At 63.1% G+C, this 55800-nt stretch carries 58 protein-coding genes, 1 tRNA gene and 1 pseudogene; 22 read left to right on the plus strand and 38 right to left on the minus strand.

Translation table 11 applies throughout. The annotated features are described in order from the left end of the window. Positions 1 to 139: 139 nt before the first annotated feature. The gene (locus tag ASC89_RS00005; protein ID WP_055993568.1) at positions 140 to 2308 is read right to left on the minus strand and encodes a primosomal protein N'; all 2169 of its coding nucleotides are present in this window, start codon (positions 2306 to 2308) and stop codon (positions 140 to 142) included. 127 nt (positions 2309 to 2435) lie between these two features. Here ASC89_RS00005 and ASC89_RS00010 point away from each other — a divergent pair, with 127 nt between their 5' ends. Continuing rightward, positions 2436 to 2918: a VOC family protein gene (locus ASC89_RS00010; RefSeq protein ID WP_055993570.1), complete on the plus strand. Its 483-nt coding sequence runs from the start codon at positions 2436 to 2438 to the stop codon at positions 2916 to 2918. 243 nt (positions 2919 to 3161) lie between these two features. On the opposite strand, the gene ASC89_RS00015 is transcribed toward ASC89_RS00010, so the two are convergent. Both ASC89_RS00015 and ASC89_RS00020 read right to left on the minus strand, forming a co-directional pair. Next, on the minus strand, positions 3162 to 3827 hold the full coding sequence (locus ASC89_RS00015; protein WP_055875588.1) for a L,D-transpeptidase: 666 nt from the start codon (positions 3825 to 3827) through the stop codon (positions 3162 to 3164). Positions 3828 to 3895: 68 nt separating this feature from the next. Beyond that, entirely contained in the window at positions 3896 to 4207 is a 312-nt protein-coding gene (locus ASC89_RS00020; RefSeq protein WP_162247884.1) for a hypothetical protein, read from the minus strand. A 157-nt stretch (positions 4208 to 4364) separates the two neighbouring features. Here ASC89_RS00020 and ASC89_RS00025 point away from each other — a divergent pair, with 157 nt between their 5' ends. Continuing rightward, the gene (locus tag ASC89_RS00025; RefSeq protein ID WP_082533093.1) at positions 4365 to 5291 is read left to right on the plus strand and encodes a tyrosine recombinase XerC; all 927 of its coding nucleotides are present in this window, start codon (positions 4365 to 4367) and stop codon (positions 5289 to 5291) included. A gap of 8 nt (positions 5292 to 5299) precedes the next feature. Here the strand turns inward: ASC89_RS00025 and ASC89_RS00030 are convergent, their stop codons facing one another. Next, a complete protein-coding gene (locus tag ASC89_RS00030) occupies positions 5300 to 6115 on the minus strand; it encodes a hypothetical protein (protein WP_156384430.1) in 816 nt (271 codons plus the stop codon). A gap of 191 nt (positions 6116 to 6306) precedes the next feature. On the opposite strand from ASC89_RS00030, the gene ASC89_RS00035 reads away from it, so the two are divergent. The 3 genes from ASC89_RS00035 (at position 6307) to ASC89_RS00045 (ending at position 10280) form a co-directional block, all read left to right on the plus strand. Beyond that, on the plus strand, positions 6307 to 7296 hold the full coding sequence (locus ASC89_RS00035; protein WP_055993581.1) for a DMT family transporter: 990 nt from the start codon (positions 6307 to 6309) through the stop codon (positions 7294 to 7296). Positions 7297 to 7399: 103 nt separating this feature from the next. Then, the gene (locus ASC89_RS00040) at positions 7400 to 9610 is read left to right on the plus strand and encodes an autotransporter domain-containing protein (RefSeq protein ID WP_156384431.1); all 2211 of its coding nucleotides are present in this window, start codon (positions 7400 to 7402) and stop codon (positions 9608 to 9610) included. 208 nt (positions 9611 to 9818) lie between these two features. Continuing rightward, the gene (locus tag ASC89_RS00045; protein WP_055875574.1) at positions 9819 to 10280 is read left to right on the plus strand and encodes a hypothetical protein; all 462 of its coding nucleotides are present in this window, start codon (positions 9819 to 9821) and stop codon (positions 10278 to 10280) included. 24 nt (positions 10281 to 10304) lie between these two features. Here the strand turns inward: ASC89_RS00045 and odhB are convergent, their stop codons facing one another. The 18 genes from odhB to ASC89_RS00135 all read right to left on the minus strand — a co-directional run bounded on the left by odhB (position 10305) and on the right by ASC89_RS00135 (position 26410). Further along, positions 10305 to 11657, minus strand: coding sequence for a 2-oxoglutarate dehydrogenase complex dihydrolipoyllysine-residue succinyltransferase (gene odhB / locus ASC89_RS00050; protein WP_055993587.1), 1353 nt, complete (start codon positions 11655 to 11657; stop codon positions 10305 to 10307). Positions 11658 to 11701: 44 nt separating this feature from the next. Beyond that, entirely contained in the window at positions 11702 to 14695 is a 2994-nt protein-coding gene (locus ASC89_RS00055) for a 2-oxoglutarate dehydrogenase E1 component (protein WP_055875568.1), read from the minus strand. A 160-nt stretch (positions 14696 to 14855) separates the two neighbouring features. Further along, positions 14856 to 15764 carry a succinate--CoA ligase subunit alpha gene (gene sucD, locus ASC89_RS00060; protein WP_055875565.1) on the minus strand — a complete coding sequence of 303 codons (909 nt, stop codon included), beginning with the start codon at positions 15762 to 15764 and terminating at the stop codon, positions 14856 to 14858. Between the two features lie 14 nt (positions 15765 to 15778). Further along, complete coding sequence (gene sucC, locus ASC89_RS00065) at positions 15779 to 16975, minus strand: ADP-forming succinate--CoA ligase subunit beta (protein ID WP_055993590.1); 1197 nt, start codon at positions 16973 to 16975, stop codon at positions 15779 to 15781. Positions 16976 to 17126: 151 nt separating this feature from the next. Further along, positions 17127 to 18089, minus strand: coding sequence for a malate dehydrogenase (gene mdh, locus ASC89_RS00070; RefSeq protein ID WP_055993593.1), 963 nt, complete (start codon positions 18087 to 18089; stop codon positions 17127 to 17129). Positions 18090 to 18215: 126 nt separating this feature from the next. Further along, positions 18216 to 19370 (minus strand): cell division protein ZapE, encoded by a 1155-nt coding sequence (gene zapE, locus ASC89_RS00075; RefSeq protein ID WP_082533159.1) that lies wholly within the window; start codon positions 19368 to 19370, stop codon positions 18216 to 18218. A 54-nt stretch (positions 19371 to 19424) separates the two neighbouring features. Continuing rightward, the gene (locus ASC89_RS00080) at positions 19425 to 20030 is read right to left on the minus strand and encodes an AprI/Inh family metalloprotease inhibitor (RefSeq protein WP_162247885.1); all 606 of its coding nucleotides are present in this window, start codon (positions 20028 to 20030) and stop codon (positions 19425 to 19427) included. Between the two features lie 313 nt (positions 20031 to 20343). After that, positions 20344 to 20523 (minus strand): hypothetical protein, encoded by a 180-nt coding sequence (locus ASC89_RS00085; protein ID WP_055993599.1) that lies wholly within the window; start codon positions 20521 to 20523, stop codon positions 20344 to 20346. Between the two features lie 73 nt (positions 20524 to 20596). After that, on the minus strand, positions 20597 to 21379 hold the full coding sequence (locus ASC89_RS00090) for a succinate dehydrogenase iron-sulfur subunit (RefSeq protein WP_055993603.1): 783 nt from the start codon (positions 21377 to 21379) through the stop codon (positions 20597 to 20599). 4 nt (positions 21380 to 21383) lie between these two features. Then, positions 21384 to 21716, minus strand: coding sequence for a hypothetical protein (locus ASC89_RS00095; protein ID WP_055875544.1), 333 nt, complete (start codon positions 21714 to 21716; stop codon positions 21384 to 21386). A 20-nt stretch (positions 21717 to 21736) separates the two neighbouring features. Continuing rightward, positions 21737 to 22027, minus strand: a complete 291-nt coding sequence (locus tag ASC89_RS00100; protein ID WP_055993609.1) for a hypothetical protein — start codon at positions 22025 to 22027, stop codon at positions 21737 to 21739. A gap of 14 nt (positions 22028 to 22041) precedes the next feature. Next, positions 22042 to 22470, minus strand: a complete 429-nt coding sequence (locus ASC89_RS00105) for a DUF3052 domain-containing protein (RefSeq protein ID WP_244488367.1) — start codon at positions 22468 to 22470, stop codon at positions 22042 to 22044. A gap of 8 nt (positions 22471 to 22478) precedes the next feature. Further along, the gene (locus ASC89_RS28315; protein ID WP_156384433.1) at positions 22479 to 22991 is read right to left on the minus strand and encodes a hypothetical protein; all 513 of its coding nucleotides are present in this window, start codon (positions 22989 to 22991) and stop codon (positions 22479 to 22481) included. Further along, on the minus strand, positions 22988 to 23383 hold the full coding sequence (locus ASC89_RS00115; protein WP_156384434.1) for a hypothetical protein: 396 nt from the start codon (positions 23381 to 23383) through the stop codon (positions 22988 to 22990). Before ASC89_RS00115 ends, ASC89_RS28315 begins: the two co-directional genes overlap by 4 nt. A gap of 58 nt (positions 23384 to 23441) precedes the next feature. Next, entirely contained in the window at positions 23442 to 25250 is a 1809-nt protein-coding gene (gene sdhA, locus ASC89_RS00120; protein ID WP_055993620.1) for a succinate dehydrogenase flavoprotein subunit, read from the minus strand. Between the two features lie 5 nt (positions 25251 to 25255). After that, entirely contained in the window at positions 25256 to 25651 is a 396-nt protein-coding gene (gene sdhD, locus ASC89_RS00125; RefSeq protein WP_055993622.1) for a succinate dehydrogenase, hydrophobic membrane anchor protein, read from the minus strand. Beyond that, positions 25648 to 26034, minus strand: a complete 387-nt coding sequence (gene sdhC, locus ASC89_RS00130; RefSeq protein WP_055875526.1) for a succinate dehydrogenase, cytochrome b556 subunit — start codon at positions 26032 to 26034, stop codon at positions 25648 to 25650. The genes sdhD and sdhC overlap by 4 nt, the downstream gene beginning before the upstream one ends. A gap of 145 nt (positions 26035 to 26179) precedes the next feature. Continuing rightward, entirely contained in the window at positions 26180 to 26410 is a 231-nt protein-coding gene (locus ASC89_RS00135) for a hypothetical protein (RefSeq protein WP_055993627.1), read from the minus strand. 151 nt (positions 26411 to 26561) lie between these two features. Here ASC89_RS00135 and ASC89_RS00140 point away from each other — a divergent pair, with 151 nt between their 5' ends. Then, positions 26562 to 27191, plus strand: a complete 630-nt coding sequence (locus ASC89_RS00140; protein ID WP_055993635.1) for an NUDIX domain-containing protein — start codon at positions 26562 to 26564, stop codon at positions 27189 to 27191. Positions 27192 to 27336: 145 nt separating this feature from the next. On the opposite strand, the gene ASC89_RS00145 is transcribed toward ASC89_RS00140, so the two are convergent. From ASC89_RS00145 to ASC89_RS00155, 3 genes are all read right to left on the minus strand, one after another. Continuing rightward, the gene (locus ASC89_RS00145) at positions 27337 to 27573 is read right to left on the minus strand and encodes a hypothetical protein (protein ID WP_055875516.1); all 237 of its coding nucleotides are present in this window, start codon (positions 27571 to 27573) and stop codon (positions 27337 to 27339) included. A 114-nt stretch (positions 27574 to 27687) separates the two neighbouring features. Beyond that, entirely contained in the window at positions 27688 to 28128 is a 441-nt protein-coding gene (locus tag ASC89_RS00150; protein WP_055993637.1) for an SET domain-containing protein-lysine N-methyltransferase, read from the minus strand. Next, a complete protein-coding gene (locus tag ASC89_RS00155) occupies positions 28125 to 28799 on the minus strand; it encodes an alpha/beta fold hydrolase (protein ID WP_055993640.1) in 675 nt (224 codons plus the stop codon). Before ASC89_RS00155 ends, ASC89_RS00150 begins: the two co-directional genes overlap by 4 nt. 52 nt (positions 28800 to 28851) lie before the next feature. Here ASC89_RS00155 and ASC89_RS00160 point away from each other — a divergent pair, with 52 nt between their 5' ends. After that, complete coding sequence (locus ASC89_RS00160) at positions 28852 to 29304, plus strand: winged helix-turn-helix transcriptional regulator (RefSeq protein WP_407065050.1); 453 nt, start codon at positions 28852 to 28854, stop codon at positions 29302 to 29304. Between the two features lie 46 nt (positions 29305 to 29350). Here the strand turns inward: ASC89_RS00160 and ASC89_RS00165 are convergent, their stop codons facing one another. Continuing rightward, positions 29351 to 29560 carry a DUF1737 domain-containing protein gene (locus tag ASC89_RS00165; RefSeq protein ID WP_055875506.1) on the minus strand — a complete coding sequence of 70 codons (210 nt, stop codon included), beginning with the start codon at positions 29558 to 29560 and terminating at the stop codon, positions 29351 to 29353. A 75-nt stretch (positions 29561 to 29635) separates the two neighbouring features. Here ASC89_RS00165 and ASC89_RS00170 point away from each other — a divergent pair, with 75 nt between their 5' ends. Beyond that, the gene (locus ASC89_RS00170; protein ID WP_055875503.1) at positions 29636 to 30274 is read left to right on the plus strand and encodes a carbonic anhydrase; all 639 of its coding nucleotides are present in this window, start codon (positions 29636 to 29638) and stop codon (positions 30272 to 30274) included. 41 nt (positions 30275 to 30315) lie between these two features. Here the strand turns inward: ASC89_RS00170 and ASC89_RS00175 are convergent, their stop codons facing one another. The 3 genes from ASC89_RS00175 to ASC89_RS00185 form a co-directional block, all read right to left on the minus strand. After that, positions 30316 to 30768 carry a GNAT family N-acetyltransferase gene (locus tag ASC89_RS00175; RefSeq protein WP_055875500.1) on the minus strand — a complete coding sequence of 151 codons (453 nt, stop codon included), beginning with the start codon at positions 30766 to 30768 and terminating at the stop codon, positions 30316 to 30318. Further along, a complete protein-coding gene (locus ASC89_RS00180; protein ID WP_055993646.1) occupies positions 30765 to 31640 on the minus strand; it encodes an EamA family transporter in 876 nt (291 codons plus the stop codon). The genes ASC89_RS00175 and ASC89_RS00180 overlap by 4 nt, the downstream gene beginning before the upstream one ends. Before the next feature lie 255 nt (positions 31641 to 31895). After that, complete coding sequence (locus ASC89_RS00185; RefSeq protein WP_055875494.1) at positions 31896 to 32936, minus strand: aspartate-semialdehyde dehydrogenase; 1041 nt, start codon at positions 32934 to 32936, stop codon at positions 31896 to 31898. A gap of 481 nt (positions 32937 to 33417) precedes the next feature. On the opposite strand from ASC89_RS00185, the gene ASC89_RS00190 reads away from it, so the two are divergent. Next, entirely contained in the window at positions 33418 to 34611 is a 1194-nt protein-coding gene (locus ASC89_RS00190; protein WP_055993649.1) for an NAD(P)/FAD-dependent oxidoreductase, read from the plus strand. A 21-nt stretch (positions 34612 to 34632) separates the two neighbouring features. On the opposite strand, the gene ASC89_RS00195 is transcribed toward ASC89_RS00190, so the two are convergent. Then, positions 34633 to 35526 (minus strand): LysR family transcriptional regulator ArgP, encoded by an 894-nt coding sequence (locus ASC89_RS00195; RefSeq protein WP_055993652.1) that lies wholly within the window; start codon positions 35524 to 35526, stop codon positions 34633 to 34635. A 73-nt stretch (positions 35527 to 35599) separates the two neighbouring features. Between ASC89_RS00195 and ASC89_RS00200 the strand changes: the two genes are divergently transcribed. Then, on the plus strand, positions 35600 to 36208 hold the full coding sequence (locus ASC89_RS00200; protein WP_055993654.1) for a LysE/ArgO family amino acid transporter: 609 nt from the start codon (positions 35600 to 35602) through the stop codon (positions 36206 to 36208). Positions 36209 to 36211: 3 nt separating this feature from the next. On the opposite strand, the gene ASC89_RS00205 is transcribed toward ASC89_RS00200, so the two are convergent. The 3 genes from ASC89_RS00205 to ASC89_RS00215 form a co-directional block, all read right to left on the minus strand. Beyond that, complete coding sequence (locus ASC89_RS00205) at positions 36212 to 36658, minus strand: hypothetical protein (protein WP_055993657.1); 447 nt, start codon at positions 36656 to 36658, stop codon at positions 36212 to 36214. Beyond that, entirely contained in the window at positions 36659 to 37039 is a 381-nt protein-coding gene (locus ASC89_RS00210; protein ID WP_055875479.1) for a DUF6152 family protein, read from the minus strand. A 75-nt stretch (positions 37040 to 37114) separates the two neighbouring features. Continuing rightward, a complete protein-coding gene (locus ASC89_RS00215; RefSeq protein WP_055993660.1) occupies positions 37115 to 37489 on the minus strand; it encodes a glyoxalase superfamily protein in 375 nt (124 codons plus the stop codon). A gap of 98 nt (positions 37490 to 37587) precedes the next feature. Between ASC89_RS00215 and ASC89_RS00220 the strand changes: the two genes are divergently transcribed. Next, the gene (locus ASC89_RS00220) at positions 37588 to 38601 is read left to right on the plus strand and encodes a Gfo/Idh/MocA family protein (RefSeq protein WP_055875473.1); all 1014 of its coding nucleotides are present in this window, start codon (positions 37588 to 37590) and stop codon (positions 38599 to 38601) included. Between the two features lie 127 nt (positions 38602 to 38728). On the opposite strand, the gene ASC89_RS00225 is transcribed toward ASC89_RS00220, so the two are convergent. Next, positions 38729 to 39277, minus strand: a complete 549-nt coding sequence (locus tag ASC89_RS00225) for a TetR/AcrR family transcriptional regulator (protein ID WP_055993662.1) — start codon at positions 39275 to 39277, stop codon at positions 38729 to 38731. Between the two features lie 81 nt (positions 39278 to 39358). Between ASC89_RS00225 and ASC89_RS00230 the strand changes: the two genes are divergently transcribed. The 9 genes from ASC89_RS00230 to ASC89_RS00275 all read left to right on the plus strand — a co-directional run bounded on the left by ASC89_RS00230 (position 39359) and on the right by ASC89_RS00275 (position 49319). Further along, positions 39359 to 40390 carry an NAD-dependent epimerase/dehydratase family protein gene (locus ASC89_RS00230; RefSeq protein ID WP_055993666.1) on the plus strand — a complete coding sequence of 344 codons (1032 nt, stop codon included), beginning with the start codon at positions 39359 to 39361 and terminating at the stop codon, positions 40388 to 40390. 53 nt (positions 40391 to 40443) lie between these two features. Further along, positions 40444 to 40519 (plus strand) — tRNA-Ala (locus ASC89_RS00235). A gap of 15 nt (positions 40520 to 40534) precedes the next feature. Continuing rightward, positions 40535 to 42517 carry a tyrosine-type recombinase/integrase gene (locus tag ASC89_RS00240; RefSeq protein ID WP_162247886.1) on the plus strand — a complete coding sequence of 661 codons (1983 nt, stop codon included), beginning with the start codon at positions 40535 to 40537 and terminating at the stop codon, positions 42515 to 42517. A 470-nt stretch (positions 42518 to 42987) separates the two neighbouring features. After that, positions 42988 to 43845: a hypothetical protein gene (locus tag ASC89_RS28320; protein ID WP_156384435.1), complete on the plus strand. Its 858-nt coding sequence runs from the start codon at positions 42988 to 42990 to the stop codon at positions 43843 to 43845. Positions 43846 to 44210: 365 nt separating this feature from the next. Further along, positions 44211 to 45785 (plus strand): AAA family ATPase, encoded by a 1575-nt coding sequence (locus ASC89_RS00250; RefSeq protein WP_156384436.1) that lies wholly within the window; start codon positions 44211 to 44213, stop codon positions 45783 to 45785. Continuing rightward, positions 45785 to 46618 carry a hypothetical protein gene (locus ASC89_RS28325; RefSeq protein ID WP_156384437.1) on the plus strand — a complete coding sequence of 278 codons (834 nt, stop codon included), beginning with the start codon at positions 45785 to 45787 and terminating at the stop codon, positions 46616 to 46618. Before ASC89_RS00250 ends, ASC89_RS28325 begins: the two co-directional genes overlap by 1 nt. A 151-nt stretch (positions 46619 to 46769) precedes the next feature. After that, positions 46770 to 47342: a recombinase family protein gene (locus tag ASC89_RS00260; protein ID WP_055993680.1), complete on the plus strand. Its 573-nt coding sequence runs from the start codon at positions 46770 to 46772 to the stop codon at positions 47340 to 47342. Between the two features lie 79 nt (positions 47343 to 47421). Next, positions 47422 to 48204: a hypothetical protein gene (locus ASC89_RS00265; RefSeq protein ID WP_055993683.1), complete on the plus strand. Its 783-nt coding sequence runs from the start codon at positions 47422 to 47424 to the stop codon at positions 48202 to 48204. A gap of 560 nt (positions 48205 to 48764) precedes the next feature. Then, positions 48765 to 49319 (plus strand): hypothetical protein, encoded by a 555-nt coding sequence (locus ASC89_RS00275; protein ID WP_055993689.1) that lies wholly within the window; start codon positions 48765 to 48767, stop codon positions 49317 to 49319. Here ASC89_RS00275 and ASC89_RS00280 read toward each other — a convergent pair. Next, entirely contained in the window at positions 49316 to 49648 is a 333-nt protein-coding gene (locus ASC89_RS00280; RefSeq protein WP_055993692.1) for a helix-turn-helix domain-containing protein, read from the minus strand. The two genes, ASC89_RS00275 and ASC89_RS00280, sit on opposite strands and share 4 nt — an antisense overlap. A gap of 57 nt (positions 49649 to 49705) precedes the next feature. On the opposite strand from ASC89_RS00280, the gene ASC89_RS00285 reads away from it, so the two are divergent. Together ASC89_RS00285 and ASC89_RS00295 are read left to right on the plus strand one after the other, a co-directional pair. Next, positions 49706 to 50830 (plus strand): hypothetical protein, encoded by a 1125-nt coding sequence (locus tag ASC89_RS00285; protein ID WP_055993695.1) that lies wholly within the window; start codon positions 49706 to 49708, stop codon positions 50828 to 50830. A gap of 461 nt (positions 50831 to 51291) precedes the next feature. Beyond that, positions 51292 to 52962 (plus strand): DNA cytosine methyltransferase, encoded by a 1671-nt coding sequence (locus ASC89_RS00295; protein WP_082533096.1) that lies wholly within the window; start codon positions 51292 to 51294, stop codon positions 52960 to 52962. Positions 52963 to 52968: 6 nt separating this feature from the next. On the opposite strand, the gene ASC89_RS00300 is transcribed toward ASC89_RS00295, so the two are convergent. The 3 genes and pseudogenes from ASC89_RS00300 to ASC89_RS00305 form a co-directional block, all read right to left on the minus strand. After that, positions 52969 to 54621 carry a DEAD/DEAH box helicase gene (locus tag ASC89_RS00300; protein WP_055993705.1) on the minus strand — a complete coding sequence of 551 codons (1653 nt, stop codon included), beginning with the start codon at positions 54619 to 54621 and terminating at the stop codon, positions 52969 to 52971. Positions 54622 to 54633: 12 nt separating this feature from the next. Beyond that, positions 54634 to 54819: pseudogene (locus ASC89_RS28745) on the minus strand (HNH endonuclease); the annotation flags it as partial. After that, positions 54816 to 55091: a helix-turn-helix domain-containing protein gene (locus ASC89_RS00305; protein ID WP_055993708.1), complete on the minus strand. Its 276-nt coding sequence runs from the start codon at positions 55089 to 55091 to the stop codon at positions 54816 to 54818. The pseudogene ASC89_RS28745 and the gene ASC89_RS00305, both read right to left, overlap by 4 nt. Positions 55092 to 55800: the final 709 nt, after the last annotated feature.

Raw genomic sequence — 55800 nt, forward strand, 5'->3', positions numbered from 1 at the left:
TACTCAGCAAAAGCCGCCAGAACCGCCCCCTCAGGGCTACGCCTGCGGCCCAAACCACCAGCCCTCGCCAACTGCGCAACAGTCCCCAGAGGGGAGAGGTCGTCGCGGAGCGGCGGGTGAGGGGGCCTTTCTGCCAGCGCTAGAGGAACGACTGCGGATCGATATCCACCTGCACTCTGAGGTTCCCCGTGGTCTTGGGCGCCTGCTCCAGCCAGAACCGTACATAGCCCGAGAGATCAAAGTCCTTGCCGGATTGCGCCAAGAGCCGCACCCGGTGCCTGCCGCGGATCATCGAGATCGGCGCGTCGGCTGGGCCGAACAGTTTCAGCCCTTCCGCCAGTGGCGCGACGCTCAGCAGCTGCTTGGCATAGGCGAAGGCCGGGTCGTGCTCGTTGGCCGAAACGATCAGCGCCGCCAGCCGGCCGAACGGCGGCAGCCCACCCGCCTCGCGCGCCAAGAGTTCATGCTTGTAGAACGCCTCGCGATCGCCCTTGACCATCGCCTTCATCACCGGATGGTCCGGATGATAGGTCTGGAGGAACGCCTTGCCGGCCCGGTTGGCGCGGCCGGCGCGCCCCGTTACCTGTGTCAGGATCTGGAAGGTCCGCTCCGCCGCGCGCGGATCGCCGCGGTCGAGCCCGAGATCGGCATCGAGCACCCCGACCAAAGTCAGCTTCTCGAAATGGTGCCCCTTGGCCACCAGCTGCGTGCCCACCACCAGGTCGTATTCGCCGCGCTCGATCTCGGCAAAGCGCTCCTTGAGCTGCTGGTTCGAGCCCATGTCGGAGCTGAGGATCACCATGCGCGCGCCCGGGAAGCGCTCCGCCGCCTCTTCGGCGACCCGCTCGATCCCCGGCCCGATCGGCGTCAGCGAGTCGACCGCCCCACACTCGGTGCAGGCCTTGGGCACCCGCTGTTCGTGCCCGCAATGGTGGCACATCAGGACGCCGCGGAAGCGGTGCTCGACCAGCCAGGCCGAGCAATCCGGGCACTGGTACTGGTGTCCGCACGCCTTGCACAAAGTCAGCGGCGCATAGCCGCGCCGGTTCAAAAACAGCAGCGCCTGCTCGCCCCGGTCGAGCGTCGCGAACACCTCGCGCGCCAGCTTCGGTGCGATCCACTGCCCTTTCTCCGGCGGCTCCTCGCGCATGTCGATCGGCGCGATGTCCGGCATCCCCGCCTCGGCGAAACGCGAGGTCAGGAGCACATGCTTGTAGCGCCCCTGGTTGGCATTGTTCCGGCTCTCCACCGACGGCGTCGCTGAGCTCAGGATCACCCGCGCCTCGGCAAACCGCGCCCGCACCACCGCCATATCGCGGGCGTGATAGTTCACCCCGTCATATTGCTTGAACGCCCCGTCATGTTCCTCGTCGAGCACCACCAGGCCGAGCTCGCGGAACGGCAGGAACAGCGCCGAACGGGCTCCCAGCACCACCCGCACGTCGCCGTTCAGCACCGAGCGCCAGGTGCGGGCCCGCTGTGCCGGCGTCATATCCGAATGCCACTCGGCCGGCTTGGTGCCGAAGCGTTTGGAAAACCGCTCGACGAAGGTCGAGGTCAGCGCGATTTCCGGCAGCAGCACCAGCGCCTGCCGCCCGGCCCTGAGCGTATCGGCCACTGCCTCGAAGAACACTTCGGTCTTGCCGCCGCCGGTCACCCCGTCGAGCAGCGCCACCCCGAAGCCGTTGACGTCGATCTCGCGGATCTGCGCCATTGCCGCCGCCTGCTCCTCGTTCAGCGTCGGCGGCGCCGCGTCGGGGTCAGGCGGCAGCGCGATCGGTGGCGGCGCCATCTCGACCCGCGCGAGCGCCCCGGCCTTCTCCAGCCCCTCGACCACTGAGGCCGAGACTCCGGCCTCGCCGATGATCGCCGATTTGGCCCAGGCCTGGCCATCGAGCAGCAGGTCGAGCACCTTGTCGCGCGACTTGGTGCGCTTGTCGGGCTCCACCCCGGTCAAGCGGAAGGCGGTGATCGGGCGCTCCGGCGCCAGCGCCTCGGTCGAACGCAAGACGCTCCTGAGCACCAGCCCCGGCGCCGCCAGGGTGTATTTCGACACCCAGTCGACCGTCCTCAGCAGCTCTTCACTGAGCGGCGGCGTGTCGAAGACCTGGGCGATGTCCTTCAGCCGGTTATGCGCGTAATTGTCCTTGGGCAGCCCCCAGACCACGCCCAGCGTCAGCCGCCCGACCAGCGGCACCGCGACGATCGAGCCGCGCTGCACCTCCATCCCATAGGGCACGCGGTAGCTGTACGGCCCATCGACCGACACGCTCACCATCACCGCCACGATGTCGGGGGACTTTTCCATCTGTGCTCGCTTTGTTCACGGCTGAGATGGGAATTGCAAGTGCCTTCGCCAAACTCTTACGCTGCTGCCGCGTTCTGTCAGCAGTCTCGGTTCAATTACCCGTGCCCAACCACACGAGGAGCGTCCCATGCCCAGCACGATTCCCGAAGGCTACACCACCGTCACGCCGTGGATCATTTCTTCCGACACCCCGCAGCTGATCGATTTCCTCGTCGCCGCCTTCGACGGGGTCGAACTCAGCCGTATGGCCAACGAGGATGGGAGCATCGGCCACGCTGAGATCCGCATCGGTGACGCCGTCGTGATGGCCTTCGACGCGCCGGCCGGCCTCGCGGCCATGCCGGCCTTCATCCGGCTCTACGTTCCCGATGCGCGCAAGGGCTTCGCCAAGGCGCTCGAAGCCGGCGCCACCGAAGTCACCAAGCCGACCCTCCTCGCCTTCGGCGACCGCGTCGCCCGCGTCCGCGACCCGCTCGGCAATATCTGGTGGCTGCAGCAGCGCGTCGAGGAGGTCTCGGAAACCGAAATGCAGCAGCGCTGGGGCGACCCGAGATGGTCCGAACCCATGGCCTACGTACAGAACTCGCTGGCCGAAGCGCTGAAGCACTAGGGGCGCCGGCTTCCGAGCCGGCACCTGCTCGCCCACCCACTGGCGTCATCCCGGCGAACGCCGGGACCCAGTGCACAGCCCTATCCACCCGCATAGAACCATCCGACCTTTCGGTGATGGACCGGCAAGGCTTGTGCCTGCCTACCCTCAGAGCAGTGGGTCCCGGCTTTCGCCGGGATGACACCGAGTTTGCGGCGCTGTCTGGTGGCAAGTCCCGCCTGCGCGGGAATGACGCCGGGGAGGTCACATCACCAGAATCGGCGACCCACTCGGCACCCGCTGATACAGATCGATCACATCCTGGTTGAGCAGCCGCACGCAGCCTGATGAGATCGCCTTGCCGATGGTCCGCTCGTCGGTCGCGCCGTGCAGCCGGTAAATGGTGTCGCGCCCATCCTTGAAGATATAGAGCGCCCGCGCCCCGAGCGGGTTTTCGAGGCTTGGCGCCATGCCGCGGCGATAGGGCTCGAGCTCGGGCTGCCGGTCGATCATCTCGCTCGGCGGCGTCCAGGTCGGCCATTCGCGCTTGTACTGGATCACGCCGCGCCCCGACCAGGTGAAGCCGTCGCGGCCGATGCCGACGCCGTAGCGCATCGCCTTGCCGTTCTCCTGCACCAGGTAGAGGAAGCGGTGCGCCGTATCGACCACCACGGTGCCGGGCCGCTCGCCCGTCGGATCGTCCACCACCTGCCGCCAGAACTGCGGTTCGATCAGGTCCATGCGGGCCGCCGGGATCGGGAAGCGCTCGTTCGGCTGCGCCGCATACATGGCGAGCACATCGTCCGGAATGCGGACGGTTTCGGTTTCCAGCCGGGGCGCGCCGGAGGTGGCGCAGCCGGCGAGGGCGAGGGCTGCAAAGCTCGCCGCCCCGGCGAGCAGCGCCCGGCGGCCGATGATCAGGTCAGTCATTTTGAAATATCTCGTTAGCGGCCGGTCGGGCCGCGTTGGTCAGGAAAGGTGGTGATGTCGTGAGAGGATCAGCCGAGCCGGGGCGGTGGCAGTTCCGCGAGGGGCGACCGACCCTGCCGCATCGGCTGGTCGGCCAAGCCAAGGGCCCACTGCGCCACGGTAGCCCGCGGCACTTCGACAACCCGCCGGCTCAGTTCCGGCTGCGGCGGCATCACCCGCTTGCCACCCTGCATCTCGCACGGGTTCGGCAGATGCGCCGGCCCGCCATCGTGGCTGGCGCTCATGGTCGGCAGCCCGCTATTGGCAATGCAAACCCCGGCCGCGAAGCTGGGGCTCAACAGCGCGAGCAGCGCGACGCACAGCGTCAATATGGCAGTCAACCGATGCATGTCGCCCGGATAGCCCGCCAAATAAGGCAGGCAAAGGGCACCTCACGCCCGCGTGTTGGGTACCCGGGGGTTCGGAAGGCTGGTGATGCAGATCCGCAACACCCACTCCGTTTGCCGAATCCTAACCGCCCGGCCGTAGGCTTTCGACATGTCCCACGCCATGTTCGCCGACGCCGGCCTTTCCGCCCATATCGCCAACTGGCAGCGCGATCTCGGCGCCATCAGGCGCCTCGCGCCGCTGACGCTGGAGGCCTATCTGCGCGATCTCGGCCAGTTCGTCACCTTCCTCTCGGCCCACACCGGCGGCGAGGTCACACTGCAAACGCTGCAGGGGCTTCGCGCCGCTGATATCCGTGCCTTTCTCGCTGCCCGTCGCAGCGAGAGCCTCGGCTCGCGCTCGCTGGCCCGGGCGCTCAGCGCCATCAAGAGCTTCTTCGGTTTCCTCGAGCGGGAAGGCATCCTCGCGAGCGAGGCGCTCAACACCATCCGCACACCCAAGCAGCCGCGTTCGCTGCCCAAGGCGCTGACCGTGCTCGAAGCCAAGGCCACCATCCGCACCACCGACGAACTCGAGGATACTCCCTGGGTCGCCGCCCGCGACATGGCGGTGATCTCGCTCTGCTATGGCGCAGGCCTCCGTATCTCGGAAGCCCTCGCCGTCAGCCGCGCCGATCTTGAAGCGAGCGCCCTGCGCGTTACCGGCAAGGGTGGCAAGACCCGGCTGGTGCCGTTGATCGCTGCGGTGCGCCAGGCCATCGACACCTATCTCGGCCTCACCCCGTTCCACCCCGGTCCGGACGAGCCGATCTTCCGCGGCAAGAAAGGCGGCCCGCTGTCGCCGCGGCTGATCCAGCTGCGCATGCAGCAGCTGCGCGGCGCCCTCGGGCTGCCGCCCTCGGCGACCCCGCACGCGCTCCGCCACAGCTTTGCCACTCACCTTCTCGGCAAAGGCGGCGACCTGCGCGCCATCCAGGAGCTCCTGGGCCACGCCTCGCTCTCGACCACCCAGATCTACACCGCGGTCGATACCGAGCGCCTGCTCGAGAGCTACCGCGCGGCCCATCCGCGGGCCTGAGTCCGGCCTCAGCGCCCCGGTGTCGCTATGACGTCGTGCGCAAGCGACAGGACTTCCGCCTTTGCCGTACTGCTCGCCGAAAAGAACGCTTCCTGCAAGCGGATCACCGTTTCCGGCTGCACAAGCCAGGCAATGAACAGGTCATTGTCGGCCTTGCTCGACCACGACTCGCTCGATCGCAGGTAGCGCTCACCTTTGGCCCAGGTCAGCTGCCAGTTGATGAACTCCGCCAGTGCCACGCTCGCCGGCTCCGACCGATCGCCCTCCCACAGCTCGAGATACGGTCCGATCGGCTCTCCCGCCCTGACAAACGCCTCGATCAGCACGCCGGGTTCATCTCCTCCCGGAAGCCCGCCGAAACTCGCAGCCAGCAGGCCCAGAAAGACCCTGCGAACCGCCAACCGCTCCGCCTCGGGCCAGTCGGGCAGTCCCGCTTCGTTGAGCTTTGCGAACGTGTGCTCCGTGTTCCAGTACGGCCACGGCCCCTCGGCGCAGCATTCGAGCAGACGCGGCAGCAGCCAGCGCATTTGCTGGCTGGCCAGCGCCCCGCTCGCCTCATGGGCCGAGTTGAGATACTCCGAGATCTGCTCCACGCTCAGTCGCTCGCGTGACGTCTTCTCGATCTCGGCCTTCATAGCCACGGACATGCACACCCCACAGGTGCAGACCTGCAGCGGTCCGCCCAGGCCATTGTCGGGGAACAGGCGGTAGGCTTCCGCCACTGCCGCGGCGATATCGGGAGCACGTCTCATGGCGCCAAGCATCAGCCATGCCTCGCAAAACCGCAATCGGCGGTCGAACGCACCGTTCACCCAACCGGCCACTTTACAGCCGCCATGCCCGAGCGTACCTATCCGCCCATGACCGCTTGCATCCTAATTATTGGCAAAACCTGCCTCATCCCCTCCGGGGACCGGGACGCGACGGCTGTTTGACCCTCGTTTGCTCACCGGCCCCGCCATCAGGCGCGGTAACCCGGTGATCTGATGGCAGGGGCCAGAACTGGACCCGCCAAATGTCTCCCGAGACTGCGTCACCTCCATCCACCGCCCATCGCGGCTTCCGGCAATTCGCCTGGGCCGGCATCGTGCTGGCGCTCGCCGGCGCGGCGTTCTTCGCCACCAAAGGCATCGTCATCAAGCTGGCTTTGCTCGAGGGCATCGACTCGGTGACGACACTCACCTGGCGAATGATCGTCGCCGTGCCGATCTTTTTGACTGTCGGCATCCTCGGTTACCGCAAGAAGCTGGCCCAGCAACCCCCAGGCGCCCCGCCGGTGCTCACCTGGCCGGTGCTGGCGCAGACCCTCGGCGTCGGCGTCATCGGCTATTACGTCGCGAGCTACCTCGATTTCTCGGCGCTCGAATACATTACCGCGCAGTTCGACCGGCTGATCCTCCTCACCTATCCGTTCTTCGTCGTGCTGTTCGGCGCGATCTTCTTCAAGCGCAAAATCACCCTGCCGATGGTCGTGGCGCTGCTCGTCTCCTACCTCGGCATCGGCGTCATCTTCTGGCATGACCTCAGGATCGAGGGCGATAACGTGCTGCTCGGCGCCGCCTTGGTGTTCGGCTCGGCCATCGCCTACGCGGCGTACCAGATCATGGCCAAGCCATTGATCGACAAACTCGGCCCGCAGCTCTTCACCTCCATCGCCATGAGCGGCGCCGGCCCGGCGGTGATCGCGCATTTCCTCTTCACCCATCCGGTCACCGACCTTGCGGTCACCGGCAACGGGTTCCTGTTGATGCTGGCCATCGGCACGGTGTCGACCGTGCTGCCGGCCTATTGCATCTCGGGCGCCATCGCACTGATCGGCCCCGAGCGCACCGCCATCATCGGCAACGTCTCGCCGGTGGTCACCGTCGGCCTCGCCATCTCCGTCCTCGGCGAAGCCTTCACGCCCTACCACGCGATCGGTACGGCCCTGGTGCTGGGCGGGGTGTTCCTGTTCACCCGCAAGGAAAAGCCGAAGCTGAAGGTGCTGAAGGAAAGTACCGCTTGATTCCGTTGAGGATTCTCGACAAGCCTGCTCCTGGTTCAAATAGTTCTACAACAGTCGCCTGCGAGAAATTGCGGGGCGACTGACGAGGGTTCCGGGGGCGGGCGTGGGTTTGTGGACTAGGACCACCGACGACAGTACGGCAGCACGTGCCGCGCTGCTTGCGCTTTCCGGCACCATTGCAGGCCTCTGCTCCCCGCTGCCGGCGCAAGCGCAATACGTTGTGGCGCCGGGCCCGTACCCGGAGCTGACCGTCAGCAGCGGCAATCAGTCCGTCACCCAGAGCGGCGCAGTCTCGGTAGCCGGACAAACGACCATCGTCGCGGGCACCGGCACCATCACCTTGACCAACAGCGGCAACGACTTCGGCGGCCAGATCGTCGCCGCGGGTTCAGCTATCGCGCTCACCGACGCCAACGCCCTGCTCGTGGGCGTGCTGAACGGTGACTTAGGCGTCGTATCGCTCAGCGCCGGCGGGATGATCAGCCAGATCGGCATCGTCGAGGCGGGGACACTCAACCTCAACGGCGGCGATGACGTCATCCTGAGTAACACCGCCAACCGCATCGGCTTGCTGAACAGCGCGACCATCACCGGCGACTTCACCCTGGCCAACAGCCTGGCCCTGAACATCTACTCGCTCACTGCGGACAACGTGTCGCTCCACGTCGCCAGCGGCGTCACCGTGGGCGCCACTCATTCGATCACCGCCGACCAGGTCACCATGAACACTGGCCTCTTGACCGTGAACGGCCAGGTCGACGGCGCCGTGAACATCCTCGACGGCGCATCGCTCGGAGGTACCGGCACGGTCGGCAACACCACGATCGCCAGTGGCGGCACGCTGGCGCCCGGCAACTCCATCGGCACGCTTCATGTCGACGGAGACCTGGTGTTCGCGGCTGGCTCGTCCTTTGACGTCGAGGTCGATCCCTTGAGCAGCGCAAGCGACCTTGTCGCCGTTACCGGCAACGTCACCATCAATGGCGGGACCGTCGCCCATATCGGTGGGGCTGGCGACTTCCTCCGCACGACCCGCATCATCCTGACCACTGGAGGCGAGCTCACCGGAGCGTTTGCCGAGGTCGAGTCGATCTATGCCTTTCTGACGCCCCGCCTCATCTATGACTACGACGCCGACATGGTGGCACTCGAACTGGGCCGCAACGATATCGACTTCGTATCGTCGGCAGCGACCCGCAACCAGACCGCCACCGCCCAGGCCATCGACAGCATCGGCATCTTTGCCGCCAACCCGCTCTACGACGCCATCGCTCTGCTGCCCGACGATGACGCCCTGATCCAGGCGAGCTTCGACGCCCTATCGGGTGAGATCGGCGCGACCCTGCAGGGAGCGCTTATCGAAGACAGCCGCTTCATCCGTGACGCCATGGGCCAGCGCCTTCGCACCAGCCCGACTGGCCCTTCTGACGACTACGTGCCGCTGATGGGCTACGCGCCCAGCACCGAGCCCATGCTGCCCTCTCCGGAGCCGGCCGGCCCGACGGTCTGGGCCTATGGCTTCTCCTCCTCCGGTACGGCCGGCGGAGATGGCAACGCCGCCGCACGCGATCATGATATCGGCGGCCTGCTGGTCGGCACCGACGGCCTGCTCGGCGACTGGCGGGTCGGCCTCCTCGCCGGCTACAGCCGCTCCGGCTTCGAAGTAGAGGATCGCTCCTCCTCCGGCTCGAGCGACAGCTACCACCTCGGCCTCTACGGCGGCACCGCCTGGGGCGCTCTCGCGCTGCGCACCGGGCTCGCCTATACCCTGGCGGACCTCTCCACCCAGCGTCTTGTCGCCATCCCCTGGCTCGATGACAGCCTCAGCGCCGCCTACGGCGCCCAGACCCTCCAGGCCTTCGGCGAGCTCGCCTACGCGATCGAGACTGACGGCGCCCGGCTCGAGCCCTTCGTCAACCTGGCGCATGTGAACCTCACCACCGACGGCTACACCGAAGAGGGCGGCCCCGCCGCGTTGACGGTTGCGGGCAGCTCCACCGGCATCACCTTCGCCACCCTCGGGGCGCGGGCAGAACTCGCATTCGAACTGGGAAGCATCGACGCAACCCTGCTCGGCATGCTCGGCTGGCGCCACGCCTTCGGCGATCTCACCCCTACTGTAACTCAGGCTTTCGCGGCGGGTGACGCCTTCACCATCGCCGGCGCACCGATCGCCAGCGACAGCGTCGTGATCGAAGCCGGCCTCGATCTCGCCCTCAACGACACGGCCACCGTGGCCCTGTCCTATCTCGGCCAAATCTCGAGCGAAACCGAGAACCACGGCGCCAAGGCAACCCTGGCCGTCAGCTTCTAGAGCGCTTTCAGGAAAAGCTGCAGACTTTTCCGGTTCGAAAGCGCGGCAAAATCAATGACCTGGAGCGTTTCGGCGCTTCATTGAAACGGTGAAACGCTCCAGAAGCTCGGGCGGCGTGCTCGCCACCACTCTCCACCCGCATCCGCACAACGCCACTTGTGGCATGCCACGTACCGGTGCAGCCTCCGTCCAGTGCTGGGGGGCAGTCATGGTGCGCATTCTTTCGGGGCTTGCCCTGTTCGTCGTGGTCATTGCCCTCACCTGCGTCATGCTTGTCGGCTTCAGCTACGCCATGGGCTACGGCGCGCCTTCTTTTGACTTCGACTCACTTCTCCCCATCACCGCCGTGCTTGTGGCGTTCGCCTTGGCCAACTCGATCGTGCTGGTCGTTCTGGCCTGGCGCGGCCGGAACCGACCGCTGTCAGACGGGGTGTTGTCGCTGAATGTCCTCGTGATCGGCTTCACCCTCGTGACGCTGGTATCGATCCTGTTGCAGGGGCCATCGCCATATCCAGACAGCATGCCGATGTACTACGTTATGCTGATGGGCGGACAGGTCGTTACCTTCCTGATCCCGGCCCACATCGTCGCCGTTCTGGCGCTCAGCCGCACCCCACTCCTGCGTGGCTTTGTTCCAAAAGCAAAGGGGCCCGCCGAAGCGAGCCCCTGAACATCTGCGCTGACTGCCGCCGGATCAGAGATCCAGCACCAGCCGTTCCGGCGCCTCGAGGCTCTCCTTGACGCGGACGAGGAAGGTCACCGCTTCCTTGCCGTCGACGATACGGTGATCGTAGCTCAGCGCCAGATACATCATCGGACGGATGACGATCTCGCCGCCGACCACCACCGGCCGCTCCTGGATCTTGTGCATGCCCAGAATACCCGACTGCGGAGCATTGAGGATCGGCGTCGACATCAGCGAGCCGTAGACGCCGCCATTCGAGATGGTGAAGGTGCCGCCCTGCATGTCGGCCATCGAGAGCTGCCCGTCACGGGCGAGCTTGCCGAGCCGGGCGATATCCTTCTCGATGCCGGCGATCGACAGCTGATCGGCGTCGCGCACCACCGGCACCACGAGGCCCTTATCGGTCCCCACCGCCACGCCGATATGGGCGTAGTTCTTGTACACCAGGTCGTCGCCGTCGATCTCGGCATTGACCGCCGGGATTTCCTTCAGCGCGTGCGTCACCGCCTTGGTGAAAAAGCCCATGAAGCCGAGCTTCACGCCGTGCTTTTTCTCGAACAGCTCCTTGTAGGAATTGCGCAAGTCCATCACCGGCTTCATGTCCACCTCGTTGAAGGTGGTGAGCATGGCGGCGTTGTTCTGCGCTTCCTTCAAACGCCGCGCGATGGTCTGACGCAGCCGGGTCATCTTCACCCGCTCTTCGCGCACATCGTCATTGGCGTTAACCGGACCACGCGGCTGCGCCGGGACCGGAGCAGGCGCCGGCTCGGCGGCCTTGGGAGCCGGCGCCGGCGCAGGTGCGGGCGCTGCAACCGGCGCAGGAGCCGGCTTCGGCGTGGCGGCGACGGGCGCCGCAGCCACTGATGCGGCAGGTGCAGAAGCGGGCTTGGCCGCCGCCGCCAGCACATCTTCCTTGAGGATCTGGCCACGACGGCCCGAACCACTGACATCGGCGTCGGTGAGCCCGGCTTCCGCCATCAGCTTCTGGGCGCTCGGCGCCGGCGGCACGGCGGAGCCGTTGCCATTGGCGGGCTTCGGCGCCGGCTCGGCGGCGACTGCGGCCGGCTGCGGCACGTCAGCGGGCTTGGCCACAGCGGCCGGTGCAGCGGCGGCCACAGCAGACCCAGCAGCGGCGATCGCCCCGATCAGCGCCCCGACATTGACCGTATCGCCCGGATTGGCGGTGATGGTTTCGAGCACGCCGGCGGCCGGGGCCGGTACCTCGATGGTCACCTTGTCGGTCTCGAGCTCCACCACCGGCTCATCGGCGGCGACAGTGTCGCCCACCTTCTTGAACCACTGGCCGATCGTCGCCTCGGTGACGCTCTCGCCCAGCGTGGGCACCCGGATGTCAGTCGCCATCAGTTTGGTCCTTCAGTTTTCTTGCCGCGTCTAGGCGGGCGATTCTACTTGGCGAACGCTTCTTCGAGGAAGGCCTGCAGCTGCTGCAGGTGCGTGCGCATCAGGCCGGTGGCCGTCGCCGCCGAGGCAGCGCGGCCGACATAGTGCGGCCGGTCGCCCGGGCGACCCATCTGGTCCATCACCCAGTCGATATAGGGCTGCACGAACGCCCAGGCGCCCATATTCTTGGGCTCTTCCTGGCACCAGACGATCTCGGCGTTCTTGAACCGGTTGAGTTCGTCGAGCAGTGCCTTGGCCGGGAACGGGTAGAGCTGCTCGAGACGGAGCAGGTACACGTCGTTGATGCCGCGCTTCTCGCGATCCTCGAGCAGGTCGTAGTAGACCTTGCCGGTGCACAGGATCACCTTGCGGATCTCCTCGTCCGGCGCCAGCTTGATCGTCGTCTTGGGCACGCCCGGCGCTTCCGCATCGTCCCACAACAGGCGATGGAACGTCGATTCCGGCCCGAACTCGACCAGCCCCGACACCGCCTTCTTGTGGCGCAACAGGCTCTTGGGCGTCATCAGCACCAAAGGCTTGCGGAAGTCGCGCTTCATCTGGCGGCGCAGGATGTGGAAGTAGTTGGCTGGCGTCGTGCAGTTGGCGACCTGCATATTGTCTTCGGCGCAGCTCTGCAGGTAGCGCTCGAGGCGGGCCGACGAGTGCTCCGGCCCCTGGCCTTCATAGCCATGCGGCAACAGCATCACGAGGCCGCTCATCCGGAACCACTTGCGCTCGCCCGACGAGATGAACTGGTCGACCACCACCTGCGCACCGTTGGCAAAGTCGCCGAACTGGGCTTCCCACAGCGTCAGCGTTTTCGGTTCGGCCAGCGAATAGCCATACTCGAAGCCGAGCACCGCCTCTTCCGAGAGCATCGAGTTGACGACCTCGTAGCGGGCCTGCAGCTCGGCGATGTTGTTGAGCGGCGTGTAGGTCTCGTCCTTGTCCTGATCGTACAGCACCGAGTGGCGCTGGCTGAACGTGCCGCGCTCCACGTCCTGCCCCGAGAGCCGGACCGGGTGGCCCTCCTCGAGCAGCGTCGCATAGGCCAGCGCTTCGCCGGTCGCCCAGTCGATGCCTTCGCCCGACTCGATCGAGGCGAGCCGGTTGTCCATGAACCGCTTCACTGTCTTGTGGGCGTTGAAGCCGGCCGGAACCGTTGACAGCTTCTGGCCCAGATTGACCAGATCGGGGATGTCCACCCCGGTGTCGCCGCGGCGCGGGCCCTCGACGTCGGCGCGCTTCAGGTCCTTCCACACGCCATCGAGCCAGTCTGTCTTGTTCGGGCGGAAATCCTGCCCGGCCTCGAACTCGCGCTCGAGATGCGCCCGCCAGTCGGCCTTCATCTTGTCGACGTCATCGGCCGACAGCACGCCCTCCGCGGCGAGGCGCTTCGAATAGATATCGAGCGTCGTCTCGTGGCTGCGGATCTTGGAATACATCAGCGGCTGGGTGAAGCTCGGCTCGTCGCCTTCGTTATGGCCGAAGCGGCGATAGCAGAAGATGTCGATCACCACCGGCCGCGCGAAGCGCTGCCGGAACTCGGTGGCGACCTTGGCCACATAGACCACCGCTTCCGGGTCATCGCCGTTCACGTGGAACACCGGCGCCTCGATCATCTTGGCGACGTCGGTCGGGTACGGCGAGGAGCGCGAATACATCGGCGACGTGGTGAAGCCGATCTGGTTATTGATCACCACGTGGATCGAGCCGCCGGTGCGGTGACCCTTCAGCCCGCTGAGGCCGAGGCATTCGGCAATCACGCCCTGGCCGGCAAACGCCGCATCACCATGCAGCAGCAGCGGCAGCACCACCGAGCGATCGGTCTGGCGCGTATCGGCGATGAACCGCCCATCGACCGCCGAACGCTGGTCCTGCTTGGCGCGCGCCTTGCCCAGCACCACCGGATCGACGATCTCGAGATGCGACGGGTTGGCGGTGAGGCTGAGATGCACGTTATTGCCGTCGAACTCGCGGTCCGCTGAAGCACCCAGATGGTACTTCACGTCGCCCGAGCCTTCTACTTCCTCGGGGTAGAAGGCCCCGCCCTTGAACTCGTGGAACAGCGCCCGATGCGGCTTCGCCAGCACCTGGGTCAGGACGTTCAGCCGGCCGCGATGCGCCATGCCGAGCACGATATCCTTCACGCCCAGCGAACCGCCGCGCTTGATGATCTGCTCGAGCGCCGGGATCAGCGCTTCCGAGCCATCGAGGCCGAAGCGCTTGGTGCCGGTGAACTTGACGTCGAGGAACTTCTCGAACCCCTCGGCTTCGACCAGCTTGTTGAGGATCGCCTTCTTGCCCTCGGGCGTGAACTTGATCTCCTTGTCCGGCCCTTCCATGCGCTCCTGGATCCACTGCTTGGCTTCGGGATCGGAGATGTGCATGAACTCGACGCCGACGGTCGAGCAATAGGTCCGCTTCAGGATCTCCAGCATCTGGGGAACCGTCGCGTATTCGAGGCCCAGATAGTTGTCGATGAAGATCTTGCGGCCGTAATCGGCCTCGGTGAAGCCGTAGGTTTGGGGATCGAGCTCGGGTGCCGGATCGTCGGCCTTCATCTTCAACGGGTCGAGATCGGCGTGCAGATGCCCGCGCATGCGGTAGGCGCGGATCATCATGATGGCGTGGATCGAGTCGCGTGTCGCCTGCAGCACGTCGATGGCGGTCGGCGCCGGTGCGCCGGCGACCTTGGCCTTCTCGACCACCGCCTTCTGCACCTTGACCTGGATCTCGCCCCAGTTGCCGTCGAGCGCCGAAACCAGCTCGCCATTGGCCGACTGCGGCCAATCCTGGCGCTGCCAGCTCGGGCCTTCGGCATTCTTGTCGATATCGGCGGGAGCATCCTCGAGCCGATCGAAATACGACGCCCAGGTCGGATCGATCGAGGCCGGATCGGCCTTGTAGCGGGCGTACAGCCCTTCGATGTAATCGGCGTTGCCGCCATAGAGGAAAGAAGAGAGCAAGAACTGTTCGTTCTTTTCTTGTCGGGTCATGTCCAGCGTCGCGAGGCGTGAACCCCGCCATCCTTCTCAAACGCCCGGGAAATGCTCGACCGGGCCCTTTTTGCGTCGCGGGCCAACCTGCCCGCAACTTCTTTGTTTGACGTTAAGGCGCGGGAAACCACCCGCGCCCCGTCTTCAGTCCACCCTCGCCTCAGCCTTTTAGTACGTCGGCTAGGGTTTGGCCAATCCTCGCAGGCGACTGCGACACCTTTATGCCCGCGCGTTCCATTGCCGAAATCTTGTCTTCGGCGCCCCCCTTGCCGCCCGAAATCACGGCGCCGGCATGGCCCATGGTCCGGCCGGCCGGAGCGGTGCGCCCGGCGATGAAGCCGGCCATCGGCTTCTTGCGACCCTTCTTGGCCTCGTCGATCAGGAACTGCGCGGCATCTTCCTCGGCGGAACCGCCGATTTCGCCGATCATGATGATGGATTTGGTGGCTTCGTCGGCGAGGAACATCTCGAGCATATCGATGAACTCGGTGCCCTTGACCGGATCGCCGCCGATACCAACCGCAGTGGTCTGGCCGAGCCCGGCATTGGTGGTCTGGAACACCGCTTCATAGGTAAGCGTACCGGAGCGGGAAACAATGCCCACCGAGCCCTTGGAAAAGATCGAGCCCGGCATGATGCCGATCTTGCACTCTTCCGGCGTCAAGACGCCCGGGCAGTTGGGTCCGAGCAGCCGGGACTTGGATTTGTCGAGCCGCGCCTTCACCCGCACCATGTCGAGCACCGGGATGCCCTCGGTGATGCAGACGATCAGCGGGATCTCGGCATCGATCGCCTCGATGATGGCGTCGGCGGCGCCCGGCGGCGGCACGTAGACCACCGAAGCGGTGGCGCCGGTGCGCTCCTTGCCTTCGGCGACCGAAGCGAACACCGGCAGCGTGGCCGAGGCATCGAGCCCCGAGGTCCACACTTCACCGGCCTTCTTGGGGTTCACGCCGCCCACCATCTTGGTGCCGTAATAGGCCAGCGCCTGCTCGGTATGGAACGTGCCGGTCTTGCCGGTCAGCCCCTGCACCAGAACGCGAGTGTCTTTGTTGACGAGGATCGACATTGCTTCTTCCTGGCTCAGCGGGTCTTCACGGCGGCGACGATCTTCTGCGCTGCGTCGTCGAGGTCGTCGGCCGAGATCACGTCGAGGCCGGATGAGTTGAGGATGGCTTTGCCTTCCTTGACGTTGGTGCCTTCGAGGCGCACCACCAGCGGCACCTTGAGGCCGACTTCCTTCACCGCGGCGATCACGCCTTCGGCGATGATATCGCAGCGCATGATGCCGCCGAAAATGTTGACCAGGATGCCTTTGACGGCCGGGTCGGCGGTGATGATCTTGAACGCCGCCGTCACCTTCTCCTTGGAGGCGCCGCCGCCCACATCGAGGAAGTTGGCGGGCTCGGCGCCATAGAGCTTGATGATGTCCATCGTCGCCATGGCGAGGCCGGCGCCGTTGACCATGCAGCCGATATTGCCGTCGAGCGCCACATAGGCGAGGTCGAACTTCGACGCCTCGATCTCCTTGGCGTCCTCTTCGGTGAGGTCGCGCAGCGGCGCCAGCTCGGCATGCCGGAACGAAGCGTTGTTGTCGAAGCTCACCTTGGCGTCGAGCACGCGCAGGTGCCCGTTGGCCATGACGATCAGCGGGTTCACTTCGAGCAAGCTCATATCGGTCTCGACGAACGCCTTGTAGAGCGCCGGGAACACCGACTTGGCGTCGTCCGCCGACGAGCCCTCGAGCTTCAGCGCCGCGACGATCTCGGCGACGTCCTTGGCAGTGACGCCGACCGTCGGGTCGATATCGACCGCGATGATCTTTTCGGGCGTATCATGCGCCACCGCTTCGATGTCCATGCCGCCTTCGGTGGAGACGACGAACGACACCCGGCCGGTGGACCGATCGACCAGCAGCGAGCAGTAGAGCTCGCGCGCGATATCGGCGCCATCCTCGATATAGAGCCGGTTGACCTGCTTGCCGGCCGGACCGGTCTGCTTGGTGACGAGCGTATTGCCCAGCATTTCCTTGGCGTTGGCGGCGACGTCCGCAGCCGACTTCGCCAGCCGCACGCCGCCCTTGGCATCGGCGGGCAATTCCTTGAACTTGCCCTTGCCGCGCCCGCCGGCATGGATCTGCGACTTCACCACATAGAGCGGTCCGGGCAGTTCCAGCGCCGCGGCTTCCGCCTCGTGCGGCGTAAAGATCGCCACCCCGTCGGCCACCGGCAACCCGTAGGTCTTCAGCAGCGCCTTGGCCTGGTGTTCGTGGATGTTCATGTCTACCTACCGCCTTGTGTCGGAAGCTTTCCCACCCGCCGGGTCGTCCCCCGCCTCGCGGGATGCTCAGGAATGGTGGAGTGGGTTTGAAGTCCCCGCGCCGTTGCAGGGAGCACCGGGTGGGGGGCCGACTGAGCCGGCCCCGCACAAACTACGCCAGCTTCGGCGCGATCTTCTTGCACGCCTCGACGAGGCCGTTCACTGCGGCGACCGACTTGTCGAACGCCTTCTGCTCGGAGCCGGTGAGGGAGATCTCGACGATCTTCTCGGCCCCGCCGGCGCCGATCAGCACCGGCACGCCGACATAGGTGCCCTTGACGCCATATTCGCCCTTGAGGAACGCGGCGCAGGGCAGGATGCGCTTCTTGTCCTTCAGGTAGCTTTCGGCCATCTCGATCGCCGACGCCGCCGGAGCATAGAAGGCCGAACCGGTCTTCAGGAGGCCAACGATCTCGGCGCCGCCGTCACGGGTGCGCTGGATGATCTGCTCGAGCTTTTCCTTGCTCATCCAGCCCATCTTGACGATGTCGGGGAGCGGGATGCCGGCGACGGTCGAGTAGCGCGGCAGCGGCACCATGGTGTCGCCATGGCCGCCCAGCACGAACGCGGTGACGTCCTGCACCGAAACCTTGAGCTCGTCGGCGATGAAGTGACGGAAGCGCGCCGAGTCGAGCACGCCCGCCATGCCGACCACGCGGTTCGCCGGCAGGCCGGAGAACTTCTGCAGCGCCCACACCATCGCATCGAGCGGGTTGGTGATGCAGATGACGAACGCTTCCGGCGCGTATTTCGCAATGCCGGCGCCCACCTGCTCCATCACCTTGAGGTTGATCTCGAGCAGGTCGTCGCGGCTCATGCCGGGCTTGCGCGGCACGCCGGCGGTGACGATCACCACGTCGGCGCCGACGATGTCCTTGTATTCGGAGGTGCCCTTGAGCGTCGAATTGAAGCCTTCCACCGGGCCGGACTGGCTGAGGTCCAGGGCCTTGCCCTGCGGTACGCCGTCGACCACGTCGAACAGGATTACATCGCCCAGTTCTTTGGTTGCTGCGAGCAGCGCCAAAGTGCCGCCAATCTGTCCCGCACCGATCAGAGCGATCTTCTTGCGCGCCATCCACCGAACCCCGTTTTGCTTATGCTGGAAATTGCGCGCTCCTATTAACCCTAGAGGGTGACGGGGGCAAGTCAGCCGTAGGTCCTAGCGGGCCGATCTGCAGCGATTGCATGGCTTGCCTATTTGCTAGGCAGATTGAACCGCTTCACCCCGATGCGGCGCGCCGAGGTAGTCCGCCGATTGCATCTCGATCAGCCGCGACACGCAGCGCGCGAACTCGGCACGGGTCTTGTCGTCCTGGCCCAGCTCGTCGAGCGGTGCCGCAAAGCTCGCCGCGAGCTTGGCGCCACGATCGTAGAGGGTATCGACCAGGAGGATGAAGCGCTTGGCCGCGTTCGAGCGCAGCCGGTCGAACTGCGGCACGTGGTCGATCATCACCGCTTCATACGCATGGCTGAGCTTGAGATAGTCCCGTGCGCCCAACGGCTTGTCGCACAGCTCCGTGAATTCAAACCGCGCCGCCCCCATCGCCGCCCGCGGCACCGGAATGGTCCGGCCCAGCGAATGGAGCTCCGCCGGCTCGCCGGGCGCGCCGCCGGTGAGCTTCAGCCACAGCCGGTCCATCGCGGCGTCCACCTCGGCCCCGACGCCGAACTGGTACACCGCCTCGCCCTCGAACTTCAGCCGCCGGTAGTCGGTCGGCCCGTCGAGCTCGACGATCTCGGCGTGCTGCTTCAATTCGGCAATGAACGGCAGCACCAGTTGCCGGTTGAGCCCGTTCTCGTAGAGGTCGTCCGGCCGGGTGTTCGAAGTCGCAACAATCGTCACCCCGCCGGCGAACAGCTTGTCGAACAGCCGTCCCAGCAGCATGGCGTTGGTGATGTCCTGCACCTGGAACTCATCGAGGCATAAGAGCCGCACTTCTTCGAGCAGCGGCTTCACCACCGCCGCCACCGGATCGGCGCTCTCGGACTTGCCTTTGCTGGATTTGCGGAATGCCGCGATCGCCTCATGCATCTCGTCCATGAACTCATGGAAATGCACCCGCCGCTTCTTTTCGGTCGGCGCCAGCGCGAAGAACAGGTCCATCAGCATGGTCTTGCCGCGCCCGACCTGCCCGACGAGATAGGCGCCGCGCACCGGCGCCGATCCGCCGAACAGCCCGCTCAGAAAGCCGCGCGAAGCGTGCTGCGCCGCGAGCTCGGTCGCCACGCGATCGAGCGCTGCCGCTGCCTTGAACTGCAATGGATCAGGAGTGAGCGCGCCGCCCTTGGTCAGCGCGTTCAGTTTGTCGGTGACTGGTGCGCTCGCGGGCCCCCGCCGACGAGCGCGCTCAGCCAAAGCGACTACGCTTTGGCGGTTCGAGCGCGCGACCACACAGACTTCTGGCCAAAGTCAGCCAACCATCGTGATGCCCTGGCCGCCTGCCAGGGTGCCGATGAACTGGCTGCCGCTGAGGATCAGCGAGGCGATGATATCGCCATTCTCGTCGAACAACTGCACCTGGTTGCCCACCAGCTGCCAGCTCGCCACGACCTTCAGGCCGTTGAGCCCGCAGCCCGGCGTCGAAGCGCGATAGCGCGAGGTGCCGGATTTCGCCGTCTGGGTTAGGTTGAGCTTGCACTGCTCGGCGCCCGACACCACGGTCCAGCCACCCAGCAGCTTTTCGACCGTCAGCCCGGTGGAAAGATCACGCCCCGATGCCTGCGGCACCGAGCCAAGCGTCGCGAACGAACCATCGGCATTGGCCGGCTGCCCAAGTTGACCCGGCGCCGGCTGGCCCGGGGTCAGCGGCGCGGGCTGGCCGAGCGAGGCCTGCTGCACCGTGCTGCCCGGCAAGGCGTTGAGGTCCGAACTTGCCACCGACGAATTCTGGATCGGCGTGATGGTTTCGGTCGACGCGATGCTGGTCGTGGTCACGCCGCTCGAGGCGCAGCCGCTCAACACGAGCGACAACGCACCCAGTACGGCAATGGAAACGCCTGCGCGTCTCGAACTCATCATCGGCTCTGCTCCGCCAGATGGTTAAGAATTGGTGACCGGCGATACAGCCTGAACGGCAAAGCCGTCAACCGCCAAAGCCCCGCTTCCCCTATGCAGCGATTAATGTGGCGGAGTTAGGGAACGGACGCCCGGTGGCTGTGACCGCCCCACCCTAGCTTCGCTATGGCTTCGCCAAGCTCCGCTACCCTCCCACAAGGGGGAGGGAGGGCAAGAGCCGAAAGTGCAGTAAGCGTCTCCCTCCCCTCAGGGCGCCACCGCGTCCCCTTGTGGGGAGGGATCAAGGGTGGGTGGCCCCACGCTCCAGCCGCTCCTACCGCTTCACCATCTCCGCCACGAGCGCCTCGGTCAGAATCTTCCCATCCGCCGCCTCGTCTTCCGGCAATTCGATCGGAATCCCCTTGGGCCCATACACCCCGGCGAGCCCCGGCAAGCCGTGCTCGCCGCCCTCCTTGGGGTGAAAGCCATGCGCCTTCAGCGCGGCAATCAGCACGCGGGCGACGGACGGGTCTTCGATCTCGGCGACGGTCTCGTACAGCTTATGCGACTCCCAGGCCTGTTCCGCCTTACGCGAACTCTCTCGTCACCATCATCTGCTTGATCTCGGCGATTGCCTTGGCCGGGTTCAGCCCCTTGGGGCAGACCTTGGCGCAGTTCATGATGGTGTGGCAGCGATAGAGCTTGAACGGATCCTCGAGGTTGTCGAGCCGCTCCTCGGTGGCTTCGTCGCGGCTGTCGATCAGCCAGCGATAGGCCTGCAGCAGCACGGCAGGGCCGAGATACTTCTCGCCGTTCCACCAGTAGGACGGGCACGAGGTCGAGCAGCAGGCGCAGAGGATACATTCGTACAGCCCGTCGAGCTTGGCGCGGTCGTCGCGGCTCTGCAGCCACTCCTTTTCCGGCGTCGGCGTCGTGGTCTTCAGCCACGGCTCGATCGAGCGGTGCTGGTCGTAGAAGGTGGTGAGGTCCGGCACCAGGTCCTTGATGACAGGCATGTGCGGCAGCGGGTAGACGCTGATAGGGCCGGCGAAATCGTCCATGCCCTTGGTGCAGGCGAGCGTATTGGCGCCACCGATATTCATCGAGCACGAGCCGCAGATGCCCTCGCGGCAGGAACGGCGCAGCGTCAGCGTCGGGTCGACCTTGTTCTTGATCCACAACAGTCCATCGAGCACCATCGGCCCGCAATCGTCGAGATCGATGAAATAGGTGTCGAGCCGCGGGTTCTCCCCACTGTCCGGATCATACCGGTACACCCGGTACTCCTTGAGCCGCGTCGCCCCCGCGGGCTTCGGCCAGGTCTTGCCCGGCATGATCCGCGAGTTCTTGGGGAGCGTCAGTTCAGCCATGGTGTTACCCTACAACTTTGCACGTCTTGAGCGCCGCGGCTGACGTGTTGGTCACCGCCATCACGTCATTGGCGCTCACATTGCCGATCACTGCGGGATCGAACAGTTTGCCCGGATCGGTCTGGGCATAAGTCGCGAGCTTCATCAGCTCCGGCTTCAGCTTGCTCGACAATTCCTTGGCGTAGCACTGGCAGCTTTCCGCCGTGGCGCCCGGCACCTTCGAGCAGGCATCGGCCACCGCCTGCGCATCAGCCGACAGCCCGCCGCAGCCGGTGAGCCAGAGCGTTGCGAACGCGCCGGCGACAAGTCCGAGGGCTTTCATGGGGATGAGCGACACGGGCGGCACCTCTTTGTTGGTCAATAGTTCGGCTTGCAGATCTGGTTCGATTTGGCGACGTAGGTGTTATACGCCGCATACTGGCCTTCCGGCGGCGACTTGCCCTTCATCGAGGCGATCACCATGGCCATGAATTCCTCGTCGATCAGCGTCATCGCCGCATCGGCCTTGCACGAACAGAGCGCATCGTCCGAAGCAATGCCCATGCAGGTCTTGTAGAAATCTGCCTTCTGCGCCTCGGTCGGCGCAGCCTGCGCCACGCCCGACAGCATCCCCAGCGCCAAGAGCGCCACCAAAACCCGCTTCATCATTCGCCCCGTCTCTCTCACCGCAATTCTTTGCGGATCATCAGTTTCAAACCCGACCAGATTTCGCTGACCGCCGCCACCTTGATATCGACCAGCCCGATCGGCAGTACCACCTCACGGATCACATCTTCGGTGATATCGGTCGGCACTTTTGATGCCTTCTTCGGCCACGAAATCCAGATCACCCCATCGCGGGTGATGGCCTCCAGCAGCGGCCGCGCATTATCCTCGAGCACGCCGCGCGAGGCGGTAAAGCCATGCACGAAGTCCCAGCTCGTGCTGCCGCGCCACGCATCCCACTCGGACACGCGCACTTCGGCAAACTCTCGCGCCACCGCCAGCTCACCGAGCTCACCCGGCAGCCCGAGAAACAGCGCCCGCTGCCCATCCTTCAGGCCGAGTTTCTGCGGCAGCGGCGTGCCGGAATAGCCTGACGATATGTCCACTCCGGGCGTCATACGACATACCCTGTCTTGGACCAGTCGATGTTCTTTGCCCTTTCGAACCGGCCATCCTCTAGCCCACCCGCGCACTCCGTCAGCACGAGGTGGTTGGAATCCTCGAACGAAATCTTGCAGTCGAGTGCGCCGGCCGCCGCCCATGCCCAAGACCCGGTTCCGACCTTGGCATAGAAGCGCCCCTTCGACACGCGATAGGTGGCGCGCCACTTCGGGTCGACACTTAGTGAGGGTGGCCCGTACATCGATCCGTTTCGGACAACGCAGAATGCCTTCGTCTCGCCGTGCCAGCAATCAGCTATCGCCAGTTCCAGGCCGACATCCGTTGCCACCACGGGTACCAGCGGCTTGTCGCTATGGGGCGAGACTGGCGTTGATGAGCATGCCGATACGGCTAGTAACGCTGCCGGCAGAGCAATGCACAGCACCCCGGACAGCGCCCGCGGCCCAGCCTTGAGCCCCAGCTTCTGCGGCAGTGGCGTGCCTGAAGAGCCAGCTGCAGCGGTCATTCGGATATCGTCTCCGACAAGAAGAGATAGCCGAACTGCGCTGGCAAATAACTGTAGGCGTCATCGACCGCGCGACCACCCCTATCGGATCTGGCGCAGTTGATCAGTCGAAATGAAACCCTCGGACGCATCAACACATCGCAAATCATCTGGCGATTGGCGGTTATCGGACCGTCGCCGCGCATATTGTTGAGGCGCAGCTTTCCTGCCGCAACCCTGTAGGACCCGAGATAGGCCCAGCCTCCCTCGGCACCACCAGAAACTCGCTCGGTGAATCGCCCGGTCCGCTCGAAGCAGAGCAGGGAGTTACCCTCGTGCCAACAACCCTGCAGAAGTGCCTTTATCTCGCCATCGGTGGCCTTCAGGTCACCAGCTTGAGCCGTCATCGACAAGATGGCCACAAGCGGGAGCGCTGCCAGCAGAGCTATCGCACGCGCCCGCCGCCGCACTTCAGTACACTCGGGCCTTCGGCGCGATCTTCTTCAAACTGATCCCGCCCTCGCTCTCCGGCGTCAGCGGGTCGACGTGGACCGGCCGGTAGCCGAGGTCGACCTTGCCCGCATCATTGATCCAGCTCAGCGTGTGCTTGCGCCAGTTGACATCGTCGCGGTTCGGGAAATCCTCGTGCGCGTGGGCGCCACGGCTCTCGTGCCGGGCTTCTGCCGAGACCACCGTGGTTGCGGCGCAAGCCATCAGGTTCTCGAGCTCCAGCGTTTCCACCAGGTCTGAGTTCCAGATCATCGAGCGGTCAGAAACCTTGAGGTCGCTGAGTTCGCCATAGAGCGCGGTAATGCGTTCGACGCCCGACTTCAGCGATTCCGACGTCCGGAACACCGCCGCATCCTCCTGCATGATGCGCTGCATCTTGTCGCGCACTTCAGCCGTCGGGGAGCTGCCATTGGCGTGCCGCAGCCGGTCGAAGCGGGCGAGGATGCGCTCGTCTTCCGAGGCGCGGGCCGCCGGCACCATCGAACCCTTGTCGACCACTTTGGCCGCCCGGAGCGCCGCGGCCCGGCCGAACACCACGAGGTCGGTCAGGGAGTTCGAACCCAGCCGGTTGGCGCCATGCACCGAAGCACAGGCCGCTTCGCCCGCCGCCATCAGCCCCGGCACCACGCGGTCCGGATCGCCTTCGGTCGGGTTCAGCACCTCGCCGTGATAGTTCGCGGGGATGCCGCCCATATTGTAATGCACCGTCGGCAGCACCGGGATCGGCTCGCGCGTCAGGTCGACGCCGGCGAAGATCTTGGCCGATTCCGTGATGCCCGGGAGCCGCTCGTGCAGGACTTTCGGGTCAAGATGGTCGAGATGGAGGAAGATGTGGTCCTTCTTCGGCCCGACGCCGCGCCCTTCGCGGATTTCGATGGTCATGCAGCGGCTCACGACGTCGCGCGATGCCAGGTCCTTGGCGTTGGGCGCATAGCGCTCCATGAAGCGCTCACCCTCGGAATTGGTGAGATAGCCGCCCTCGCCGCGCGCCCCTTCAGTGATCAGCACACCCGCGCCATAGACCCCGGTGGGGTGGAACTGCACGAACTCCATGTCCTGCAGCGGCAGCCCGGCCCGCGCCACCATGCCGTTGCCGTCGCCGGTGCAGGTATGGGCCGAGGTCGCCGAGAAGTAGGCCCGGCCATAACCGCCGGTCGCCAGCACTACCAGCTTGGCGCGGAACCGATGCAGCGTGCCGTCATCGAGCTTCCAGGCCATCACGCCCTGGCACGAGCCATCGGCGCCCATGATCAGGTCGAGCGCAAAATACTCGATGAAGAACTGCGCGTTGTTCCTGAGGCTCTGCCCATAAAGCGTGTGGAGAATGGCGTGCCCGGTGCGGTCGGCCGCGGCGCAGGTGCGCTGCACCGGCGGGCCATCGCCGAATTCCGTCATATGGCCGCCGAACGGCCGCTGGTAGATGGTGCCTTTTTCGGTGCGCGAGAACGGCACGCCATAGTGCTCGAGTTCGTAGATCGCCGCCGGCGCCTCGCGCGCCAGGTATTCCATGGCGTCGTTGTCGCCCAGCCAGTCCGACCCCTTGACGGTGTCGTACATGTGCCACTGCCAGCTGTCGGGGCCCATATTGCCCAGCGACGCGGCGATGCCGCCCTGTGCCGCCACGGTGTGCGAGCGGGTCGGGAACACTTTGGTGATGCAGGCGGTGTTGAGCCCCTGCTCGGCCATGCCCAGCGTCGCGCGCAGCCCGGCGCCGCCAGCACCGACAATGACCACGTCGAATTCGTGGTCGATGATCTCGTAAGCGGCCATGCGGACTAACCCCAGAAGACGAGCTTGGCGATGGCGCCTAGCGCCACCACGAAGAAGAAACCGACGAACAGGTTATTGGCGAGCATCGCCCAGCCATGTTCGCCCTTGTCGAAATAATCCTCGATCGTATCGCGCATACCGTTGCGCATATGGATCGAGACGTTGATCACCAGCAGCGCCAGCCCGATGGCGACGAACGGGTTGCGGGCCAGCTCGATCATCTCGGCCGGCGCGCGGCTCGCGAGGCTGACCACGAACCAGATGATGAAGATCGAAAAAACGATGTTGATCGCGCCGGTGATGCGCTGGGTGATGAAGCGCCGGGTCGAGGCCTTGGCCTTGCCGTAACGCGTCGCGGGGTTCTGGATCTGGGCCCGCGTGGGTTTGCCGAGAACGCTCATTTGAACCACACGAAGATTGCCCAGACGATCAGCGTCACGAGGATCGAGGCCCCGAGCTGGATCCGCACCGCCAGCTCACGGCCGTTTGCGTCCATCGCCTTGGCGGTATCCCAGACGAAGTGCCGGATGCCGCCAAACATGTGGTGGAACAGCACCCAGGTGTAGCCGAACAGCACCAGCTGGCCGAGCCACATGCCGAACAGCCAGGTGACGAAATCGAAGAAGCCGCCGCCGACCGCCGCCCCCACCAGCCACAGCACCAACAGCAGGGTGCCGCCATAGAGCGCAATGCCGGTCGCGCGGTGCACGATCGACATCGTCATGGTGAGCGTGAAGCGGTAGATCGAAAGATGCGGCGAAAGCGGCCGTGAAGAGGGAGCCATGCTAGTCTCGCGCCTCGCCCGCCGAGAAGGCCGGGCGCTCCAGTTTGGAATGGTTCGAGACTTCTAGCGGCGCTTTGCCCGGAGGTCAAAGGCTCTGCTTATGCCGAGCATTGCACTTTGGTTCTGTTATGCGCTGAGCGCATCTCTAGCGGCGTGGGGAGCCGAGCACCTCGGGCGCGGCCCGCAGCGCCTCGAGCGTGAGCAACAGGCTCAGCACTCGCTCGCTGCTGGGTCCGGACGCCACCGGGGTGGCGGACGAAAGCGTGGTCGAAGCGATCAGCCTTTGGCTGTCTTCGGCCAGGACATCCCGCACCAGGTTGCCCTGCATCGCGAGGATCGCGAGTGCAATGACGGTTCCTGCTGCGAGTCTGCCCATCTCTTTCGTCCCTGTTGCGGGCGACCGGTATCCGGTTTCCGCTGCTTGAGGAGACTTCTAGCTGCCTTCACTTGGCCCGGCGCTGAAGCCGCTATTCACAATCGGTTCAGCAACGCATGATCTTTGTGCCGGTTCCCGGAGGAGAGATGACGTGAACGAAAAAGTACGGGTGCTCGGCGAACAGGTGCTGTCGAACAACTGGGGCCTGGTGAAGAAAACCACCATCGAGCTCAAGCGCCGCAATGGCGAATGGCAGCGCCAGGAGCGCGAAACCTACGATCGCGGCGATGGCGCCGGGGTGCTGCTCTACAACCGCGCCCAGCGCACCGTCATCCTCACCCGCCAATTCCGCTTCCCGGTCTTCGCCCATGGCGAACACGCTACGCGTGGCGACCCGGGTACGCGTGGCGACCTGGGTACGCGTGGCGACCCGGGCTGGCTCATCGAGGTCGTGGCCGGCAAGCTCGACGGCGACCACCCGGTGACCACCGCGAAGAAGGAGGCCGAGGAAGAATCCGGCTACCGCGTCCACGACGTCGAGCTGGTGATGAGCGCTTACATGAGCCCCGGCTCGGTCACCGAGAAGCTCTCGCTGTTCCTCGCCGAATACGACGCGGACTCAAAAGTCTCGGCCGGCGGCGGCCTCGAGCATGAAGGCGAAGACATCGAAGTGCTGGAACTCGGCATCGACGCCGCGCTCGAGATGATCGCATCAGGCGAAATCGCCGACGCCAAAACCATCATGCTGCTGCAGCATGTGAGGTTGAAGGGGATACTCTGAGGGGGATGTCCCCGGGATCCGCCCCACCCACCGGGTCATTCCCGCGAAAGCGGGAACCTCCGTTTGGGAGCTTGCGGCACGCACAGAAAACAGAGTGCCCGCTTTCGCGGGGTGACACCGAGTATGGGGTTGGAGCAGCGAAAGCTCAGTTCGTTACGAACGGGTCCGCATCCACGTCCAGCGTTGCATAGCCCTCGGGCAGCTTCACCGTGAACTCGGCGCCGGTTTCGCGCGGATCGAGCATCAGCATCGACAGAATCTGCGCCTTGGCCAGCGACGGCGCCGGCTTGACAGTCCCGTCCTGCGGCTGGCTGGCGAACACCGCGAGCGGCAGCGCCAGGGCGGCAAGTGCGGCGGCGGCGACAATCAGCTTGATCTGCATTTCGGGACCTCAAAAACCTGGCGCATCCCAGCGCGTTTGTTGTCCCCTTCTAGCCCCGCCTGCCCGAACCCGCCTTGAACCCATCGTTCATGTTCGGTTTAGGCCACACACCCGCTACAGCTCTCCCCGCAGCACCCTCGCCTCCGGCAGCGCCAGATAGGCCTGAGGCACCGGCTGCGCGAAATAATCCATGGTGAATTCCTCGCCCAGCTCCACCGCCCGGCCGCATCGCATGTGTCGCCCGTCCGGGTCGATCACCACATTGGGGTCGGACGAATGGTTGATCAGCCCGTAGCTGGTTCTCAGCGGCCGGACCAGCAGCAGCTTCGGCGTCACCGCGTTCCATTCCAGCGTCTCGAGCACCTCAGGGAACCGCTCCCACTCGACCAGTTGTCCATCGAGTTCGGCCAGCAGCTCCCCGGCCTTGCGCGCCCGGCTGCTGAACAGCCCGCGTCCGGCGATCCGGCTTGGCCCCACCACCGCGTCGGCGACAGTCGGCACGAACGCCCCGTCGCCGAGGAACGCCTCGGTAAAGCTGTCGATATGTACATTCATCTTGCCGCCTCCTCGAGCAGTCCGCTGAGTTCCTCCGGCTTGTCGACGGGCACATCGTGGCCGCATTTGACCTCGCGAACCGTCCATTCGGGCTGATTGCGGAACCCATCCGCGATGCCCTGGAAACCGTTCCAGCCGGTGGCGACGATATAGGTCTTCCTGGGCACCGCCTTGTAGGCGCCTGTGACCTTCAGCCGCTCGGTCAGCGTCGCGGTCGGCTGCGGCGAAGCCTTGCTCTCCACCCAGGCGCGATCCGCCTCGTCGAGGTAGTCGCCCGGCGAAGAGGGCGGCGACTCGGTGAGTTGACCGCTCAGTTCCCAGCCCGGTGCGAAATCGGTGAACCCCTGTCCGTCCTCGGGCACGAAGGCATCGAGATAGACGATTGAGCGAACCTTCTTGCCGAGCCGCTCTACCGCCCCGGTGGCGACGATCCCGCCATAGGAATGTGCCACCAGCACGATGTCCTCGAGGTCGTTCCACCGCACCTCGTTGACGATGTCGTCGATATGGGTGCTGAGATTGATCGGCAGCTGGTTGAGATGCGAGCGTTCGGCGAGCCCGCTCAGCGTCGGCGCATGCACCTTGTGGCCCCGCGCCCGCAGCCGGTCTATCACACGCACCCATGACCAGCTCCCCGTCCACGCTCCATGCACGATCACGAACGTCGCCATCTCTTCCTCCAATGATTGCGTTTTGCAAGTGATTGCGTTTTACAACCAATGATTGTATTTTGCAACCATGGAAAACGCCTCGCCTTCTCCCCACCGTTCCGGCTGTCCGATCAACCTCGGTCTCGAGGTGTTCGGCGACAAATGGAGTCTCTTGATCGTCCGCGACATGATGTTTGCGGGAAAGCGGCACTTCCGCGAGTTCCTCGCCTCCGACGAGGGTATCTCCACCAACATCCTTGCCGACCGGCTGGTGAAGCTCGTCGATGCGGGCGTGCTGACGCGCGCCGGCGATCCCGCCCACAAGCTGAAGGCGATCTATTCGCTGACCGAGATGGGAATCGAGCTGTTGCCGATCGTGGCCGAGATCAGCCGCTGGAGCCGCAAGTACCAGCCGGTCGATCCGCAGATGGCGGCGACCGGCGAGGCCCGCGATCGCGGCGGACCGGGAGCCGTTGCCGCCCAGATGGAGGCCCTGCGGCGCATCCACCTGAACGGCGAGATTTAGAGCACTTCCGACATTCCCACGTCGGAAACGCGATAATCAAAAGCGGCTAGACGTAGTCGACCAGTTTCTTATCCGGGTCATAGGGCTGGTCGCTGACCACTTTGGTCACCGCCTGGCCGCAGACCATCTTCTTGTTCATTGCGTCATACGCATAGCTGGCAGAACCGTGCAGCACCCAGCCATCGCTCAACGCCTTGGTAACCTTATGGCAGAAGGCGGAATCGTCCTCCCCCGAGAGGAACCGATAGATCAACATGCACTACTCCTTTTGCTCGCCCTCTTTGCCCCGGGCGATTGAAATTGCGTCCACTTACCGCTAATCCGCTGCGGTATGGATCGGTTTCCAGCATTTTTGCTCGACGGCTACAAGTCGTTCATGTCCGACCGTTACGACCCCGAACAGGGCCGTTACCGGGAATTGGCTGATCAGGGGCAATCCCCGACCACCATGATCATCGCCTGCTGCGACAGTCGCGCAGCACCTGAGACGATCTTTTCGGCCGGACCGGGCGAGATGTTCGTCTTGCGTAACGTGGCCAATCTGGTGCCGACATTCCAGCCTGATGGCGGGCAGCACGGCACCTCGGCAGCGATCGAGTTCGCCGTCGCCGCGCTCGAAATCTCCAACATCGTGGTAATGGGTCATGGCCGCTGCGGTGGCATCAAGGCGGCCCTCGCCCCCGATACCGGCCCGCTGGCGCAGGGCGATTTTATCGGCAAGTGGATGGCCATGCTGGCCCCGGTCTCCGACGAAGTCGCGAAATACACCTTGCTGACCAACAAGGAGCGCCAGACCATGCTGGAGCGCTTCTCGATCCGCAACTCGATCAACAACCTTCGCACCTTTCCCTATGTGAAGCGCCTCGAGGACGAAGGCAAACTCGCTATCCACGGCGCCTGGTTCGACATTTCGACCGGCGAACTCTGGGTCATGAACGACGACGGCGACTTCTACCGGCCGGACGTGTGATCGCTTGAAGGGTGGTGGAGGGGGGCCACGCGCAGCACCCCTCACCCGCTGCCAAACTCCCGCTCCCACCGATACAGAATATCCGGCGCGCGCGCCTCATTGCGCGCGCCATCGGTAAATTTCACCGCCTCGAACCCCATCCGCTCATAGAACGCCCGGCCGCGCAGGTTATTGGCGAAGCACCACAGCTGCAGGTCCTCGTTGCGCGATTGCGCATCGGCGATCAGCACCGACCCGACGCCGGAGCGCAGCTGTGCCGCATCGACATAGAGATGCTCGATCCAGCCTTCGAGCTCGGCCATGAAGCCGACGATCGCCCCATCTCGCTCCGCCACCGTCACTCGGAAGTCGCGCAGCACCTTGTCGCGCACGTAGACCCGGTCCTCCTCGACGGTGTGGAGGTCCGGCAGGAAGGTCAGCAGCCGCCGCGACGTCGCGAACAGCGCCGCAATATCAGCCGCATCCGCCTCCCTCGCCTGCCGCAGCGTGATCATGCCGGCGCCCGCTTGAACAACCGCGGCCCGAACACGTTGAGCAGCAGCCCGGCAAACACCAGCACGCTGCCGATGATCTCGACCCCGGTGATCGCCTCGCCAAGGAACAGCGCCGCGCTGGCGATCCCCGCCACCGGCACGAACAGCGCAAACGGCGCCACCTGCCCGGTATTGTAGCGGCTCAGGAGCCAGGCCCAGGCGCCGAAGCCGAACAGCGTCGCGATATAGGCCATGAAGGCGATCGAGCCGATTCCCTTGATGGTCAGGTGCGACAGCGCCAGCGGGATTGCCCCTGGCCCATCGAGCAGCAGCGAGGCCAGCAGCAGCGGGATCGGCGGGATCAGCGCCGACCACACCACGAACCCCAGCATGTCGATCCGCCCCGCCGCCTTCCCCACCATGTTGCCAAGGCCCCAGCAGCCAGCCGCGGCGATGGTCAGGAGCAGCGGCAGCAAAGCCGCCCCCTCGAGCCGGTCGACCGCGATCACCCCGATGCCCACCAGCGCCACCGCCGCCCCGCCCAGTTGCGCGAGGCCAGGCCGCTCGCCGAAGAAGGCGAAGGCGAGAAAGATGGTGAAGAACACCTGCAGCTGGATCACCAGCGAGCTCAGGCCGGCCGGCATGCCGAGCTTGATGGCAAGGAACAGCAGCCCGAACTGCCCGACGCCGATGGCGAGGCCATAGCCGATCAGCAGCGGCCACCCCACCGCCGGCCGCTTGACGAAGAACACCGCCGGCAAGGCCGCAAAGATGTAGCGCACCGCCGTCAGCAGCAACGGCGCCACCTCGTCGACGCCCCAGCGGATGGCGACAAAACTCAGCCCCCAGACGACAGCGACCGAGAGGGCGAGAACGATATGACGGATGGGCATCGGACGGTTCCTGCGGCGGTTATGGCGTTCCTCGCTACTGCTCGGACCGCACATCGCCATGCGATGTGATACCCCTCATCCGCCCTTCGGGCACCTTCTCCCTCAGGGGGAGAAGGCGATAGACCCGAGGACTCTCAGTCGGGCACCTTCTCCCCTTAAGGGAGAAGGTGGCGCGCAGCGCCGGATGAGGGGTATGCGATGCGGCAGCATCGCCGATCCGACGCGAAGCGAGGAGCGACAGCCCCGGCCAGCAGCCTAAGCCGCCTTCTTCTCCACGAGCTTGCGCTCGACCAGCGTCTCGAGGATCTGCACGGTGTTGAGCGCCGCGCCCTTCCTGAGGTTGTCGCTCACCACCCAGAGGCTCAGGCCGTTCTCGACCGTCACATCTTCGCGGATGCGGCTGACATAGGTGTCGTACTCGCCTGCCGCCTCCACTGGCGTGGCGTAGCCGCCGGCCTCGCGCTTGTCGATCACCGAAATCCCCGGCGCCTCGCGCAGCGCTTCGCGCGCCTCGTCAGCCGAAATCGGGTTGGCGAATTCGAGGTTCACTGCCTCGGAGTGGCCGACGAACACCGGCACGCGCACGCAGGTGGCGGTGAGCTTGATCTTAGGGTCGAGGATCTTCTTGGTCTCGGCCACCATCTTCCACTCTTCCTTCGTATAGCCATCCTCCATGAACACATCGATGTGTGGAATGACGTTGAAGGCGATCTGCTTGGTGAACTTTCTGGGCTCGGGCTTGTCGTTGACGAACACGCCCTTGGTCTGGTCCCACAGCTCGTCGACGCCCTCCTTGCCGGCGCCCGAAACGGACTGGTAAGTCGCGACCACCACCCGCTTGATCGTCGCAAGGTCATGCAGCGGCTTCAGCGCCACCACCAGTTGCGCCGTCGAGCAGTTCGGGTTGGCGATGATGTTCTTGCGGTCGTTGCGCGCCATATAGGCGTCGAGCACATGCGCATTGACCTCCGGCACCACCAGCGGCACGTCGCCGTGGTAGCGCCAGAAGCTCGAATTATCGACGACGATGCAGCCGGTCGCCCCGATCCTTTCGCCATACTCCTTGGCGATGGCCGAGCCGGCGCTCATCAGCGCGAAATCGACGCCCTTGAAATCGAAATGCTCGAGGTTCTGTACCTTGAGCCGCTTGTCGCCAAAACTGATCTCCTGGCCCTGCGAGCGGGCGGAGGCCAAGGCGATCACTTCCGAGGCGGGAAACTTCCGCTCGGCGAGGATGTTGAGCATTTCCCGGCCCACATTGCCTGTGGCCCCGACGACGGCGACGCGATAACCCATTTTGGAAAGTCCTCTTTGCCTTCATTTCCCCCGCGCTGGACCGGCTCGGTCCGCGGCACACGGCATCCGGCCGCTCCCCGGCGGGAGTTGCCCGGGGATCGGCTCAGGGGGTTTTGGTGGTTTTGGTCGCCGAAACAACGACACCACGAAGACCCTTGGTCTCCGCTTTGGTCATTGTGATGTGGTGGGTCTTGCGCATCCCGCAACCCGATCCTCTTGTCCGGCGCCGCGTTTCTACGCCGAAATCGCAAATAGTCAATCACCTATAGGACATCGCCTACGCTCATCCTCCCCCGCGTGGCGGGGGAGGGGGACCATGCGCAGCATGGTGGAGGGGGCGGCCAGACCCACGGACATCGTCCACCTATCCGCTGGTTCCGGCTGCGAGTTGGGTCCCAGCTTTCGCTGGGATGACATCGAGTTTGATTGCCACGACTGGCTCCCCCTTGCATCGCCCGCGGAAAACCGCCATCCCCACCCCATGCAAACCTACGACGTGATCATCCTCGGCGCCGGCGCGGCTGGCCTCATGGCCGGCATCGAAGCCGGCAAGCGCGGCCGCTCGGTGCTGGTGATCGACCACGCCAAGAATGCCGGCGAGAAGATCCGCATCTCCGGCGGCGGGCGCTGCAACTTCACCAATATCAACGCTACGGTGAAAGCCGGCCGCGACCGCTTCCTTTCCAGCAACCCGCGCTACGCCTTCTCCGCCCTGTCGCGCTACACGCCGGAACACTTCATCGCGCTGGTCGACCAGTACGCCATCCCGTTCCACGAAAAGACCCTGGGCCAGCTGTTCTGCGATGGCTCGAGCCAGCAGATCGTCAACCTGCTGCTCAGCGAGCTGAAAAAGGCCAGGGGTAACCTGCTGCTCGACACCGAGATCGACGGCGTCAGCCACGCCGACGGCAGCTTCACCGTGATGACCGCGAACGAAACGCTGATCGCCAAAGCGCTGGTCGTCGCCACCGGCGGCAAATCCATCCCCAAGATGGGCGCCACTGGTCTTGCCTATCAGCTCGCCACCCAGTTCGGCCTGCAGGTCACCGAGACCCGCCCTGCCCTGGTGCCGCTGACCTTCGAGCCGCGCATCCTCGAGCGCCTCGCGCCGCTGAGTGGCATCGCCGTCGACCCCACCCGCATTTCGGTGGGGAAGAAGAGCTTTGACGAAGCCATGCTCTTCACCCATCGCGGCCTCTCGGGTCCGGCGATCCTCCAGATCTCGAGCTACTGGCGTGAGGGCGACGCCATCGTCATCGACCTGTTCCCCAATGGCAACCTCGGCGAGATCCTCCGCGAGGCGCGCAGCACCTCGCCAAAACTGCAGCTGCAGACCGTCTTGTCGCAGCACCTCGCCAAGCGCCTCGCCCAGATGCTGGCCGAAGAGATCGGCATCACCACCATGATGGGCGACATGAGCGACAAGAGTTTTCAGAAGATCGAGGACTCGCTTCGGCGCTGGACCATCAAGCCCACCGGCTCGGAAGGCTACCGCACCGCCGAAGTGACGCTGGGCGGCATCGACACCGACGGCCTCGACTCGACCACCATGCAGGCTCGTTCCGTCCCCGGCCTCTACTTCATCGGCGAAGCCGTCGATGTCACCGGCTGGCTCGGCGGCTACAACTTCCAGTGGGCCTGGGCCTCCGGCTGGGCCGCGGGACAGGTCGCATAAGCCGAAGCCGGCGGACCACGCTCACTGCACCAACTCCTGCCGCCCAGCCGCCACCACGCTTCGCGTCAGCTCGGGCAGCCGATCCGCCGCGAACCGGCTCACCTGCCAAAACAGCGGCACATCCAGCGTCGCCCCAGGCACGATCTCAATCAGCCGGCCGGCACTCAGATGGCCCGCCACCAGTGACACCGGATTGAGCGCCCAGCCGATCCCCGCCACCGAGGCGTCGACAAAGCCCTGCGTCGAGGGCAGCCAGTGCGTCGGAAACACCACCGCCTCGCCGGTCACCTGCCGCACCCAGTCCTGCTGCAGCCGATCCTTGTGGTTGAAGGTCAGCGCCGGCGCTTGGGCCAGCACTGCCGCTGTCACCCCATCGGCGAAGTGGCGCGCACAAAACTCCGGGCTCGCCGTGGCCTGGTACCGCAGCACGCCCAGTGGGGTAACCCGACAGCCCCGCACTGGCTCGCCGAACGAGGTCACCGCCGCCAGCACCCGGCCGCGCTCCAGCCACTCCGCCGTGTGTCCCTCATCGTCGATGGCGATGTTGACGAGGTACTCACTGCCGCGCGTAAACGGCGCGATCGCCCCGAGGAACCAGGTCCCGACGCTGTCCGCGTTCGCCGCGATGCTGATCGTCACGCGCCGTTCGGTCTCCCCCCGGAGCCCTGGCATCTGCTGCATCAATTCGCTCTCGAGTACCCCGACATGCGCGATATGCCCGCAGAGCCAGGCGCCATTCTCGGTCGCCGTGCACGGGTTGCCGCGCTCGATCAGCACCACCCCCAGCCGCTCCTCGAGCTGCTTCACCCGTTGCGACACCGCCGAGGGTGTGACGTTCAGCGCCCGCGCCGCCCGCTCGAAGCTGCCTGTCTCCACCACCAGGGCCACCGCCTGCGCCGCGGGATAATCGATCATCGGCTTAGTTCCGCTAATTCCAGGTGATGAAAGTTAACTGGATTGAGCCAGCCGCGCCACCTACGGCACCTCCATGAATCTCCCAATCTTCTTCGCCGGCTTGAGCATGGGCCTCAGCCTGATTGTCGCCATCGGCGCGCAGAACGCCTTCGTGCTGCGGCAGGGCCTGCGCAATGAGCACGTCTTCGCCGTCAGCCTTGCCTGCGCCTTGTCCGATGCGGTGCTCATCACCCTTGGCGTCACCAGCTTCGGCAAGGTCGCGAGCTGGCTGCCCTGGCTCGATCCGGTGATGCGCTACGGTGGCGCCGCCTTCCTCGTCTGGTACGGGGCAAGGAGCCTGCTCTCGGCGCTCCGGGCCGGCAATGCGCTGAGCGTCGGCGCCTCGGCCGGTCCACGCGGTCTCGCGGCGACGCTGCTGGCCTGCCTCGCCATCACCTGGCTCAACCCGCACGTCTACCTCGATACCGTGGTGCTGCTCGGCACGGTGTCGACCCAGTTCGCCGGCGCCGAGGTCTGGTTCGCCTTGGGCGCCATCCTCGGCTCGTTCCTGTTCTTCTTCGCCCTGGGCTATGGCGCCATCTGGCTGCGCCCGCTTTTCGCCAGGCCCGAGGCCTGGCGCCTGCTCGAAGCCGTCATCGCGCTGGTGATGTGGGCCATCGCGCTCAATCTGCTGCTCGGCTGAACCTCAGAGCACGAACCCCAGGAACCGCCCCACCAGCAGCACCGTCGGCCATAAGACGATCGACACCCCCGCCAGGACCCGCCTGGCCCCCTCGACCCTCAGCAGGCTGAAGGCCAGAAAGTTCAGGCCCGCGACAAAGATCAGCCCGAGCTTGATCCAGAACAGCGGCATCCCGGCATAGTCCGTCGCTCGCACCGCGAACATCAGCGCCCCGGTCAGCACCGCCAGCCCGAAGCCACCCAGCGCCACCCGCCGCAGCAGCCGCACGAACGGCTGCTCGTCGATGCTCCGGATCACCCCGATCACCCTGAGATCCATCAGGATCACGCTGGTCACCAGCCCGCCCACCGCCAGGATGTGCAGCGCGTTGACCACCGGATAGGCAAAAAACGAGGTCTTCAGCGCCTTGATCAGCGCCAGCTGCTCGATACTGCCGAGCAGCGTCTCCACCTAGTTGGCCGGCACACGGGTGGGATAGATATCGTAGGCCTTGCCGCCCACGGTGATGCGCACCGCCTTCATCCGCTTCTCGTTCGGATCGAGCGACCGATTGCCCAGCGCCACCACCTCATCGCCCGGCTTCACCGTATCCTCGGTGAACCCTGAGGCCATGGTTGGTCCCGGCGGCGCCAGTTCCACCCGCCAGACCACGCCCTCGACCTCGAGGTCGAGCGTCGCGTGCGGGTTGCCGACGAATACCGATTTGACTGTCCCGGTGAGTTCGAAGAACCCCTCCTCGGTCCACGCCCAGCCATGGTGCGCCAGCGCCGGCAGCACCGGCATCGCTATGCCGAACGCCGCAACCAGCAGCAGAATGCCACGTCTCCTCATCGGAACCTCCCTTGGGGCCCCCTGCCAAACTGGCAAACAGCCTATGCCTGTCGCCGCCTCGCGACAACGGCTCGATCAGGCGCTATCCGCCTCGGCGAACGTGATCCGGTTGCCGACCGGATCGATCACCGTGCATTCGAGCCCGCCCCATTCAGGCCGCTCCAGCCCAGGCCGGTTGTTCTTGTAGCGCTTGGCGATCAGCTCCGCCTGCAGCTCGGCGACCCCGGTGCAGTTCACCCGTACATGCACGCCGGGCGAGCCGTCACCATGGTGCTCGGAGAGGTGCAGCACGATGCCATCCCGGCTCACCTGCATATAGAGCGGCATTCCCGGCTCGAACCGATGCTCCCAATCCACCGTGAAGCCCAGCCAGTCGACATAGAACTCCCGCGCCTTGATCTCATCGAACGAGCGGAGGATCGGTACGGTCTGCAGATAGGTCAGCGTCATCGGGTTCCTCCTTGTTTGCAGCGCCAAAACTCGCGGAAGTCTTATGGCAGCGACGCTGTCCATCCGCTACCAATAGGGCAACTTGAGGGAGACACATCATGGCTGAAAAGAAGATTCGCTGGGGCATCCTCAGCACCGCCAATATCGGGCTGAAGAAGGTCACCCCGGCGATCATGAAGTCGCCGCTGAGCGAAGTGGTCGCCGTCGCCTCGCGCGACGTGGCGAAGGCCGAAGCGTACATCGCCGAACTCGGTTTGACCGGCAAGGCCAAGGCGCATGGCAGCTACGAAGCTTTGTTCGCCGACCCCAACGTCGACGCCATCTACAATCCGCTGCCCAACCACCTGCACGTGCCCATGACCCTGGCCGCGGCGAAAGCCGGCAAGCACGTGCTGTGCGAAAAGCCGATCGCGCTCAACGCCAAAGAGGCCGAGCAACTCCGGCAACTGCCCAAGAACATTGTCTTTCATGAAGCCTTCATGGTCCGCCATCACCCGCAGTGGCTCCGCGCCCGCGACATCGCCCGTTCTGGCGAGCTCGGCGAACTCCGCACCGTGCGCGGCATCTTCGAGTATTTCCTCACCGACCCCAGCAATGTGCGCAACCAGGCCGATATCGGCGGCGGCGGCATCTACGATGTCGGCTGCTATCCGATCACCGGTTCGCGCTTCCTGTTCGAGGCGGAGCCGCAGCGCGCCGTGTCGCTGGTCGACCGCGACCCGGTGATGAAGACCGACCGCCTCGCCTCGGTGATCCTCGATTTCGGTGGCGGCAAGCAGGCAAGCTTCGTCTGCTCCACCCAGTCGGTCAATCACCAGTCGCTCGAGCTGATCGGCACCAAGGGCCGCGTCGAACTGGTGATCCCGTTCAACGCCCCGGCCGATACCGCCACCGCCATCATCATCGACAACGGCTATTCGCCCGATGGCCACCTCAGCCGCCGCGAGATCATCCCGCCCTGCGACCAGTACACCGAGCAGGCCAACGCCTTCTGCCGCGCCATCCTCGACAACAAATCGCTCGAATGGGGCGTCGAGGACTCCATCAAATCGATGAAGGTCATCGACGCGGTGTTCAAAAGCGAAAAAACCGGCGCCTGGGCCACCGTCTGATCCAGGCTCGATCTCTCCTCATCTCCCCCTTGCGGGGGAGAAAGCGATTTCTAAGGCTTAGCGCCCGTCGCTAAGCCTTAGAAATCGCAAGAGGGGGGACGTTTCGGGCACAGACTCTCCGCGCCCCCTACCCTCGCACCTCCGGCCCCACCAGCCGCTCCACCAGCAGCCGAATCCCCGGCCCCACTTCCCCTGGGCCCCGCGCCTTCCGCTTGATCCCCCAGGCTGCATCGAGCAGCAGCCGGGTCAGTAGTTCGGGCTGTCCAGCCCCCGCTTTCCGCAGTTCCTCAGCCACCATCGCGTCGATCACGTCCTCGGTCGCCCGCACCTCGGGCCGTACCTTTTCGTGCTCGTCGTAGAGTTCGTCGGCGTGCGGCGATTGCCCCAGCAGCCGATCGATCGCCTCGTATTTGGCCGACAGCGCCGCTGCCAGCCGGGCCACCACTGTGCCCTCGCCGGTGAGCGCCGCCACGAACCGCTCGTGCAACTCCACTATCAGCTCGGCGACGATCGCCTCGAACACCGCGTTCTTGTCGCCGAAATATTTGTAGAGCGTGGGCTTGGCCACTCGTGCCTCGGCCGCAATCGCCTCCATCGAGGTGGCGCGCAATCCTTGCCTGAGGATCAGCCGCCGCGCCGCCGAAAGGATCTGCTCCCGCTTGTCGATCTCCGCCACGCCGATTTTCCTTCGTCGATATCTTGAACGAACTGAACGATATTCGTACATATCGTTCAGTTCAACGGAGGGATACCCCAAATGTCCGACCAGCCTGACCGCGTCCTCGTCACCGGCATTTCCGGTTTTCTCGGCGGCCATGTCGCCCTGCAACTCCTCGCCCAAGGCTACACCGTCCGCGGCTCGTTGCGCAGCCTCGAGCGGGCCGAAAAGGTGAGGAAAACCCTCGCTGCCCATGGCGCAGACACCTCGCGGCTGGAGTTCGTCGCCCTCGACCTCCTCGCCGACAAGGGTTGGGCAGAAGCGATGTCCGGCGTGCGCTACCTGCAGCACGTCGCCTCGCCCTTCGTGCTCGAAATGCCCAGGGACAAGAACGACCTGATCCGTCCTGCCGTCGAAGGCACCCGGCGCGCCGTCACTGCCGCCTTCACCGCCGGCGTCGAGCGCGTCGTCGTCACCTCCTCGATTGCCGCCATCGCCTATGGCCATGACGACTACAGCCGCACCTTCACCACTGCCGACTGGACCAATCCCGATAGTCCCAAGGTCAGCGCCTACGCCGAATCGAAGCTGCGTGCCGAACGCGAAGCCTGGGCTGTCGCCGACAGTTTTGGCGCCCGCGACCGGCTCGCCACCATCAATCCCGGCGCCATCCTCGGCCCGCTGCTCGACGAGGATGTCGGCACCTCGGGCCTCCTCGTGCAGCGGCTGCTCAACGGCTCCATCCCGGCCGCGCCGAAGATGAGCTTTTCCATCATCGACGTCCGCGACGTCGCCGCCGCCCAGGTGGCGGCCATGACCGCCCCCGGCGCCGGCGGCAAGCGGCACATCCTCGCCGACCGCGAGATGAGCCTGTTCGAGCTGGCCACCGCGCTCCGCGCCGCGCTGCCCCAGGTCGCTGCCCGCGCCCCGCGCTTCGAGCTGCCCAACTGGGTGGTTCGGCTGATCGGCCTGTTCGATCCGCAGATCGGCTCCAACACCGCCGAACTCGGCCATGTCAGGCGCGTCGACGGCAATAGCGGCCGCCTTCTGCTCGCCCGCCCCACCATCCCCGGGCCCGACGCCGCCGTCGCCACCGCCCGGAGCCTCGTCGCCCAGCGTCTCGTCGCCTGAAAAAAGGACTGGTCCTCGGCGCGCGGATTGGCTAATAAGCGCGCCATCGAAGCGGGGCTGTAGCTCAGTTGGGAGAGCGCATCGTTCGCAATGATGAGGCCAGCGGTTCGATTCCGCTCAGCTCCACCACTTCGATCTAGAGCGTTGATCCCGCTCAAACCCTCTGAAATCCAAACGTTTTCTGTCCTCACTGCTCCACAACCCTGCTACACATTGGGTATGGACGACATGGGCAAGTATCCCGGCCTCGTGCTTCGCGGATCGGTTTTCTACTATCGCAGACGCGTCCCAGAGGACGTGCGGAACGGCATTGCCGCGAACCGAGAGCGATGGAACCGGCTATCAGTGAACCCCGGTGCACCGCTCCACGACTGGCGCGAGCTACTTCAAGAAGACGGAACGGTACGAGGGGTGATCATTCGGTCACTCAAGACCGGCGAGCGACCCGAAGCGGAGCGGCGCTATCTCGCCACCGCCAGCAGCATCGCCAACAAGCTAGCCGAGATTGTCGCGCGTATGTCAGCGGAGGAGCCCATCGCAACCGACGACCACCTGCGGGAAATCGCCAGCAGATACTACTCCGACAGGACAAGGGGCGCTGAAGCCGAGTTTGGGGCCCTCACAGCCGACCAGTCGCAAATCGTTGAGAACTGGCGCGAAGACCTTGCGGCCATCGCGAGCGGTAGCGACGTTTTTAGGAGGGCCCTTATGTCACGCGCAGCAGGGCTCCTCTCAGCGAGCGGGTTCGTTGCTGACGCGCACACCTCTAGCACTCTCGGTGGCTACCTCATGAAGGCCGAGCGTACGTTTCTAGAGCAGCAAATCTGGGAGTGGGAGACCGAGCAAAACATCTGGGACCGAGATCAAGAACCGGCGGAGCGACCTAAGGTGGCCGCCCTGCTCGCCCAATCCGAAGGTTCACGACCTGACGTCGCGGCCGCCCCAGAACGAGTGCCTCGGCCCCCTCGGCGACTTGTCTCCATGCGGGATGTCTACAAGCGCTACCTTGTTCGGAAGGCCACTGCAGATCGGCATCACAAGACGCTGGGCAAATACGACTACGTATGGCGCCTCATCGAGGACTGTTTCAACGTGGACAAACCGATGTCCGAAATTTCGCGCGACGACACAAGTCGTTTCGAGGATATCTTGCGACGCCTGCCGCCCAACTGGCGGAAAAACAAGCGGCTTAAGGGCCTTCGTGCGCCGGAGGTTGCCGTCGAAGCTTCTCGCCTTGGCATGAAGCCGATTGGTCCGAACACCCTGTATGGCTACCTCTCTAACCTGTCGGCGTTCTTTGCATGGGCCGAAGCCGAGGACTTTGTAGAGAAGAACCTCGCACACGGGCTGGCTGAAAAACCCACGGGCAAGACGGCCCCGAGCCGGGTGAAGTTTGAAGACGACGACCTCTCAATCCTCTTCGGCGCAAACTACCGGACTGAGGCGCGCAAATATGGTGGCCTGAAGCCGCCTCCGCCCCCGGATGAGTTACCCGATGATCCTCGATACTGGGCTCCCATAGTGTCTCTGTTCACAGGCATGCGACTTGCCGAGATATGTCAGCTTACTCGCAAAGAGGTTCGGGAGTTTGACGGCGTCCCTTGCATCGTGACCATGTGGGATGTCAGCGACGAAACCGACTATGACGATCGGGAGGAAGACAAAGTCGTTCGGTCGATGAAATCTGCGGCGGCACAGCGGGCAATTCCGCTGGTAGATGAACTCCTTCGTCTGGGTTTTTGGGAGTTTGCTAAGCGCTTGCCAGATGGCAGCAGCGCCCGGCTGTTTCCAGCGCTCAAGCCAAATAAGCACGGTTACATTGCAGCGCCCATCTCGCGCTGGTTCAACCGGTACAAGGCGACTGCTGGTGTCACAGACACGCGCAAAGTCTTCCATAGCCTGCGGCACACCTTCCGGAGCGCAATGGCCCGCGCTGAGGTCAGTCATGACATAGCTGTGCGTGTCGGCGGATGGTCATCACGCGGTTTGTCTGACCACTACGGCAGATCGGACAACTTGGTGAAATTGGCGCACCAGCAACTGAACCGTATACGGTATGAGAGGCTCGATCTGTCGCACCTTTATCCCCCAGCAATTCCACAAATCGAACTGTTAAGAGAGATTTAGTTCGATCCTTAATCCTCCCGCGCTAAGGCTATGCAACTTGGTATTTGGGACGGCATAGTACTGGCATGCAATCAAGTACCTCCCTCTCTGAGCGTCAAAAAAATCCATGTCTGAGTTTGGTCCGTTTCACAGGAAGAAGGCTCCCAAGCAGCGATACGATGATGTCTTGAAGCAGGAGGCCTCCAGCGAGATTTGGGGGAAACCACTGAGGCTGGGCGGCTTGTTCCCTAAGGTGAAGGCCTACAGCATGCCGCTATGCTTCGGTATTGCTGCTGGAATAGAGTGCGCGGACGGTGAAGGCATCGAGTTCGTCACGGCAGTCCCACCCTCAGAAGTCCTCCCCAATGGGGTGGTATACTGGACATTGGGAGAGACGCCTGTTCCCGGTCTCCGAAAGATCGATGACGAGACAATTGCTCTCACAGTCACCATATCGAAGGTTGTATACAGCGAACGAGGAGAGAAGCCCAATGAGCCTCAGCGAAACGCTCCTGTTCATCCATAAGCCGATCGCCGACATCCTTAAGAGTGCCGGACCGGCCTCCCACGCCGCTAAGTTCGAGATTGATGGCGAAACTGCATACCTATTTGAAGGTGCAAGCCCCGAGACAGCACTGTTCGGGCTGACGGCTGATCCGAACGCTCCGAAAGGCCACTACTGGACCCAGCTTCTTCACCGAGAGAGCAAGAATACGAGAGCCCTAGCCGCAGCCTTGCAGGCCTTGGGCGTAGGCAAAGAAGAAATCGTATCTGCCACAACCGGGAGCGGAGTGCCCATTGTCGATGTAGCGGCCGTGCGCGAGTACCTGAGTGAAGCCCCAAGGGCGGACAGTCGTCCAATACCCGGTCAAAGGACGGTCCAGAAAGGACCAACTAATGACAGTGAATGGGTGGTGATTGACGCCGCGCAGCGACCAATAGCTGACTTAGCCAAGTACGTCGCAAGAGGACTGAAAGTAGGGGAAGCGCCGAGCCGATTTGTTTTGGTAATTAACTTCAGAATGGTCAAGCAGGACAAAATGTGGGCTGACAAAAATTGGAGACCTCTGAGGAAATGGCACCGCGCGGCAGATGGCACGAAGACATTTAGCAGAATAAGACGACCTATCCGCCCGGTGCTTCTCAAGCTAGCGCTGGAACGCATACATGGCCGCAGGGTCTCAAGCTATTGGAGGCATGTCATTGTACTCTACGATGATGACGTTTCTTCGGTGAGCGAACGGCTCACGCGAGCAAAGACGCTTTTGGTTGGAAATACCGCAACTGCAACAAAGCTGCAAAAGCTCACGCACGCATCGGTTTCGGTATCAAAAGAATTGGCCGCGTGAACACCCTACCGATCTGAACAGTCCGCCCCTGATCTCCTCATGGCGGGAGACAAAGTGCACGTTGCAGTTGTCGATGTAGGATCACCGGCAAAAGGCAACCTTGGCTGGTGGATTACCGGTCCGGTTGTCGAATTGGGATCGAAAGCCGCTGCGACCGAAGGAAATACTCGTCTTCTAGGCATTTGTTTCTGGAGGTCTCTCTGACGGACACGCGGCGGACGCTCGGGCCGAAAAACAGGTGACCATATTGAAACCCGGTGGTGGCTGACCACCTCCGGTAACTCAGGCAATACAGAGCGACGGGCTGTGCACAACAACGCGATGTATGTAGATAGTGCGCCAGCGTCAGACCACAGGGGCCTCACTTGCGCATCTTCGTTCAACCGCCAGCCCGGCGTCCCTCGCGGGTTCAGGCCGATGACGCCCTGATACTAGTTGGGAACACTTGGAACGACTACGGATACCGCACCTTGTATGCGGCGTTCCGACAGCTTGGCCAGTCATTTCACGAGATCGGAAACGTCAAAGTTCTGTCGAGAACTCAGAAAGTCGGCGAGGTTCCGCTGCCACAAGAGGAACTGCCGGGTGGCATCCTGCCGGACGAATACATCTCGCTGGGCAACAGCATCGATTATTACGAGCGCCTCATCGAGATGGGCGCCGAGTACGCCGTTGAAGTTCTTGCAGCGCTGAAGGACGCGACGCGGGATGAGAGCCTGAGAACCTCGTTCTCCGACGTTGAGGCCTATGGCGTTTCCCTAAATCGCGATCGATCTGATGCCGAGACGTTTTATAGAGAGGCGCGAAACACCATTGAGAGTGGCGGCCCCCTACCTCAGGAGGCTGGTTTCGAGTTTGCCTTTACGCCGGGGCCGGACGGAGAACCGATCCGGTTTGAGTTTGGCTCTGGCCACATAGGAGGGTTTGGCGATCCGGGTCCCTCTCGTCGCGTGGCCGTGCTTGTCGGCGCCAACGGCGTTGGAAAGACCCGCCTCCTAGCTCAGATCGCCCGCGTCGCGTACGCGGCTCCAAGGGACCGGGACGAACTTCGAGATGAAGGGGTCATTGACGGTAGCCCAGCTTTCCCGAGCATCGTTGCCGTTTCTTACAGTTCTTTTGATGACTTCGATCCCCCGAGGCTAACCGGGGATGACCCCTTGCAGGTGGCTAGGCAATTACGTGAGGGTACAGGACGCTACACCTATTGCGGAATACGCGATGTAGCTGCGAAATTTGAGAACCCTGACGAACCGACCCGGCTGCTCACCCCAGACCAACTGGCAACGCTGTTTGCAGAACGCATTGAAACCGTCAGGTCGCTAAATCGATGGCCGATGCTCACGAGAGCGCTCTTGCCTGTATTGTCGGAGCCTTCGTTCCCATTGGGCTTCGAACGCGGGAGCGTCCCTGCAAGATTTGTCCTTGACCATTTTCTGGCGGACGACCCACGAAAGGTCTTCGGACTGCTGTCTAGCGGCCACAAGATCGCTATGCATCTTCTGGCAAGTCTAGCCGCTACGCTGAACCGGCGTGGTCTAGCGTTGATTGATGAACCGGAAACACACCTGCACCCGCCGCTGCTAGCGGCCCTAATGACTGGATTGCGCAACATCCTCGATACCCTTCAGTCTTACGCGATTGTTGCCACGCATTCGCCCGTCGTTGCGCAAGAAACGCTAAGCAGTCAGGTCTTGATCATCGGGATTGGTGGAGCCTCTAAGGCAACGCGACGCCCGGACATAGAGACTTTCGGCGAGAATACGGGAACGCTTACCAGAGAAATCTTCGGCCTTCACCCGGACGCAGCCGACTACACCAAGGTGCTTGACCAGATGGTAGCGACCTATGGGAGCATCGAAGCCTTGGAGGCCCATCTCGGCGCACCGCTGTCAGGACAGGCTCTAGCTTACGTTTCTTCTGCTATCGCCCGGCGGTCCTAATGCGCACTCTCGATTTTCAGGCGGCAGGCGTTTCGCCGCCAATGGAAACACTGGATAAAGCGTTAGGTCCGGGCAACGAACTCAAGGGACGGCCACGAACACTTATTGAGCGTCTCTTCGAGCGGTATCTCAAGTGCCTTGGAAGACCGGACTTGGTTCGAAAGTCCCGCTACTTTTCTGGAGCGCCCGGAAAGCCGATCGAGACCGCCTACCGCCAGACATACAAAGGTAAACGAATTTACGGGGTTCGACAGAGCTTGCAGAAGCTCGTCGGCAATCGCTGCCCTAGTTGCGGAGGCTCAAGACCTACCGAGCTAGATCATCATCTTGCTAAGACCGACTATCCCGAGTTCTCAGTATTGCCGATCAATCTGGTACCGTACTGCGGCGGGTGCAACGGGAAGAAATCAGATCGGCAAGTTGCCGATCCAGAGAAGGCCTTCATACACCCGTATCTCGACATAGTCCCGGACGTCCCATACCTGACTGTAGCCATTCAACAGAACGCTTCGGTGACCGCCCAGATCGCCTTTGATGCGAATGCAGCGCTGGGCAGCGACCTACTTAAGAAGCGAATGGCCCATCAGTTCGAAACCGTCGATGTGCCAACCCAGCTTGCGTCTGAGATCGTTGAGTTCCTCGAAGAGCACGCTGACAACATTGCGGGCGCAGGTTTGCCAGATGGCGCCCCCGTGTCGAGCTATCTTGCTTCGACCGCTGACAGAGTGGCAGCACGACTTGGTCATTCCTTTTGGAAGGTTGCCATCCTGAGGGCGTTGGCGGCCGACGCAGTCTTTTGTGCTGGCGGCTACAAGGCGCTGCTCAAACCTTAGAGCGCGGCAACCTTTGAGCGCGGCGTCTCAATGGGGCGGGGTCTTACGGGATCAGCAATTAGCTCGAATAGCTGTCCCACATGAATGTCTCATTGCCTTTTGCGTGCATGTCTCTATACTTCTAAGAGTTCATTGAGACAAGAAGTGACCTATGGCACTTGTGGGGTATGCACGAACTAGTACGGCGGAACAGGTCGCTGGGCTGGAGGCCCAAATTCGGGACCTGCGCGCTGCAGGAGTTCAGGAAAATGAGCTTTTCGTGGAGCAGGTGTCTTCCGTCGGTCAACGCGGCAAACTGTCAGACGCAGTGCGCTTCCTACGGAGAGGTGACACCTTTGTGGTCACCAAGCTCGACAGGTTGGCTCGCTCAGTCGTCAACCTTCAGGAAATTTTGGACGATCTAGCCGAGAAGGAAGTTGCACTTCGTATCTTAGATTTCGGAGGCGGGGTTGCCGACACGGGTTCGGCTCAAGGCAAACTGATGCTGAACATCTTCGCATCAATAGCCCAGTTTGAGCGGGAGATAATGCTGGAACGTCAGCGCGAGGGCATCGCCAAAGCCAAGGCTGACAAGAAGTACAAGGGCCGCGCCCCCACGGCGAAGCGGAAGTCGGACGATGTGCTCAGGATGTCCAAGGAGGGCATCGGCGCGTCCGAGATCGCTAAGCGTTGCGGCATTGGCCGAGCGTCCGTCTACCGAATACTAAAGGAAGGGGCCGCCTAGCGCCGTCGGGCTGCCAAGCCTTTCTAAACGAACGATCGTGCATAAGAGAACCATCGTGTTCTCAGAAAATCGTCTAGCTATGACCGTCGCCCAGCATGTGAAGGATGCCGTCAACCTGACGGCCACGAAGTTGAAGGAAAAGTACCCCGAAACTTACGATAGCTGGCGCAACATGAAGCAGCGCGCCAAGGACGAAGGTACCCCGGTTCACCCGGATTTCGAGGACTTCGATAGCTTCTTGGTCCACATGGGTCCCCGCCCTAGCCGGAAGCACACCGTGGACCGCAAAGATTACGGCGACCCCGAGTACTCCCCTGAAAAATGTCATTGGCTCGACAAGGCAGGGCAGGCCAACAATCGGTCAACTACCCTATGGCTTACGGTGCAGGGAGAGACGAAGTCCCTCATGGACTGGGCCATCGCCACCACTCAGAAGCCGGACACGCTGCGGAGCCGCCTGAAAAAGCGATGGACGCACGACGAAGTCGTCTACGGCAAGAAGTCCCGCAATCGAGAGCCCAGCGCTGCCGTAACACCACACAAGAGCCAGTTTCCGTGGCTGTCGCCTGAACGGGCGGCCAAGTACGAAAGGGGCTATCGGGATCACACCGAGGGCCTGAGCCCCCGACCCACCCCATATGAGTACTACCTTCGCCGGCTCACGAACGCGTTGCGGCGACTAGAGATGGACATCACTTACTATCGCGACCTCCTGCGGGTTCCCGAGCTTACCGATCCTCTGCTCCCCCAGCCGACCCCTGAGGACATACTCCCCAAGATTGAGTGGATGGAACAACAGAGAGACCGGTTCACTGCCGAGATAGAGCAGGCTCATAGTTTTCAAGTCCGGAAGGCTGATTGATCCTAGGGACCATCAAGCCGGGGCCAATTTGGCGCCACGGCAGGTGTACGTAAATGCGAGTGACCGTCAGACTGCTCTCACTTGTGGAGCGGGAGCGACGGGTAATGGTCGGCCGAAGAACCAACTTGAAGTATGAGCCCAAGCTCACGTGGGAGCAGGTCAGCGCCATTCGGCGGGACTATCGCTGGCACTCACGGGAGGCTGGATGCGCAGCGCTGGCCAAACGGTACGGCGTAAGTACCAACACCATCCACAAGATCATTCGAGGCAAGGTTTGGCGTGTGCGGACCGGCGACGGCAACCAGTCCCTACCCCAACTGCGCAGACCTAGCTGGAAAGCTCTTGCCGTTGTGGATCAGAAGATCGACGGACATCTCGCGGCCCTGATGCGGCTGGTTCAGTAAATTGCAAAATCACCCCGCAGGGGGGCCATTGCAATTGGGCCTACAACTCGCGGAAAATGCTGACCTGCAATAGGAGTTTCCTTCGAGGTCGCGTCTCGTGACACACTGCTAACACATTGATTTTGCATCATAATGTCTATGAGAGAGACATTCTGGATGCTGGAAAAACTGGGGCGGGTGCGGTTGTCCGAGCACTTCTACCTCCGCCAGTTCCTCTACTCTGAGATTGGCGCAGCGTTTGGCATACCGAATGTGCCGGACCACCCAGACCTAGCGATTGAGACAGGCACACGCCTCTGTCAGGACGTGCTGGAGCCACTTCAACGACTGGTCGGCCCCATCGTGATCCGATCGGGATTTCGATCGGCTCGATTGAACGCTTTCGGTGCCAAGCACCGGCTCAAGTGTGCAGCGAATGTCAAAAACTACGCCCGCCACATCTGGGACCATCCTGATGCCGATGGCCACAAGGGTGCCGCTGCCTGCATCGTTGCACCCCGGTTCAACGACCTCCATTCCGGCATCAGCGGTAAGACCGCACTCGCCGAAGTCATAGACGCTCGCATCGACTACCACGCACTGGTGTTCTTCACCCACAACGCGTTTACGATCGGGTGGCACGAGCGACCAGTTCGAAGCATCCGTCCCAGTCATCTCGATCCGCGCCAGACGTCAGCGCAGGAAAGCGTAGATGACGCGTCACCTCCCTAGTCCGCCCGAACCACCACACGGGCCAATTCGAGACACAGGGCGAGTTGCCGGTCGGACATCTGACGAGCCAGCGTGAGCAGTTCGGCAAGGGCCTTCTCCTGCTTTGGCGTTGCACCCTGCCCTTCGAAATCGAAGAAGTCCCGGAGCGGTACGCCCAGCACCCTTGCCAGCCCCTCCAGTGTCTCAAGATTGGGAAGGCTTATGCCGCGCTCAATCGCAGAGATTGTGTCGATACTGCGCTCAAGCTTCGCGGCAAGTTCACTCTGGGAGAGACCCTGCCCCCTCCGCGCCGCCCTAACCCTAAGTCCAACCCGCTCACGAATGTCCATGCCGCAGTTTGGCTACGGATCGTTGGGACGAAATGGGGGTAGACTACGGTTTTTTGGATGCTACCGTATCAGCGCTACGACTATGATTTAGCTTTCGTGGGCAAGGGCTTGTGGTGCCGAACGCCGCAGGAGCCCACCCTCGCCGAATTGCGCACAAACTCTTGGGAAGCCATGTCAACAGCCCTCGCCGTACTCACACTCATTTTGATCGTCGCCTTCATCTTCGGCATCGCCCTCGGTCTGTTCTTTCGAGGACGCAGGAAACGCGGCTGGCTGATTGCCGCAGGGAGCTTCGTCGCCTTCGTGGCAACCTTCAACGTTTCCATGTCCGTCGTGGATCGCGAGGCTGTAGATCAGGGGTTCCTCAGTGCGTCTGACAGGAGTGCGGCGAAAGCGGCCGGTTACTCTGATCCCGCGACTTGGCAAACGAAGCGCGCCGAGGTCGCTTCCGCATCGGAGAAGAAGTCCGAACCGGTGGCCCCCACCGAGATCGAGCAGGAGATCACCGAAGTGGTCGCGGTGGCAGCGAGCAAGTTTGGGACCGACGCGCTGTCGGCCTATTGCGACGGGTACCACAAGACGATCGCCGTCATTCGCGAGGCCGACGACAAGTTTGGCATCGAAGGCACCGACGAGAAGATGGACTGGATCAATGAACGAGATGAAGCGATCGGCAGGCAGACAGAGAAGGCCATTGGCGTTCCTGCCACGGAGTGGCTGGCGATCGCCAGCGCGGAGCGATGGGACCAACGCTGCGAGGGACTAGCGCGCGGCTGGCTGCTGATTGAAGACGCCGACCTTCTTGCTGCCGGGGATGGGGACGCCCACGTGGTCACGCGCGCCCTTCAGGCGGCGTATGAAGGCAAGGTCAAAGCGGGTTCCGGTCTGCCGTTCTCCAGATACCGCTCTGCGACCTGCAACTGGAAGGAACTTGAAGGGTACCACTTCGCCGCGTGCACGCTGACCGGAGGGCAGAACGGCTTCAGGAGCGATCCGTACCTCTTTTTCGTCGGCAGCAAGGCTGGTGCCCCAGTGATCGTTCCTCTCGACAACGATCACATGACTGAGCCGTCCTATCGCGACATCGACACAAACAAGACGGTGGTGCCGGTGGGCTGGTATGTGGGTCCCCAACCCTTCATCCCTGTACCGTACACTCAGATAAGGGCCCTGTTTGAGTAGGTAACGCTGAGCCGACAAATGTCCGAAAACGTCGAGACATGGAAAGCCCGGCTCACAGGCACGCCAAGCCTCATGCTGGGTTGGTCAACGGCGGAGGGGAAGGGAAACGAGCTTTCCTACCTCTTGCTGCCGGTCGAGTTCATAGCTCCGCGCGGTAGGAGTGTTCCGGGCGTCCTGTCGATCTTTGCAACAGATGTGCTGGATGCGGCGGATGCTGGACTGATCGCAGATGGCCCCGGTCCGGGGAAGACGGCAACTATCGCTACGACCCGAGCGCAGTTCTCAGACTTGGTGGGGTTTGTTCAAGCTGGTCGAGTTGGCGACTTTCAATTGCATGCGCAGAACCCCCGTGGGCGGGAGCGCCAACTCGTTAGCTGGTCGGTTGCAATTGCCTTGCGGTAGGCCCTCGGCCATAGCAGGTGCGCAAACGCCGCCTATAGATCTATGCAACCACCCGTGGCATGGTCTATGCCTGCTTCGGAAAGAACGCGGGGGCGAGGCGGTTGCGAGCCATTGATGTGTATTCGGGTGTCGGCGGCTGGTCTCTGGGCCTGCGCCTTGCCGGTATCGATGTTGTCACCTCGTACGAATGGAGAGAACACGCCAACACGACCAACCGAGAGAACAACCTTCATCCCACCGCCACAGTAGATGTTAGAACCGTTGACCTAACCTCCCTTCCCGCTGGCATTGACATCGTAGTGGGGAGCCCGCCCTGCACCCAATTTTCTCTCTCGAACCGAGGAGGCCAAGGAGACATTGGTGATGGGTTGGTGGACGTTCGGCGCTTCTTCGAAATTGTCGAGGCTACGAACTGCCGATACTGGGTCATGGAAAACGTCCCTCGGCTCGCCTCAATCATTCGTCAGGAGCTAGCACCCAAGGGGCGACTGGCGCGGTTCGGCCGATTGCGCCATGACATTCGCGTCTTCGACCTAAATGAGTTTGGGCTACCGCAGAAGCGGCAACGATGCCTAGTCGGCAACATCGACTTTGACCTACTCTCAACATACGCGGGAAGGCTGCCGGCACGAACGCTCGGCGATGTCGTTGCGGCGCTAGCTCAGGACCCAGTAAAGGATCCCCTGTACGGCGTCTCGGTAGCGAGGGCTTCGCTGAGGGACCACGTTCAAGAAGCCCCCCTCGACGCCGAGGAAATGCGGATCAACCGGGCCGCTAAGCGGTTGCATACGATCTATAACGCGATGCCCTTTCCTGACCGGCTAGATCGCCCATCGAGAACAGTCACTGCGACGTGCACCCGCGTCTCACGTGAGAGCATCGTCATTCAGGACGGCTCCGCTGGCACACATAGGCGCCTCACGTTGCGTGAGAAGGCGTCCTTGCAAGGATTTCCCATTACCTTCCAGTTCTTCGCGGATCGCCACGCCCACAAGGCGGAGATGATCGGAAATGCGATGCCACCACCTTTCGCCTATCTGATCGGAAAGGCGATCTGCGGCGTTCCCGCCCTGTCGCTTGTTCCCGTCTCAGACCATAGTGAAAAGCTTGCCCTACCCACCGCCGCGCCGCCGCAGACGTCGCCGGAAACAAGTGGCAGGAAGTACAGCCTAGACCGACGCTTCCGGTTCGCTATTCCCTCGCTCCACTTGAAGAGCGGTGTTCGCTTTGAACTCAGGAATTACACCTTCAGGGAGCCTTGGTTTTGGGCGATGGAGTTCTACTTTGGGAGTTCCAAGCACATACACAGCATTGCAATGTCCTCCGACGTGCTCGGGCCCCTCCTGCCAGCCGGAACCGACGGACTGACGCTGGCACTCGCTACAATTCGCAGCGACATTTCAGCGATGGACATCGATCGCATGCAATCGGTGTGGAGCCGTAAGGGGCCCGGAGGCACTTGGCCGTTCGCCCTTCTGGACTACCTCTCGGATGCGGCCGAGACCCTGCACGACTTAACCAGCGCTACACCGGATGGACTGTCTCTCAAGGCGATTGAAGACGTTCTCTGCCGACAGTTTGGGAGCACGTTTGGAAAACTCGTAGGGATCGAGAAACTTCGGCGAAATGCCCAGAGAGTGCACGCCGGATTGATACTGGGTTCAACGGTCAATGACCTGCTGGTCCCCTCGATCGCACCCATGGAGCAGAACCAAGCTCAACGAGCATAGACGCGCCTAGCTCTCCCCAGTGAAAATCTTCTTCACTTTGCCCCAAGTTTCCTCGGGAAGCTGCCGCATGATCTTCAGCATCTTGGCATCGCCGCTAGCGAGGATTTGCCTCCGAACGGTGCCTGCCATTGCTTCCCCCTCTTGAACGTCGTCTTCGTCAATGTCCATGCCGCGAGAGATCGCGCCAAGCCGGAGCGCTTCGTCCAGCGTCAACGTGAACTCGGTCGCAAAACTGTGTCCACAGTGCTGACACTGCTTGGCACTGAGTTGATTGAGACCACCGCAGTCCGGGCAGGGCTTGAACTGCTGCGGCCGCTTCGGGAACTCGTGCCCACACGCCTCGCACGTGGTGGCGGCAAGCGGAGCCTCGGTTTCGCAGATCGGACACTTTTTGGTCCTCGCGGGCCCTTCGTCCTTCAGCGCCTTGGGGGACATCTCGTCTTCGACACGACGAGCATATTCCTCCAGTGTGTTGAACGATGGCATCACAACGTACGCACGGGTGTCATCGTCGGGGCCAGCCGACCGCACGACACGGCCGATGCCTTGTCGAAAGGCGAGTTCGGTCAAAGCATACGGGAGGTAAATCAGAACCCGCAGACGTGCAATGTCCACCCCTTCGCTGATCATAGCGACGGATACTAGCCATCGCTTTTCAGTGTGACGAAACCCATCGATCTTGTTCTCCACGTTCGGCGTATTGTGGTGAACGAGCACGGGCCTTTCACCCTCGATCCGTTCGATCAAATCGACCATGTACTCTGCGACGTCGATGGACGGAGCAATCACCAGCCCACCTGCCGTAGGCATGCGATAGCGCAAGTCGCTCAACTTCTCGCTGGCCCATTGAACCATCGTGCCCTGATAACCATCGACCCTTGGCAGCGTCGTCCCGACGTCGTACTGCGGCGTGCACGCCAGCCGATAAAAGTTCAGAGCCCGCTGTAGGCCGGGTATTCGCTTAAGGGTGGGCGTTAGCTCGGTTTCGCTCTGGCCAGAAACCAAAACCTTCTCGCCATCTTCAAGATCGACTGTGAACTTGCCCTCGTGCCTATGGAAGGTCGCTGGGCGGCAATAGTCCAGATCAACAGCCTCACCGTAGGTTAGGGTGTAGGTTCCACCCTCGGGAAAGTCGATCGCCCCAGCGTCATCGTAGGCAAGCCACAGCGACTTCTGGCGATCAGACCTGATGGGTGTCCCGGTGAGAATGAGGACATACTTGGCCTCCGAAAAGGCACCCGCCGCTCCCACACCCCAAGCTGCCTCTACGGCTGCATGATGATGCTCGTCACAGATGACGAGAACCCGAGAGTTGCTGCAGAGGGCTTGGAAGGCATCCTGAAGGCTCTGCACCGCCGCCCACGTGGCACACACGTCAAGATCGACCTGCTCGTCTGCGCCCGTTACTCGGGCCATGAACCGGCCTGTTACTTGGTGAAAATCCTTAGCCCACTGGCGGACCACCTCCACTCGGGGCGCGATGACAACCACACGATCGATTAGCCCCATGTCAATGAGGCTCTTGGCAATCACGCAAGCCGCAATCGTCTTGCCCGCCCCCGGCGCGGCGTTGATCAGGAAGTGCCGGTCTGTAGCATCCTCGACCAACCACTTTAGCGCTTGCTGCCGAGCTTTGCTCTGCCATTCGCGTAGTTGCATTACGGCTGATCCCTTCTTGCTATTGCAGTCGGAACATAGGGCCTGCCCATTCAAAATGAGCGTCGGGCCGCCCTTCGAAAAAGGGAGTACGTGATCAGCATGAAAACTCCTGCCGATCTTCCTGCCACATATGGCGCACTTTCCCCCACCCGTCAGCCAAAGGATAAATCTCTGACGCTTAGAGAATAGCCGCCTCACCTGCTGATACGATACTCAGTCAACATGATCTCGCGGATAGGAAGGTTCGGCGGAGGCTTGAGCACCGCGTGTTTGTTAATTCGAACCATCGCCGCAGCGTAGGCGATCTTCCTCGTATCGACTACGAAGCCCTGACCTCGCAACTCATAGACAAGCTCGGGCAAATTCGACAGGCCGAAAAGGACCAACGCTTCAAGCCTTGTAAGGGGCTCCCCCGATAGCAGGTGCTCCTTTGCAGCTAGAGCGATCCCGTTTACGTCTGATACCGCCATTCTGGCCCCAACAATCTTTCCACTCGCGTCCGCAGATACCTAATCTGATCCCCGCCCACGTTGTCTAGGGACCGAAGGAAACGCCCTTCATACTCCAAAATTTGCCATCCGCCGTCGCTCATGGCGCGATCTACGCTAAGCCTATCAAATGAATTGCCGTCCCGGGGATCGGCAAAATATGTCAGAGATGCTGTCTCATCCGAATAGGCGCGCACTATTTCATTGGCGAGCCTTAGGAGGTCACCTGAAGCAACGGTTCCCTTAACCGATGCGCGTAGTTCTAAGTAGACCTGCCTTACAAGTGCGGGTTTATTCATTGTGCCCCCGTCCAACATGAACGTGGGGTAAGGACCGCCAATGGTCAAGGTGCTTGCAAATACGTGCGCTTCTTTACCCTGCCACGCGCTGCGGTTCTTAGCCGTTCCGACTTTTACTGGGCCTTGGAACGAAGTACCGTTGGCACTCTATCGCTTGATAGGCGCAGCACCTATCTGCTACACATTAGGTGGCAGCAGCGTCGCAGAGCGATTGATTTTAAAAGGTAAATCTGGCTCAGCGGAGCGTCCGCTCAGCTCCACCACTTCGATTTCCGTCAAGGACTTAGCTAGCGGTTTTGCTTGGTGGGACAACCAAGTAAGACATTGGCTTTGTTCAATCCGAACTACCTTCAGCGTTCTAGCCACCGCGTTTCCACTTCCGCTGGACGCTG

Source organism: Devosia sp. Root413D1 (assembly GCF_001425235.1).
In the GTDB taxonomy this organism is placed as follows: Bacteria; Pseudomonadota; Alphaproteobacteria; order Rhizobiales; family Devosiaceae; genus Devosia_A.

Coding starts and splice junctions, on each gene's coding strand:
- ASC89_RS00005 (WP_055993568.1), bottom strand. CDS start 2,308: ATGGAAAAGTCCCCCGACATCGTGGCGGTGATGGTGAGCGTGTCGGTC.
- ASC89_RS00010 (WP_055993570.1), top strand. CDS start 2,436: ATGCCCAGCACGATTCCCGAAGGCTACACCACCGTCACGCCGTGGATC.
- ASC89_RS00015 (WP_055875588.1), bottom strand. CDS start 3,827: ATGACTGACCTGATCATCGGCCGCCGGGCGCTGCTCGCCGGGGCGGCG.
- ASC89_RS00025 (WP_082533093.1), top strand. CDS start 4,365: ATGTCCCACGCCATGTTCGCCGACGCCGGCCTTTCCGCCCATATCGCC.
- ASC89_RS00035 (WP_055993581.1), top strand. CDS start 6,307: ATGTCTCCCGAGACTGCGTCACCTCCATCCACCGCCCATCGCGGCTTC.
- ASC89_RS00045 (WP_055875574.1), top strand. CDS start 9,819: ATGGTGCGCATTCTTTCGGGGCTTGCCCTGTTCGTCGTGGTCATTGCC.
- odhB (WP_055993587.1), bottom strand. CDS start 11,657: ATGGCGACTGACATCCGGGTGCCCACGCTGGGCGAGAGCGTCACCGAG.
- ASC89_RS00055 (WP_055875568.1), bottom strand. CDS start 14,695: ATGACCCGACAAGAAAAGAACGAACAGTTCTTGCTCTCTTCTTTCCTC.
- sucD (WP_055875565.1), bottom strand. CDS start 15,764: ATGTCGATCCTCGTCAACAAAGACACTCGCGTTCTGGTGCAGGGGCTG.
- sucC (WP_055993590.1), bottom strand. CDS start 16,975: ATGAACATCCACGAACACCAGGCCAAGGCGCTGCTGAAGACCTACGGG.
- mdh (WP_055993593.1), bottom strand. CDS start 18,089: ATGGCGCGCAAGAAGATCGCTCTGATCGGTGCGGGACAGATTGGCGGC.
- ASC89_RS00080 (WP_162247885.1), bottom strand. CDS start 20,030: ATGAGTTCGAGACGCGCAGGCGTTTCCATTGCCGTACTGGGTGCGTTG.
- ASC89_RS00090 (WP_055993603.1), bottom strand. CDS start 21,379: ATGGCTGAACTGACGCTCCCCAAGAACTCGCGGATCATGCCGGGCAAG.
- ASC89_RS00100 (WP_055993609.1), bottom strand. CDS start 22,027: ATGATGAAGCGGGTTTTGGTGGCGCTCTTGGCGCTGGGGATGCTGTCG.
- ASC89_RS28315 (WP_156384433.1), bottom strand. CDS start 22,991: ATGACCGCTGCAGCTGGCTCTTCAGGCACGCCACTGCCGCAGAAGCTG.
- sdhA (WP_055993620.1), bottom strand. CDS start 25,250: ATGGCCGCTTACGAGATCATCGACCACGAATTCGACGTGGTCATTGTC.
- sdhD (WP_055993622.1), bottom strand. CDS start 25,651: ATGAGCGTTCTCGGCAAACCCACGCGGGCCCAGATCCAGAACCCCGCG.
- sdhC (WP_055875526.1), bottom strand. CDS start 26,034: ATGGCTCCCTCTTCACGGCCGCTTTCGCCGCATCTTTCGATCTACCGC.
- ASC89_RS00135 (WP_055993627.1), bottom strand. CDS start 26,410: ATGGGCAGACTCGCAGCAGGAACCGTCATTGCACTCGCGATCCTCGCG.
- ASC89_RS00145 (WP_055875516.1), bottom strand. CDS start 27,573: ATGCAGATCAAGCTGATTGTCGCCGCCGCCGCACTTGCCGCCCTGGCG.
- ASC89_RS00150 (WP_055993637.1), bottom strand. CDS start 28,128: ATGAATGTACATATCGACAGCTTTACCGAGGCGTTCCTCGGCGACGGG.
- ASC89_RS00155 (WP_055993640.1), bottom strand. CDS start 28,799: ATGGCGACGTTCGTGATCGTGCATGGAGCGTGGACGGGGAGCTGGTCA.
- ASC89_RS00165 (WP_055875506.1), bottom strand. CDS start 29,560: ATGTTGATCTATCGGTTCCTCTCGGGGGAGGACGATTCCGCCTTCTGC.
- ASC89_RS00170 (WP_055875503.1), top strand. CDS start 29,636: ATGGATCGGTTTCCAGCATTTTTGCTCGACGGCTACAAGTCGTTCATG.
- ASC89_RS00175 (WP_055875500.1), bottom strand. CDS start 30,768: ATGATCACGCTGCGGCAGGCGAGGGAGGCGGATGCGGCTGATATTGCG.
- ASC89_RS00180 (WP_055993646.1), bottom strand. CDS start 31,640: ATGCCCATCCGTCATATCGTTCTCGCCCTCTCGGTCGCTGTCGTCTGG.
- ASC89_RS00185 (WP_055875494.1), bottom strand. CDS start 32,936: ATGGGTTATCGCGTCGCCGTCGTCGGGGCCACAGGCAATGTGGGCCGG.
- ASC89_RS00190 (WP_055993649.1), top strand. CDS start 33,418: ATGCAAACCTACGACGTGATCATCCTCGGCGCCGGCGCGGCTGGCCTC.
- ASC89_RS00195 (WP_055993652.1), bottom strand. CDS start 35,526: ATGATCGATTATCCCGCGGCGCAGGCGGTGGCCCTGGTGGTGGAGACA.
- ASC89_RS00200 (WP_055993654.1), top strand. CDS start 35,600: ATGAATCTCCCAATCTTCTTCGCCGGCTTGAGCATGGGCCTCAGCCTG.
- ASC89_RS00210 (WP_055875479.1), bottom strand. CDS start 37,039: ATGAGGAGACGTGGCATTCTGCTGCTGGTTGCGGCGTTCGGCATAGCG.
- ASC89_RS00215 (WP_055993660.1), bottom strand. CDS start 37,489: ATGACGCTGACCTATCTGCAGACCGTACCGATCCTCCGCTCGTTCGAT.
- ASC89_RS00220 (WP_055875473.1), top strand. CDS start 37,588: ATGGCTGAAAAGAAGATTCGCTGGGGCATCCTCAGCACCGCCAATATC.
- ASC89_RS00230 (WP_055993666.1), top strand. CDS start 39,359: ATGTCCGACCAGCCTGACCGCGTCCTCGTCACCGGCATTTCCGGTTTT.
- ASC89_RS28320 (WP_156384435.1), top strand. CDS start 42,988: ATGAGCCTCAGCGAAACGCTCCTGTTCATCCATAAGCCGATCGCCGAC.
- ASC89_RS28325 (WP_156384437.1), top strand. CDS start 45,785: ATGCGCACTCTCGATTTTCAGGCGGCAGGCGTTTCGCCGCCAATGGAA.
- ASC89_RS00260 (WP_055993680.1), top strand. CDS start 46,770: ATGGCACTTGTGGGGTATGCACGAACTAGTACGGCGGAACAGGTCGCT.
- ASC89_RS00265 (WP_055993683.1), top strand. CDS start 47,422: ATGACCGTCGCCCAGCATGTGAAGGATGCCGTCAACCTGACGGCCACG.
- ASC89_RS00275 (WP_055993689.1), top strand. CDS start 48,765: ATGCTGGAAAAACTGGGGCGGGTGCGGTTGTCCGAGCACTTCTACCTC.
- ASC89_RS00280 (WP_055993692.1), bottom strand. CDS start 49,648: ATGGACATTCGTGAGCGGGTTGGACTTAGGGTTAGGGCGGCGCGGAGG.
- ASC89_RS00285 (WP_055993695.1), top strand. CDS start 49,706: ATGCTACCGTATCAGCGCTACGACTATGATTTAGCTTTCGTGGGCAAG.
- ASC89_RS00295 (WP_082533096.1), top strand. CDS start 51,292: ATGGTCTATGCCTGCTTCGGAAAGAACGCGGGGGCGAGGCGGTTGCGA.
- ASC89_RS00300 (WP_055993705.1), bottom strand. CDS start 54,621: ATGCAACTACGCGAATGGCAGAGCAAAGCTCGGCAGCAAGCGCTAAAG.
- ASC89_RS00305 (WP_055993708.1), bottom strand. CDS start 55,091: ATGGCGGTATCAGACGTAAACGGGATCGCTCTAGCTGCAAAGGAGCAC.